General features: G+C 71.6%; 53 protein-coding genes and 1 tRNA gene (1 of these 54 running past the window's edge). 26 read left to right on the top strand and 28 right to left on the bottom strand.

What is annotated here, in order from left to right:
* Positions 1-675, top strand: partial view of an ArsR/SmtB family transcription factor gene (locus tag G514_RS24935; protein WP_036563642.1) — the 3' portion only. It extends 306 nt beyond the left edge of the window; 675 of the gene's 981 nt are visible here — the last part of the coding sequence; its start codon lies off the left edge, out of view; it ends in the stop codon at positions 673-675.
* Positions 676-991: 316 nt separating this feature from the next.
* Positions 992-1,354 (top strand): thiol-disulfide oxidoreductase DCC family protein, encoded by a 363-nt coding sequence (locus G514_RS0104740; RefSeq protein ID WP_028650820.1) that lies wholly within the window; start codon positions 992-994, stop codon positions 1,352-1,354.
* Between the two features lie 18 nt (positions 1,355-1,372).
* On the opposite strand, the gene G514_RS0104735 is transcribed toward G514_RS0104740, so the two are convergent.
* The 10 genes from G514_RS0104735 to G514_RS0104690 all read right to left on the bottom strand — a co-directional run bounded on the left by G514_RS0104735 (position 1,373) and on the right by G514_RS0104690 (position 15,496).
* Positions 1,373-2,590, bottom strand: coding sequence for a M15 family metallopeptidase (locus G514_RS0104735; protein ID WP_028650819.1), 1,218 nt, complete (start codon positions 2,588-2,590; stop codon positions 1,373-1,375).
* Between the two features lie 32 nt (positions 2,591-2,622).
* Complete coding sequence (locus tag G514_RS0104730; RefSeq protein WP_028650818.1) at positions 2,623-3,615, bottom strand: electron transfer flavoprotein subunit alpha/FixB family protein; 993 nt, start codon at positions 3,613-3,615, stop codon at positions 2,623-2,625.
* On the bottom strand, positions 3,612-4,385 hold the full coding sequence (locus tag G514_RS0104725) for an electron transfer flavoprotein subunit beta/FixA family protein (RefSeq protein ID WP_028650817.1): 774 nt from the start codon (positions 4,383-4,385) through the stop codon (positions 3,612-3,614). The genes G514_RS0104730 and G514_RS0104725 overlap by 4 nt, the downstream gene beginning before the upstream one ends.
* Positions 4,382-6,922, bottom strand: a complete 2,541-nt coding sequence (locus G514_RS0104720; RefSeq protein WP_028650816.1) for a GcvT family protein — start codon at positions 6,920-6,922, stop codon at positions 4,382-4,384. Before G514_RS0104720 ends, G514_RS0104725 begins: the two co-directional genes overlap by 4 nt.
* Positions 6,923-7,073: 151 nt before the next feature.
* A complete protein-coding gene (locus G514_RS0104715) occupies positions 7,074-8,063 on the bottom strand; it encodes an ABC transporter substrate-binding protein (RefSeq protein ID WP_028650815.1) in 990 nt (329 codons plus the stop codon).
* Positions 8,064-8,140: 77 nt separating this feature from the next.
* Entirely contained in the window at positions 8,141-10,216 is a 2,076-nt protein-coding gene (locus tag G514_RS24930) for an ABC transporter permease (RefSeq protein ID WP_084151786.1), read from the bottom strand.
* Complete coding sequence (locus G514_RS0104705) at positions 10,213-11,301, bottom strand: quaternary amine ABC transporter ATP-binding protein (protein WP_028650814.1); 1,089 nt, start codon at positions 11,299-11,301, stop codon at positions 10,213-10,215. Before G514_RS0104705 ends, G514_RS24930 begins: the two co-directional genes overlap by 4 nt.
* Positions 11,298-13,013, bottom strand: coding sequence for a choline dehydrogenase (betA, locus tag G514_RS24925; protein WP_051246808.1), 1,716 nt, complete (start codon positions 13,011-13,013; stop codon positions 11,298-11,300). Before betA ends, G514_RS0104705 begins: the two co-directional genes overlap by 4 nt.
* A gap of 100 nt (positions 13,014-13,113) precedes the next feature.
* Positions 13,114-14,583 carry an aldehyde dehydrogenase family protein gene (locus G514_RS0104695; RefSeq protein ID WP_028650813.1) on the bottom strand — a complete coding sequence of 490 codons (1,470 nt, stop codon included), beginning with the start codon at positions 14,581-14,583 and terminating at the stop codon, positions 13,114-13,116.
* A gap of 130 nt (positions 14,584-14,713) precedes the next feature.
* Positions 14,714-15,496, bottom strand: a complete 783-nt coding sequence (locus G514_RS0104690; protein ID WP_211222040.1) for an IclR family transcriptional regulator — start codon at positions 15,494-15,496, stop codon at positions 14,714-14,716.
* 184 nt (positions 15,497-15,680) lie between these two features.
* Here G514_RS0104690 and G514_RS0104685 point away from each other — a divergent pair, with 184 nt between their 5' ends.
* Complete coding sequence (locus G514_RS0104685) at positions 15,681-15,947, top strand: PspC domain-containing protein (RefSeq protein ID WP_028650811.1); 267 nt, start codon at positions 15,681-15,683, stop codon at positions 15,945-15,947.
* A gap of 676 nt (positions 15,948-16,623) precedes the next feature.
* On the opposite strand, the gene purU is transcribed toward G514_RS0104685, so the two are convergent.
* Positions 16,624-17,502, bottom strand: coding sequence for a formyltetrahydrofolate deformylase (gene purU, locus G514_RS0104680; RefSeq protein ID WP_028650810.1), 879 nt, complete (start codon positions 17,500-17,502; stop codon positions 16,624-16,626).
* 14 nt (positions 17,503-17,516) lie between these two features.
* Positions 17,517-18,956, bottom strand: a complete 1,440-nt coding sequence (locus G514_RS0104675; protein WP_028650809.1) for a trimethylamine methyltransferase family protein — start codon at positions 18,954-18,956, stop codon at positions 17,517-17,519.
* Between the two features lie 84 nt (positions 18,957-19,040).
* Here G514_RS0104675 and G514_RS0104670 point away from each other — a divergent pair, with 84 nt between their 5' ends.
* The 5 genes from G514_RS0104670 to G514_RS24920 are packed head-to-tail and all read left to right on the top strand — an operon-like array spanning position 19,041 to position 23,948.
* Positions 19,041-19,808 carry an IclR family transcriptional regulator gene (locus tag G514_RS0104670; protein WP_028650808.1) on the top strand — a complete coding sequence of 256 codons (768 nt, stop codon included), beginning with the start codon at positions 19,041-19,043 and terminating at the stop codon, positions 19,806-19,808.
* Positions 19,805-20,473 (top strand): corrinoid protein, encoded by a 669-nt coding sequence (locus G514_RS0104665; protein WP_036563640.1) that lies wholly within the window; start codon positions 19,805-19,807, stop codon positions 20,471-20,473. Before G514_RS0104670 ends, G514_RS0104665 begins: the two co-directional genes overlap by 4 nt.
* Positions 20,470-21,342: a methyltetrahydrofolate--corrinoid methyltransferase gene (locus G514_RS0104660; protein WP_028650806.1), complete on the top strand. Its 873-nt coding sequence runs from the start codon at positions 20,470-20,472 to the stop codon at positions 21,340-21,342. The genes G514_RS0104665 and G514_RS0104660 overlap by 4 nt, the downstream gene beginning before the upstream one ends.
* Before the next feature lie 13 nt (positions 21,343-21,355).
* Positions 21,356-23,329 carry an ASKHA domain-containing protein gene (locus tag G514_RS0104655; RefSeq protein WP_084151785.1) on the top strand — a complete coding sequence of 658 codons (1,974 nt, stop codon included), beginning with the start codon at positions 21,356-21,358 and terminating at the stop codon, positions 23,327-23,329.
* 43 nt (positions 23,330-23,372) lie between these two features.
* Positions 23,373-23,948, top strand: coding sequence for a DUF1638 domain-containing protein (locus G514_RS24920; protein ID WP_211222039.1), 576 nt, complete (start codon positions 23,373-23,375; stop codon positions 23,946-23,948).
* A gap of 23 nt (positions 23,949-23,971) precedes the next feature.
* Here G514_RS24920 and G514_RS0104645 read toward each other — a convergent pair whose 3' ends face one another.
* Positions 23,972-24,826 (bottom strand): methylenetetrahydrofolate reductase, encoded by an 855-nt coding sequence (locus tag G514_RS0104645; protein ID WP_028650804.1) that lies wholly within the window; start codon positions 24,824-24,826, stop codon positions 23,972-23,974.
* A gap of 41 nt (positions 24,827-24,867) precedes the next feature.
* A complete protein-coding gene (locus G514_RS24915; RefSeq protein WP_245582103.1) occupies positions 24,868-26,283 on the bottom strand; it encodes an MFS transporter in 1,416 nt (471 codons plus the stop codon).
* Positions 26,284-26,336: 53 nt separating this feature from the next.
* On the opposite strand from G514_RS24915, the gene G514_RS0104635 reads away from it, so the two are divergent.
* The 5 genes from G514_RS0104635 (at position 26,337) to G514_RS0104615 (ending at position 31,618) form a co-directional block, all read left to right on the top strand.
* A complete protein-coding gene (locus tag G514_RS0104635; RefSeq protein ID WP_245582102.1) occupies positions 26,337-27,215 on the top strand; it encodes a GTP-binding protein LepA in 879 nt (292 codons plus the stop codon).
* 79 nt (positions 27,216-27,294) lie between these two features.
* Positions 27,295-28,614, top strand: coding sequence for a DUF445 domain-containing protein (locus G514_RS0104630; protein ID WP_051246863.1), 1,320 nt, complete (start codon positions 27,295-27,297; stop codon positions 28,612-28,614).
* Complete coding sequence (locus tag G514_RS30835) at positions 28,611-29,480, top strand: Abi-alpha family protein (protein ID WP_211222037.1); 870 nt, start codon at positions 28,611-28,613, stop codon at positions 29,478-29,480. The genes G514_RS0104630 and G514_RS30835 overlap by 4 nt, the downstream gene beginning before the upstream one ends.
* Positions 29,481-29,576: 96 nt before the next feature.
* The gene (locus G514_RS31335; RefSeq protein WP_028650800.1) at positions 29,577-31,022 is read left to right on the top strand and encodes a fatty acid desaturase; all 1,446 of its coding nucleotides are present in this window, start codon (positions 29,577-29,579) and stop codon (positions 31,020-31,022) included.
* Between the two features lie 23 nt (positions 31,023-31,045).
* The gene (locus G514_RS0104615; RefSeq protein ID WP_245582101.1) at positions 31,046-31,618 is read left to right on the top strand and encodes a TetR/AcrR family transcriptional regulator; all 573 of its coding nucleotides are present in this window, start codon (positions 31,046-31,048) and stop codon (positions 31,616-31,618) included.
* Between the two features lie 347 nt (positions 31,619-31,965).
* Here G514_RS0104615 and G514_RS0104610 read toward each other — a convergent pair whose 3' ends face one another.
* From G514_RS0104610 to G514_RS0104595, 4 genes are all read right to left on the bottom strand, one after another.
* The gene (locus G514_RS0104610) at positions 31,966-32,730 is read right to left on the bottom strand and encodes an ABC transporter permease (protein WP_028650798.1); all 765 of its coding nucleotides are present in this window, start codon (positions 32,728-32,730) and stop codon (positions 31,966-31,968) included.
* Entirely contained in the window at positions 32,727-33,746 is a 1,020-nt protein-coding gene (locus G514_RS0104605) for an ATP-binding cassette domain-containing protein (RefSeq protein ID WP_028650797.1), read from the bottom strand. Before G514_RS0104605 ends, G514_RS0104610 begins: the two co-directional genes overlap by 4 nt.
* 118 nt (positions 33,747-33,864) lie before the next feature.
* On the bottom strand, positions 33,865-34,506 hold the full coding sequence (locus G514_RS0104600) for a PadR family transcriptional regulator (RefSeq protein WP_028650796.1): 642 nt from the start codon (positions 34,504-34,506) through the stop codon (positions 33,865-33,867).
* A 24-nt stretch (positions 34,507-34,530) separates the two neighbouring features.
* Entirely contained in the window at positions 34,531-35,289 is a 759-nt protein-coding gene (locus tag G514_RS0104595; protein ID WP_028650795.1) for a maleylpyruvate isomerase family mycothiol-dependent enzyme, read from the bottom strand.
* A 73-nt stretch (positions 35,290-35,362) separates the two neighbouring features.
* Between G514_RS0104595 and ppgK the strand changes: the two genes are divergently transcribed.
* Together ppgK and G514_RS0104585 are read left to right on the top strand one after the other, a co-directional pair.
* Complete coding sequence (ppgK, locus tag G514_RS0104590; protein WP_028650794.1) at positions 35,363-36,115, top strand: polyphosphate--glucose phosphotransferase; 753 nt, start codon at positions 35,363-35,365, stop codon at positions 36,113-36,115.
* 127 nt (positions 36,116-36,242) lie between these two features.
* Positions 36,243-36,944 (top strand): hypothetical protein, encoded by a 702-nt coding sequence (locus G514_RS0104585; RefSeq protein WP_157544603.1) that lies wholly within the window; start codon positions 36,243-36,245, stop codon positions 36,942-36,944.
* Between the two features lie 4 nt (positions 36,945-36,948).
* Here the strand turns inward: G514_RS0104585 and G514_RS0104580 are convergent, their stop codons facing one another.
* From G514_RS0104580 to G514_RS0104565, 4 genes are all read right to left on the bottom strand, one after another.
* Positions 36,949-38,334: an NAD-dependent malic enzyme gene (locus tag G514_RS0104580; RefSeq protein ID WP_028650792.1), complete on the bottom strand. Its 1,386-nt coding sequence runs from the start codon at positions 38,332-38,334 to the stop codon at positions 36,949-36,951.
* A 9-nt stretch (positions 38,335-38,343) separates the two neighbouring features.
* Positions 38,344-38,826 carry an SRPBCC family protein gene (locus tag G514_RS30595; protein WP_028650791.1) on the bottom strand — a complete coding sequence of 161 codons (483 nt, stop codon included), beginning with the start codon at positions 38,824-38,826 and terminating at the stop codon, positions 38,344-38,346.
* A gap of 83 nt (positions 38,827-38,909) precedes the next feature.
* Positions 38,910-40,190, bottom strand: a complete 1,281-nt coding sequence (locus G514_RS30590; protein WP_169576306.1) for a choice-of-anchor Q domain-containing protein — start codon at positions 40,188-40,190, stop codon at positions 38,910-38,912.
* A gap of 31 nt (positions 40,191-40,221) precedes the next feature.
* Positions 40,222-40,872 (bottom strand): hypothetical protein, encoded by a 651-nt coding sequence (locus G514_RS0104565; RefSeq protein ID WP_028650790.1) that lies wholly within the window; start codon positions 40,870-40,872, stop codon positions 40,222-40,224.
* Between the two features lie 115 nt (positions 40,873-40,987).
* On the opposite strand from G514_RS0104565, the gene G514_RS0104560 reads away from it, so the two are divergent.
* On the top strand, positions 40,988-41,341 hold the full coding sequence (locus G514_RS0104560) for a hypothetical protein (RefSeq protein ID WP_028650789.1): 354 nt from the start codon (positions 40,988-40,990) through the stop codon (positions 41,339-41,341).
* A 143-nt stretch (positions 41,342-41,484) separates the two neighbouring features.
* Positions 41,485-42,819: an MATE family efflux transporter gene (locus G514_RS0104555; protein WP_028650788.1), complete on the top strand. Its 1,335-nt coding sequence runs from the start codon at positions 41,485-41,487 to the stop codon at positions 42,817-42,819.
* Positions 42,820-42,844: 25 nt separating this feature from the next.
* Here G514_RS0104555 and G514_RS24905 read toward each other — a convergent pair whose 3' ends face one another.
* Complete coding sequence (locus G514_RS24905) at positions 42,845-43,243, bottom strand: PPOX class F420-dependent oxidoreductase (RefSeq protein WP_051246793.1); 399 nt, start codon at positions 43,241-43,243, stop codon at positions 42,845-42,847.
* A 101-nt stretch (positions 43,244-43,344) separates the two neighbouring features.
* A tRNA-Leu gene (locus tag G514_RS0104545) sits at positions 43,345-43,428 on the bottom strand.
* A 258-nt stretch (positions 43,429-43,686) separates the two neighbouring features.
* Here G514_RS0104545 and G514_RS0104540 point away from each other — a divergent pair.
* From G514_RS0104540 to pknB, 7 genes are read left to right on the top strand one after another with little or no spacing between them, the layout of a single operon-like run.
* On the top strand, positions 43,687-44,433 hold the full coding sequence (locus tag G514_RS0104540) for an FHA domain-containing protein (RefSeq protein WP_028650787.1): 747 nt from the start codon (positions 43,687-43,689) through the stop codon (positions 44,431-44,433).
* On the top strand, positions 44,426-44,905 hold the full coding sequence (locus tag G514_RS0104535; RefSeq protein WP_028650786.1) for an FHA domain-containing protein FhaB/FipA: 480 nt from the start codon (positions 44,426-44,428) through the stop codon (positions 44,903-44,905). Before G514_RS0104540 ends, G514_RS0104535 begins: the two co-directional genes overlap by 8 nt.
* A gap of 6 nt (positions 44,906-44,911) precedes the next feature.
* Positions 44,912-46,198, top strand: a complete 1,287-nt coding sequence (locus tag G514_RS0104530) for a PP2C family protein-serine/threonine phosphatase (protein ID WP_028650785.1) — start codon at positions 44,912-44,914, stop codon at positions 46,196-46,198.
* Positions 46,198-47,628, top strand: a complete 1,431-nt coding sequence (locus G514_RS0104525) for an FtsW/RodA/SpoVE family cell cycle protein (protein ID WP_028650784.1) — start codon at positions 46,198-46,200, stop codon at positions 47,626-47,628. The genes G514_RS0104530 and G514_RS0104525 overlap by 1 nt, the downstream gene beginning before the upstream one ends.
* On the top strand, positions 47,625-49,112 hold the full coding sequence (locus G514_RS0104520; protein ID WP_028650783.1) for a peptidoglycan D,D-transpeptidase FtsI family protein: 1,488 nt from the start codon (positions 47,625-47,627) through the stop codon (positions 49,110-49,112). The genes G514_RS0104525 and G514_RS0104520 overlap by 4 nt, the downstream gene beginning before the upstream one ends.
* On the top strand, positions 49,109-50,719 hold the full coding sequence (locus G514_RS30830) for a serine/threonine-protein kinase (protein WP_051246791.1): 1,611 nt from the start codon (positions 49,109-49,111) through the stop codon (positions 50,717-50,719). The genes G514_RS0104520 and G514_RS30830 overlap by 4 nt, the downstream gene beginning before the upstream one ends.
* A gap of 23 nt (positions 50,720-50,742) precedes the next feature.
* Positions 50,743-52,581 carry a Stk1 family PASTA domain-containing Ser/Thr kinase gene (gene pknB, locus G514_RS24895; protein WP_245582100.1) on the top strand — a complete coding sequence of 613 codons (1,839 nt, stop codon included), beginning with the start codon at positions 50,743-50,745 and terminating at the stop codon, positions 52,579-52,581.
* Here pknB and G514_RS24890 read toward each other — a convergent pair.
* Entirely contained in the window at positions 52,535-53,332 is a 798-nt protein-coding gene (locus G514_RS24890; protein WP_084151782.1) for a DUF881 domain-containing protein, read from the bottom strand. The two genes, pknB and G514_RS24890, sit on opposite strands and share 47 nt — an antisense overlap.
* Positions 53,333-53,359: 27 nt before the next feature.
* Here G514_RS24890 and G514_RS0104500 point away from each other — a divergent pair, with 27 nt between their 5' ends.
* Positions 53,360-53,833, top strand: coding sequence for a cell division protein CrgA (locus G514_RS0104500; protein ID WP_084151781.1), 474 nt, complete (start codon positions 53,360-53,362; stop codon positions 53,831-53,833).
* Between the two features lie 314 nt (positions 53,834-54,147).
* Here G514_RS0104500 and G514_RS0104495 read toward each other — a convergent pair whose 3' ends face one another.
* Positions 54,148-55,068 carry a rhomboid family intramembrane serine protease gene (locus tag G514_RS0104495; RefSeq protein ID WP_028650781.1) on the bottom strand — a complete coding sequence of 307 codons (921 nt, stop codon included), beginning with the start codon at positions 55,066-55,068 and terminating at the stop codon, positions 54,148-54,150.
* Complete coding sequence (locus G514_RS0104490; RefSeq protein WP_028650780.1) at positions 55,065-55,577, bottom strand: peptidylprolyl isomerase; 513 nt, start codon at positions 55,575-55,577, stop codon at positions 55,065-55,067. Before G514_RS0104490 ends, G514_RS0104495 begins: the two co-directional genes overlap by 4 nt.
* Before the next feature lie 163 nt (positions 55,578-55,740).
* Here G514_RS0104490 and G514_RS0104485 point away from each other — a divergent pair, with 163 nt between their 5' ends.
* On the top strand, positions 55,741-56,403 hold the full coding sequence (locus G514_RS0104485; protein ID WP_028650779.1) for a hypothetical protein: 663 nt from the start codon (positions 55,741-55,743) through the stop codon (positions 56,401-56,403).
* A 4-nt stretch (positions 56,404-56,407) separates the two neighbouring features.
* Here G514_RS0104485 and G514_RS0104480 read toward each other — a convergent pair whose 3' ends face one another.
* Positions 56,408-57,418, bottom strand: a complete 1,011-nt coding sequence (locus G514_RS0104480) for a 1-acyl-sn-glycerol-3-phosphate acyltransferase (RefSeq protein ID WP_028650778.1) — start codon at positions 57,416-57,418, stop codon at positions 56,408-56,410.
* Positions 57,419-57,671: the final 253 nt, after the last annotated feature.

Below are 57,671 nucleotides of genomic sequence, written 5' to 3'. Positions count from 1 at the left end.
GCCCAGCTGCGCGTCGTGGCGCCCGACACCTCGTGCGCCTCGATGGCGCCGCAGGAGTACCTCGACCGGACCGCGGACGCCCTCCAGGGCTGGTGGACCGCCGTCCTCGAGCCGCTGTGGGACCGCGTCGACGCCATCCAGCGCGCCGACATCGCCCACTACCAGTCCCTGCTCGCCACCGGCGGGCTTGCCGCGACGATGCCCGAGCTGCACCGCGCGCTGAAGTTCGACGGCGGCCGCCTGCGGGTCGACCTCGGCGAGGGTCGCGTCGGTCTCAAGTCGTGCGGCGAGGGCATCTGGTTCGTGCCGTCCGTGTTCCGCTGGCCGTGGGTCGCGCTCGACATCCGCGAGACCGTCCCGCACGTGGTGTCGTACGGCGCGCGCGGCGCCGGCCGGGTCTGGCAGCGCCCCGCCCGCGAGGCGCCCGCCGGCCTGCCCGACCTCATCGGTCGCTCCCGGGCGCTCATCCTCGAGTCGCTCGACGTACCCCGCTCTACGACGAGCCTGGCCCAGACCCTCGGCCTCTCGCTGAGCACGGTGAGCGAGCACCTGTCCGTCATGGCCGGCTCCGGCCTGCTCGAGTCGCGCCGCGACGGCCAGCGCGTCCTCTACTGGCGCACCGCCGTCGGCGACCTCCTCGTCGACAGCGAGAGCAGCGCCCGCCGGCTGGGCTGACCGGGCTGAGGGCCCCCGCTGGTTGAGGAGGTTGCGCAGCAACCGTCTCGGCTCGCTGGTTGAGGAGGTTGCGCAGCAACCGTCTCGGCTCGCTGGTTGAGGAGGTTGCGCAGCAACCGTCTCGAAACCCCTGAAAGCCAGCGCTGGGACCCGCCCACGCACAGTCATTGGTGCAGGCGCCGGGGTTTCGAGACGGGCGCAGAACGCCCTCCTCAACCACCGGCGGCGGCGCAGAACGCCCTCCTCAACCACCGGCGGCGGCGCAGAACGCCCTCATCGACCACCGGCGGCGCAGGCACAGCCCTACGCTGGCCGCATGAGCGACGGCACGCTCGTCTACGACGCGGACTGCGGGTTCTGCACGCGGACGGCGGACTTCCTGCGGCGGCGCAGCGACTGCGCGGTCGAGCCGTGGCAGGCGCTCGACCTGGCGGCGGTGGGCCTGACGGAGCAGGACGTCACCACGGCGGCGTACTGGCTCGAGGACGGGCGTACGCCGGCGCGAGGGTCGCGCGCGGCCGCGGCCGCGCTGCGGGCGTGCCGGGGCGCGGGCTACCGGCTGCTGGGCCACCTGATCGACCTGCCGCCGGTGCGGCCGTTGGCCGGCTGGGTCTACGGGCTGGTCGCGAGGTACCGCTACCACCTGCCCGGCGGCACCGACGCCTGCCGGCTCCCCTGACCGGCGCTGGGCCGTGGCCTAGTTGCGCGCCGACTCCGGGGTCGGGGTCACCACGCTGTTGAGCTCGAAGTGCATGGGGTCGGTGTAGCGCCAGTCGCCGCCCCAGGTGAAGCCCCACTTCTGGAAGATCTGCACCACGCCCCGGTCGATGAGACCCGCGGTGCCGCGCTGGTTCTCGACGGCGTTGATGTCGAGGGCCAGGCCGAAGGCGTGGTTGGAGAGCGTCGTCGTCCCGGCGATGAACCTCGGGTAGTAGCAGCCCGCGAACTGGTCGGGGTGGATCGCGTCGTCGAGGCCACGCTCGTGCACCTCCTCCAGCGCGGCGCGGAGCTGGCGGAAGACGACCTTGTTGCAGGTCACCGCGCCGAGCAGCGGCACGGTCTCGGTCGTGATGTGGGCGCGCACCCACGCGGGGTCGGGCGCGATGTGGCCGGCGCCCAGCACGCTGTAGCGGTAGACGCCCACCGCGTCGGCGACCGAGCCTGTGACGACGGCGAGCTGCTGCGCGCTCGGGTCGATGCCGGTGCGGGTCGCGAGGTCGACGAGCTGGGCGGACGTGCCCGCTGCGAGCAGCTTCTCGATCTTGTGGCGGATCGGCTTCGGGGCGTGCTGGCCGGTGCGCACGAGCAGCGCGTTGTCGCGCACCATGTCGAGCGTGTCGATCCAGGTCTCGTTGACCACGGCGTCGATGAGCGGCTGCTGGTCGATGAACGTGCCGATGTGCACCTTGGGCGCGTCGGCCGCCGCGCCGAGCTGGAGGTAGCCCTGCGCGTCGGTCGGCACCCGGTCCTTCAGCCGCTTCTTCAGCGCGAGCTCGCCCCCGGCCAGCCGGTCCCAGGCCTCCTGGAAGTCAGCCGAGCGCTGCCGCACGAACGTCCGGTACGTCGCGGGGTCGACCGCGGCCACACGGAGCGCGCGGTTCTCGATCACCGACTCCGACAGCGAGATCACCGCGACGTCCGTGACGCCGTCGAGCTCCTGGATCGCGGCCACCGTGGCCGGGTCGAGGGTCTCGCCGCCGACCACGAGGATGTCGGCGGGCGCCACGACGCCGGGCTGGCGCGGCCCGGGGGCCGGGACCGCGTGGTTGTCCTCGATCGTGGGCGCGACGGTCGTCCCCGACCCGACCGACGAGGGAGCCGGCTCGGCCGACCGCCCCTCGCCGGTGCAGCCGGACGACGCGGCCAGGGTCACGACCGCGACGGTCGTCGCCAGCGCGCGTCCTACCCCGGCCATCTGCCCTCCCTGCGACAAGGGTAGGTGGGTGATCACCCCCGGCGGCGGCGGATCTCCTCGTTGATCGCGGGCACGACCTCGTGCAGGTCGCCGATCACGGCGTAGTGCGCCCGCGTCACCATCGGCGCCTCCGCGTCGGTGTTGATCGCGAGGATGTGCTTGGCCGACGAGCAGCCCGCCCAGTGCTGGATGGCCCCGCTGATGCCGCACGGGATGTAGAGCTCGGGCGCGATCCGGCTGCCGGTCTGCCCGACCTGCTCGTGGTGCGGGCGCCAGCCGGCGCTGGTGACGACCCGCGAGACGCCGAGCGCGGCACCGAGCAGCTCGGTCAGCTCGAGCAGGTCGCCGAACCCGTCGGGACCACCCGCCCCGCGGCCCGCGCCGACCACGACCCGCGCCGACTTCAGCGAGCCGGACTCGTCGGCCTCCGGCTCCTCGGTCGAGACCACCCGCGCGACGAGGTCGGCCGCGGCGATCTCCGGCGTGAGGGGGACGACGTCGGCGGCGCCCGGCACGTCGGCAGGCGTGGCCTCGACCGCGTGGCCGGCCACCGAGAACACCGCAGGGCGCTGGTCGAGCAGCATCTCCTCGAGCGCCGCGCCGCCGACCACCTGCCGGGTCACCACGAACGGCGCCAGGCCGTGGAAGGTCAGCACGTTGGCGGCCATCGCCACGCCGGCGCGCGCGGCCACGTGCGCCATCAGCTCGTTGCCGCGGTCGGTGCCGGCGGCCATCACGACCACCGCCTTGCTCTGCTCGCGCACCGTGAGGATCGCGGAGGCCCAGCCGGCGCCGGAGTACGCCGCGAGGTCCTCGCCCTCGAGGGCGTAGACCGTGCGCACGCCGTAGGTCGCCAGCTCCTTGCGCAGCTCGTCGCTCGGGCCCGGCCCGTCACCGGCGAGGACGACGGCGTCGATCGGCACCCCGCCGCCCGCGGCGGAGAGGTTGCGGGCGAACGTCAGCGCCTCGAGCGACACCTCGACGGCCGAGCCGTCGAGGTTCTGCTCCACCAGGGTCAGGATCATCGCGTGAGCACCCCCAGCTCCTCGAACAGGTCGACCACGGCAGGCGCCGCCGCGGCGCCGGTGCCGAGCACCTGCACGTTGGACGGCACCGGCGGGGGCAGGAGCAGCTTGACCCGCTTGGGGCCGGTCGGCTCCGCGCTCGGCCCGCGCTCCTCGACCTCCACCTTCTTGGCCTTCATCCGCCCCGGCACGCTCGGGTAGCGCGGCTCGACACCGCCTTCGCGGATCGTCACCACCGCGGGCAGCGGCACCCGGTAGGTCTCGGTGCCGTCGGGCCCCTCGACCCGCGCGACCACGGTGTCGCCGTCGACGGACACGACGCGTGCGCCGTTGACGACCGGTCGGCCGAGCTCGTAGGCGAGTCGGATGCCGACCTGGAAGTCACCGGAGTCGGCCGCGTCGTTGCCGAGCAGCACGAGCTCGTGCGCGCGGCCCGCGGCGGCGTGGTCGCGGACCACGGCGGCGATCTCGCGGGCCACGTCTGCCGGGCCGTACGACGACGCGTCGGCCGTGACGAGGGTTGCCGCCTGGCAGCCGACCGCGAGCGCCGAGCGCAGCTGCTCGACGGCGTCGGCGTCACCGAGGGTCAGCACCGTCGCCTCGCCCCCGGTCGCACCGGTGACCTGCACCGCCAGCTCGACCGCGCACTCCTCGTGCGGGCTCATCGTGAAGCCGGCGAACCGCCCGTCCACCGCCTGGGCGTCGTCGGTGAGCACCACCTCGCTCGACGAGTCGGGGACCCGCTTCACGCAGACCAGGACGCCGGTCATCGAAGGCGCTCGTTGGCCGGGTCGAAGAGCGGCGTCGCGTCGACCGACCCGACGACGACCGGGTAGAGCTCCTCCATGTAGGAGACCGCGAGCTCGTTGCCGATCCGCGCCTCCTCGGGCGGCAGGTAGGCGAGCAGCACGTGCTTGCCCAGCGACGGCGCCGAGCCGGCGGTCGTGACGTAGGGGTGGTGGCCGTGCCCGTCGGTCAGGGTGCCGCCGTCGCGGGTCAGGACCGGCTCGCCGCCGAGCATGTAGCGCTTCATGCCGGAGGCCGAGGTGTGGTCCTCGACGGTCAGCGTGCAGAGCACCGCCTTCGGCCCGGACGACGACAGCGCCTCCCGCTGCGCGAGGTAGGCCTCCTTGCCGACGAAGTCGGCGGCCTTGACCTTGGGCCGCTGCATGCCGGCCTCGACGATCGTCCGCTCGCCGTCGAGCTCGGCGCCGTAGGCGCGGTAGCCCTTCTCGATGCGGCCGGTGGTGCCGTAGACGCCGATGCCGACCGGCACCGTGCCGTGGGTGTCGCCCGTGTCGAGCAGCGCCTCCCACAGCGTCGCCGCGTCGTCCATCGACACGTAGAGCTCCCAGCCGAGCTCGCCGACGTAGGAGATGCGCGACGCGAGCACCGTCACCCCCGCCGCGGTGAGCTCGCGGCAGGTCAGGAAGCCGAAGCCCTCGTCGGACACGTCGGCGTCGGTCAGCGACGCGAGGATGTCGCGCGCCCGCGGTCCCCACAGGCCGATGGTCGAGACCTCGTCGGTGCGGTCGGTGAGGGTGGCGCCGTCGGCGAGGTGGTCCTCGAACCACTGCCGGTCGGCCATGCCGTGCGCGCCTCCGGTGACCACGCGGAAGTGGTCGTCACCCAGGCGCATGACGGTGAGGTCGGAGCGGAAGCCGCCGTGCGCGTCGAGCACCGGCGTGTAGACGACCTTGCCGACGGCGACGTCGCACTGCGCGACGCAGGTCTGCTGCACGCTGGCGAGCGCGGCGCCGGAGCCAGCGGGGCTCTCGATGTCGAGGATCTGGAACGCCGAGAGGTCGATGACGCCGGCGGCCTCACGCATCCGCAGGTGCTCGGCGTTGATGATCGGGCTCCACCAGCGCGAGTCCCACTCGTGCTCGCGCGGCATGACCGCGTCGCCGTACTGCTCGACGAGCGGCGCGTTGGACTCGTACCAGTGCGGACGCTCCCAGCCGGCGGTCTCGAAGAAGAACGCGCCGAGCTTCTGCTGGCTCTCGTGCATCGGCGAGGTTCGCTGCCCGCGGTCGGACTCGTACTGCTCGGCCGGGTGGATGATCCCGTAGGTCTTGATGAACGACTCGGTGGTGCGCAGCCGGGTGTGCTCGCGGCGCATCTGGTGCGGGTGGAAGCGCGCGATGTCGCTGTGGCTGATGTCGATCTCGCTCCAGCCCTGCGTCATCCACTCCGCCACGGCGCGGCCGACGCCCGGGCCCTCCTTGATCCACACCGCCGACGCGGTCCAGAGGCCCTTCACGTGGCTCTCGCCGAGGATCGGCAGGCCGTCGCAGGTGAGGGAGAGCAGGCCGTTGATGGCGTAGCGCATCTCCGCGCCCTCGGCGCCGAGCAGCTCGGGCATCAGCTCGTAGGCCTGCTCGAGCTGCGGGTCGAAGTCGTCGCTGGTGAACGGCAGCTCGGTGGGCGAGAGCCTGGACTGCTCGATCGTCGGGATGTCCTCGGGCTCCATCAGGATCGCGCGGTGCGCGTAGGACCCGACCTCCATGTCCATGCCGTGCTGGCGCTCGTAGCAGAACGTGTCCATGTCGCGCACGATCGGGAAGGTGATCTCGCCGTCGTGCTCGGCGAGCTGCGGGCAGGGTCCGACGCTGATCATCTGGTGGACCGCGGGCGTGAGCGGGATGCTCACCCCGGCCATGTCGCCGATCTTGGGGCTCCAGACGCCGCAGGCGATGACGACGGTCTCGGCCTCGATGTCGCCGCCGGTGGTGCGGACCGTGGTGACGCGCTCCTTGCCGTCGGGACCGGTCGTCACCTCGAGGTCGGTCACCTCGACGTTGGGCACGACGGTCAGCACGCCCTTCTCCAGCGCGCGCTCGCGCATGATCGTGCCGGCCCGCAGCGAGTCGACCACGCCGACGCCGGGCTGCCAGAACGCACCGATGATCTGGTCCTTGTCGAGGAACGGCACCTTCTCCTGCACGAAGTCGGGGCTGACGAGCTCGGCCTCGATGCCCCAGGCCTTCGCCGAGGACATCCGGCGGCGCAGCTCCTCCATCCGCTCCTCGGTGCGCGCCACCTCGAAGCCACCGGACTCGGTGAAGACGCCCATCTCCTGGTACTGGCGCACCGAGTCGAGCGTGAGGTCGGTGATCTCTCGGGAGTGGTCGGTCAGGAAGATGAAGTTGGAGGCGTGACCGGTCGAGCCGCCGGGGTTGGGCAGCGGGCCCTTGTCGATCTGGACGATGTCCGTCCAGCCGAGCTCGGCCAGGTGGTGGACCAGGCTGTTGCCGACGATGCCGGCGCCGATGACGACGCAGCGGGCCGAAGTGGGGACGGACACGGGCTTCCTCTATCTCAAGACGTTGTTGCGTATCGTGCAATGCAGTGCGTTATAGGGAACAGCATTCAGTGTGAGGCCGACCGCCGTGCCGGTCAAGGAGCGGCGCTCCCCGACCGGCACGGTCGGCTTCGTCCGAGTCAGGAGGGTCGGCTCAGCCGAGCCACGCCTCCACCTTGTCGGGGTTGTCCTCGACCCACTTGGCCGCGGCGTCCTCGGCGGACATGCCGTCCTCGGAGATGTACTTCGCCACGACGTTCTGGTCGTCGTTGGTGAACTGCATGTTCTTCAGCAGGTCCACCGCCGGGCCACCCTTGTCGAGCCACGCGGTCGACGCGACCTTCTGCAGCTCGGTCTCGGGGTAGTCGCAGGCGACCTTCGCGGGGTCGTCCTGGCAGCCGTCGGTGTACTCGGGCAGCGCCACCCGCTTCAACGGGATGTCGGCGAAGAGCCACTGCGGCTCGTAGAAGTAGCCGATGAGGAACTCGTGGTTCTCCTCCGCCTTCTGGAACGCCGTGATGCTGGCGGCCTCGCTGCCGGAGAAGACGACCTTGAAGTCGAGGCCGAGGTTGCTCACGATCGCCTCGTCGAACTGCACGTAGGACGGGTCGGCGCCGAGGAACTGGCCCTTGCCGCCCGACTCCGACGTGGCGAAGTCCTTGGCGTACTTGTTGAGGTTGTTCCAGTCGAGGATGTCCGGGTGCTCCTCGGCGAGCCACGGCGGCACGAACCAACCGATGATGCCGACGGCGCCGAGCGGGCCGACCTTGGTCGCGCTGCCGTCACCCCCGTCGGCGAAGAACTTCTTCTCCAGGTCGGGGTGGCCCCAGTCCTCGATGACGATGTCGACCTCGCCGGTGCCGAAGCCCTGCCAGGAGACGTCCTCCTTGAGGTCCTTGTAGTTCATCTTGCAGCCGAACTCCTGCTCGGCCACCGCGCCGTACACGTAGGCGTCGGCCTCGTAGCCCACCCACGGGTTGACGGCCATGTTGACCTCGCCGCAGTCGCCGCTCTCGGCGGCCTTCTCCTCGTTGGCCTTCGTCTCGTCGTCGATCGAGCCCCCGTCGCCGCAGGCGCTGAGGACGAGCAGCGCGCACGCCGTGGCCGACACAAGTCGGATGCCGCGCTTCCAGTGGTTCCTCATTCGTTCTCCTCGTGTCGTGCTTCTCGTGTGCGTCGTAGTTCTCATCTGCTTTCCGAGCTCTCGTCCCCGTCCGGCGATCACGCCCCGCCCGCCGGGCCCAGCGGAGCGCGCGAGCGCAGCAGCGCGCGGGTCCGCGACCCGAGCCCGCGGTCGGCGCCGCCGGTGGTGTCCTGCGCCGCGGCCGCCCGGCAGATCCGGTCGATCATCACGCCGAGCAGCACGATCGTGATGCCGGCGGCCGCGCCCTTGCCCCACTCCTCCGACCGCGAGAAGCCGAGCACCGCGTCGTAGCCGAGCGCGCCCGCGCCGACGAGGCCGCCGATCACGACCATGGACAGCACGTAGAGCAGGCCCTGGTTGGTCGCGAGCACGAGCGACGAGCGCGCCATCGGCAGCTGCACCTTGGTGATCTCCTGCCACGTGGTGCACCCGGTCGAGCGCGACGCCTCGAGCGTGGCCGGCGAGACGCCCTGGATGCCGTCGGCCACGAGCTTGATCGCGACGGGCGCGGCGTAGACGACGCCGGCGATGATCGCGGTGAAGCGGGTCGGGCCGAAGAGCGCGAGCACGGGGATCAGGTAGACGAACGGCGGGATGGTCTGCCCGGCGTCGAGCAGCGGTCGCAGGGCGAGGTCGACCGCGCGGCGTCGCGCCATCCAGACGCCGAAGACGATGGCGAGCACCATCACCATCAGGGTGGCGACCAGGACCATGTTCAGCGTGATCATCGCGTCGTGCCACAGGTCGAAGTACCAGATGCCGGCCAGGCACACGACCGCGGCGACCAGCGCGCGACCACGGCCGAGCACGAACGCCAGGGCGCAGAGGCCGGCCGCGGTGACGAACCACGGCGACTCCGCGAGCAGTGACTGGAGCGGGTTGAGCAGCACCGAGGTGACGAAGTCCTTCAGGCCGCCGGTGACGCCGTCGAAGGTGCCCGTGAACCACTCGAAGAACCGGTCGACCTGGTCGGCGGACTTCGGGCCCACCTCGGTCTCGGGGAACCTCGCCGCCCAGGTGTAGGTGCGGGACAGGTAGATGCAGACGCCGACGGCGACGAGCCCGACCGCCAGCACGATCCGCCGGATGCGCGGGTCGGCGCCGCCGCGTGCGGCCTTGGCGGCGCGCTCGCTGGCGGCGGTCGTGCTGCGGTCGAGCATGATCGCCATCAGCACGATCAGCAGGCCGGGCACGAACGCGCCGCCGACGTCGTTCTTGACCAGCGCCCGCAGCACCGGCTTGCCGAGCCCCGGCCCGTCGACGTACGCCGCCAGGGTCGCCATCGACAGCGCGGCCATGATCGTCTGGTTGAGGCCGACCACGATCGTGGCGCGCGCCATCGGGAGCTGCACCTTCGTGAGGCGCTGCCGGGCGGTCTGGCCCGAGGAGTCGGTGGCCTCGATCGTCGTCGGGGACACGCTGCGGATGCCGTGGCCGGCGATGCGCACGATCGGCGGCAGCGCGTAGATCAGGGTGCAGACCACGGCGGCCGAGGCACCGATGCCGAAGAAGAGCACGATCGGGCCGAGGTAGACGAAGGTCGGCATCGTCTGCATCAGGTCGAGGATCGTCGTGATGATGCCGACGCCCACCCGGCCGCCGGTGCCGTAGTAGACCGCGAGCGGGAGGCCGATCAGCGTCGCGACCGCGACGGCGACGAAGGTGATGATGAGCAGGTCCATCGAGTCGGACCAGTAGCCGAAGATCCCGAACGCCGCGAAGGCCGCGCCGACGAGGACGGCGATGCGCCAGCTCGCAACGGCGTACCCCGTCCACACGGCGGCCGCGAGCACCCCCAGCCAGCCGATCTGCGGCACCGGCCGCGGGAAGTCGGGGATCGAGATCATCCGCGTCAGCCAGTCGAAGACCGACACGAACCACTCGCCGATCTGGTAGGTCGCCTGCACGATCGGGTTGGTGTCGCGGCTCGCCAGCACCGAGTCGCGGAACTCGGTGAGCTGCTGGTGCAGGTCGGTGTGCTCGCGGCCGGGCAGCGCCAGCGTCCGCGTGCCCTCGGTGACCTTCCACACCACGACCCAGACCGCCACGATGACGGCTGTCCACGCCCAGCGGCGCGCGGCGACGCTGCCCCGGCTCTCCGCCTCGACGGGGGCGGGGGCACCGGGCTCGGGCCGGGTCGCGAGGGTGGTCATGACGAGGCGGCCTCGTGGCTCTCCTCGGCGACGACCACCCGGAGGATCTCCTCGTCGTCGACGATGCCGACGACCTCGCCGTTGTCCATGACGCGCACCGGCAGGTCGGAGTCGAGCACGGCCTTGGCCGCCTGCCGGACGATCGTGTCGCACGGCATCGTCGGGCCGGTCAGGTCGTCGTCGGGCCGCGGGTCGCGCATCACCCACTTCAGGGTCAGCACGTGCGAGCGCGGCACGTCGGAGACGAAGTCGCGGACGTAGTCGTCGGCCGGAGCGCCGACCACCTCGTCCGGGGTGCCGATCTGCACGATCTCGCCGTCGCGCAGGATCATGATCCGGTCGCCGAGCTTGAGCGCCTCCGCGAGGTCGTGGGTGATGAAGACCATCGTCTTGCCGAGCTCGTGGTGCAGGCGGATGACCTCGTTCTGCATGTCGCGCCGGATCAGCGGGTCGAGCGCCGAGAACGGCTCGTCGAAGAGGAGCAGCGAGGGGTCGTTGGCGAGCGCGCGGGCCAGCCCGACCCGCTGCTGCATGCCGCCGGACAGCTGGTCGGGGTAGGAGCGCTCGTAGCCCTTGAGCCCGACGAGCTCGACGATCTCCGAGGCCTTCGCGCGCCGCTCCTTCTTGCCGACCCCGCGCACCTCGAGGCCGTAGGCCACGTTGTCGAGCACCTGGCGGTGCGGCAGCAGCCCGAAGTGCTGGAAGACCATCGAGGTGTGGGTGCGGCGCAGGTCGCGGAGCTCGCTCTCGCTGGCGGAGACGATGTCATGGCCGTCGATCTCGACGTGGCCGGCGGTGGGCTCGATGAGCCGGGTCAGCAGCCGGACCAGCGTCGACTTCCCGGACCCGGAGAGGCCCATGACCACGAACACCTCGCCGGGCGCCACCTCGAAGGAGACGTCCTTGACGCCGACCACGCAGCCCGTCTTCTCCTTCAGGTCGGCCCGGCTCAGGTCCGCGTCCGGCGTGCCGATGACGCGGTCGGAGCCCTTGCCGAAGATCTTCCAGAGGTTGCGCACCGTCAGGGCTGCGTCGCCGTTGGGCGGCACCCGGGTGGCGGGCTCGGGTTCGGTGATGGCGGTCATGGCTGGTCCTCTGTGGTGTCGGCTGAGCTGTCGGCTGAGTTGCGGATGTCGCCGGGCGGGTAGAGCGGACTGCCGTCGCCGTGGCGGTACCACGGCACGTCGGCGGGGGGCAGGGGCGTGTTCCCCGCGATGAGGTCGGCCGCCTTCTCGGCCACCATCATCACGGGCGCGTAGATGTTGCCGTTGGTGACGTAGGGGAAGACCGAGGCGTCGACGACCCGCAGCCCGTCGACGCCGTGCACGCGCATCGTGGCGGGGTCGACGACCGACCGGTCCTCGACGCCCATCGCGGCGGTGCACGACGGGTGCAGCGCGGTCTCCGCGTCGGCCCGCACCCAGTCGAGGATCTGCTCGTCGGTCTCGACCTGCGGCCCGGGCTGGAGCTCGCCGTCGTTGTACGGCGCGAAGGCCGGCTGGTTGAGGATCTCGCGGGCGACGCGCACGGCCTCGACCCACTCGCGCCGGTCGGTCTCGGTCGAGAGGTAGTTGAACAGCAGCGACGGGTGCTCCCGCGGGTCGCGCGAGCGGATCCGGACGTGGCCGCGGGTGTCGGCGTACATCGGCCCGATGTGCACCTGGTAGCCGTGCCCCTCGGCCGGCACGGAGCCGTCGTAGCGGATCGCGACCGGCAGGAAGTGGAACATCAGGTTGGGGTAGCGGACGTCGTCGTTGCTGCGCGCGAAGCCGCCGCCCTCGAAGTGGTTGGTGGCACCGAGCCCGCGGTGGTGGACCAGCCAGTTCCAGGCGATGCCCGGTCGCGCGCGCCAGCGCAGCCCGGGCGCGATCGAGACCGGCTCCTTGGAGGAGTACTGCACGTAGACCTCGAGGTGGTCCTGGAGGTTCTCCCCGACGCCTGGCGAGTGGTGCACCACGTCGATGCCGAGGCCCTTCAGCAGCCCCTCGTCGCCGACCCCGGACAGCTGGAGCAGCTGCGGGGTGTTGATCGCGCCGCCGCAGAGGATCACCTCGCCCGCGTCGACGCTGCGGCTCCGGCCCGCGCGCCGGTAGTCGACGCCGACCGCGCGCGTGCCGTCGAAGCGGACCCGGGTGACGAACGCGAGGGTCTCGACGGAGAGGTTCTTGCGGTGCCGGACCGGGTGGAGGTAGGCGCGCGCGGCGGAGAGCCGGCGGCCGCGGTGCAGGTTGCGGTCGAACGGCGCGAAGCCCTCCTGGCGGTAGCCGTTGACGTCGTCGGTGAGCGGGTGGCCGGCCTGCTGCACGGCCTCGAAGAACGCCCCGAAGAGCGGGTTCTGGACGGGCCCGCGCTCCAGCACCAGCGGCCCGTCGCCACCGCGCCAGTCGTCGGCGCCGGCGAGGCAGGTCTCCATCTTCTTGAAGTAGGGCAGGCAGTGGGCGTAGTCCCACTCCTTCATCCCCGGCTCGGCCGCCCAGCGCTCGTAGTCCATGGGGTTGCCGCGCTGAAAGATCATCCCGTTGATGCTCGACGACCCGCCGAGCAGCTTGCCTCGCGCGTGGAAGACCTCGCGGTTGTTGAGGTGCGGCTCGGGGTCGGTGCGGTAGCGCCAGTCGTACAGCCGGCTGCCGATCGGGAACGGAAGCGCCGCCGGCATGTGGATGAACGGGTCGATCTTCCAGTCGGAGTGACCGGCCTCGAGGACCAGGACGGTGGTGGCGCCGTCCTCGGACAGGCGGTTGGCCAGGGCGCACCCGGCGGAGCCACCGCCGACGATGACGACATCGTAGCGCTTCATGCCTCCTCCCTCCGGTCGTCCGCAGCGTGGGCACCTGCGGGTCCACCGCTGGTCGAGCTTGTCGAGACCACCGCAGCGAAGGCACCTGCTCGACCCGGACTCATCCGCTGAACCACCGCTGCTCGGCCGGACGGATGTTGTGCCAGACGTGCTTGGTCTCGCGGTACTCCTCCAGCCCGGCCTGCCCGAGCTCGCGGCCGATGCCGGACTGCTTGTAGCCGCCCCACTCGGCCTGCGGCACGTAGGGGTGGTAGTCGTTGATCCAGACCGTGCCCATCCGCAGCCGGGCGGCGACGCGCTGTGCCTTGCCGGCGTCCTGGGTCCAGACCGCGCCCGCCAGCCCGTAGATGCTGTCGTTGGCGACCCTGACGGCGTCGTCCTCGCTCGCGAAGGTCTCGACGGTGAGCACCGGACCGAACGACTCCTCCTGCGTCACCGACATCGTGCTGGTGCATTCGTCGAGGATCGTGGGCAGGTAGTAGAAGCCGTCGTCGAGCTCCGGGTCGTCGGGCGCCGACCCGCCGCAACGGAGGGTGGCACCCTCGGCGAGGCCGGCAGCGACGTACGCCGCAACCTTCTCGCGGTGCGCGGCGCTGATCAGCGGGCCGCTCTCGGCCTTCTCGTCGCGGGGGCCACCCAGGCGGATCGCCCGCGCGCGCTCGACGAGCCGGTCGACGAACTCGTCGTGGATCTCCTCCTGCACGAGCAGGCGCGCGCCGGCCGAGCAGACCTGGCCGGAGTGGAGGAAGACCGCGGTGAGCGCGTAGTCGAGCGCGACCTCGAGGTCGGCGTCGGCGAACACGATGTTGGGGTTCTTGCCGCCGAGCTCGAGGGCGACCTTCTTCACGGTCGCGGCCGCCGCCGCCATCACCCGGCGGCCGGTGACCAGCCCGCCCGTGAACGACACCAGGTCGACGCGGGGGTCCTCGGCCAGCAGCGCGCCGGCCTCGGCCCCGGCGCCGAGCACGAGGTTGCCGACGCCGGCGGGCAGCCCGGCCTCCTCCAGGACGCGCAGGAGGTGGATGCTCGTGTGCGGCGTCAGCTCGCTCGGCTTGAGCACGAACGTGTTGCCCGCGGCCAGGCACGGCGCGACCTTCCAGCTCGCCTGGAGCAGCGGGTAGTTCCACGGCGCGATCAGCCCGCAGACGCCGAGCGGCTCGTGGACGATCCGGCTCACGACGTCGGGGTTGCCGGTGTCGACCATCCGGCCGGAGTCCTCGGCGGCGATCCGGCCGTAGTGGCGGAACACCGAGACGACGTCGGCCACGTCGTACTGGCTCTCGACGAAGCGCTTGCCGGTGTCGCGCGACTCGGCGTCCGCGATCGTGTCGGTGTCGCGTTCGAGCAGGTCGGCGGTGCGCAGCAGGAGGTCGCCCCGCTCGCGCGCGGACGTGCCGGGCCAGGGGCCTTCGTGGAACGCGCGGTGCGCGGCCGCGATCGCTGCGGCGGTGTCGTCGGGTCCGGCCTCGTCGATCTCGGCGACGACCTGGCCGTCGGCCGGGCAGACGATGGTGCGGCGCCCACCGGCGAGCGCGCTCACCCACGATCCGTCGACGTAGAGGTCTGGCACCCTGTCGTCCCCTTCGCAGCTCGCCGGGCGACGTTGCGTATCATGCAACTCGTTGCGGAGTTCGCAACGGCAGTCGTCCTCGCAGGATAGGACTCCTCACCGCTGTGTCAACGGTCTGACGTGGGTGGGGTCAGGTCCGCTGCCCCCACCCGAGCCGGTGCGAGACCTCCGTGGCGGCCGCGACCAGCATCGGTACGACGTCCTCGAGCCGCTCCTCGGTGAGCCGGAACGTCGGCCCCGAGATGCTCATCGACGCGATCACGTCGCCGTGCGCGTTGCGGATCGGCGCGGCCGCGGCGGTGAGCCCGGTCTCGAGCTCGTCGACGGCCACGGCGTACCCGGCCTCGCGCACGTGCTCGAGCTCGTCCTTCAGCTCCGAGCGCCTGGTGACGGTCTTGTCGGTGAACCGCGGCAGCTCCCGCAGCGCGGCCTTGAGGTCCTTGTCCGACAGCTCGCTGAGCAGGACCTTGCCGTTGCTGGTCGCGTGCAGCGGGATGTGCTGGCCGACCCAGTTGTGGCTCTGCAGCGCGCTGCTGCCCGCCACCTGGTCGAGGTAGAGGGCGCTGGTCTCGCTGCGGACGGTGATGTTGACGGTCTCGCCGGTGTCGGCGGCGAGCTGGCGGCAGACCGGCCGCGCCTCGGTCACCAGGTCGAGCCGGGCCGTGGTGGCGCCGGCCAGGCGGAGGTTGCCGACACCGAGGCGGTAGCGACCGCGGTCGCCGTCCTGCTCGACGAGCCGGTGCGCCTCGAGGGTGGACAGCAGCCGGAACGCCGTCGACTTGTGGACGCCGAGGTCGCCGGCGATCTCGGTGACGCCGGCCTCGCCCTCGCGGGCCAGCATCTCGAGGATCGTCAGGGCCCGGTCGACGGACTGCACCGACGCCGGCGACGCCTCCGTCTCGCTGACCGCCATGCGCGCACCGTACCCCTGTCGGCGTTCCTGTCCAGCGAGCCCGTCCAGCGACCCTGAGCTCGGGGGCGGTCGGGCGTCAGGGTCGAGGCAGGGCGTCACCCGATGGGGCGGCGGCCCGCGACGGGGCACAGTGGACGCAGGAGGAAACGCCTCCACCAACCGTCCCAAGAGAGCTGCGATCACCATGAACGACATCCACCAGAGCTTCGCCGGCCACGGCCTGGTCCGCCCCCGGCAGGGGCGTGTCCTCGGCGGCGTCTGCGCCGGCCTGGGCCAGCGCTTCGGCATCGCACCGTGGACGGCGCGCCTGCTGTTCGTGCTGGTGTTGATGGTCATCCCCGGCAGCCAGATCCTGATCTACCCGATCCTCTGGATCCTGATGCCGGCCCAGGACGGCGTGGTCGTGCCCGGTGCCGCGCACACCACGCCGCCCACCTCGCCGGCCGGCTGAGGCCGGTCGCCTCGACCGAGGCCGGCCGCCTCGGCTGAGGCCGGCCGCCTCGGGTCGCGCCGGGTCAGCGGTGAGTCAGCAACCTCTGTCCATCCGACTCGCGCCTCCTCAGGTTGCCTGCTGACCGCTGCTCTGGCTCGAGCCCGGGCAGCGGTCAGCCAGCAACCCCCAACCACCCGACCCACGGCCGCCCAGGTTGCCTGCTGACCTCCGCACTGGCCCAGCCCCCGGCAGCGGTCAGCCAGCAACCTCCATCCACCCGACCCACGGCCGCCCAGGTTGCCTGCTGACCTCCGCACCGACCCCAGCCCCGGCAGCGGTCAGTAAGCAACCTCCATCCACCCGACCCGACGGCCCCCGGGTTGCCTGCTGACCGCCGCCCCGACCCAGCCCCCGGCAGCGGTCAGCCAGCAACCCCCACCCACCCCCCACCGCCCACCCAGGTTGCCTGCTGACCGCCGCACCGCCCGCAGGCCCACTTGTGCGCCCGATCCGCCCGGGTCGATCATGTGGCCGAGGGACATGACGAAGGCGATTCGGTGCCGGGCTCGGCTGGCACACGTGGGTCACGAGGTACTCCAGCGACGGCACGTCCAGGTTCCTGGTCTGCCGCAGGTGCGCGAAGGAGACCGACTTCAGCCCGCGGCAGTGGTGGGTCGACGAGTAGCCGGACCGCTCAGCGGAAGACCACCGTCCGGTTGCCGTGCATCAGCACCCGCGTCTGCGAGTGCCAGCGCACGGCGCGCGACAGCACGGCCGCCTCGACGTCGCGGCCGGCGGCGACCAGCTGCTCGGGCGAGTGGGTGTGGTCGACGCGGGTGACGTCCTGCTCGATGATCGGGCCCTCGTCGAGGTCGCCGGTGACGTAGTGCGCGGTCGCGCCGACCAGCTTCACGCCGCGCTCGAACGCCGCGTGGTAGGGCTTGGCGCCCTTGAAGCTCGGCAGGAACGAGTGGTGGATGTTGATGGCGCGGCCGCTCAGCCGCCGGCACAGCTGGTCGGACAGGATCTGCATGTAGCGCGCCAGCACGACCAGGTGCACCTCGTGCTGCTCGACGAGCTCCATCAGGCGCGCCTCGGCGTCCGCCTTGGTGTCGGGCGTGACCGGCAGGTGGTGGAAGTCGAGGCCGTAGGACTTCACCAGCGGCTCGGCGTCGAGGTGGTTGGAGACCACGCACCGCACGTCGATCTGGAGGTCGCCCGTGCTGTGCCGGAACAGCAGGTCGTTGAGGCAGTGCAGCTGCTTGGAGACCATGATCAGCGTGCGGTACGGCGCCGAGGCCGACCACAGCTCGAAGTCCATCTCGAACTCCGCCGCCGTCGCGGCGAAGGCCTCGCGGAGCGCGTCGGCCGTCGTGGGCGTGGCGACCTCGAAGTCGATGCGCATGAAGAACCGTCCGGCCTGCTGGTCGCCGAACTGCTGGCTCTCCATGATGTTGCCGCCGTGCTGCATCAGGAACGACGTGACGGCGTGCACGATGCCGGGGCGGTCCTCGCACGAGAGCGTGAGGACGTAGTCGCCGACCGGCTCGTTGGGCACCGAGGTGACGCTCATCAGCGGATCCCCCTTCAGTCGCCGAGCTCGGCGCGGCGGCGGACGACGTACTCCTCGAGCTCCTGGCGGATCGCGTCGTCGAGGGGCGGCGGCTCGTAGTCGGCGAGCTTCTGCTGGTAGATCTCCGCGGCCCGGGCCGCGGTGTCCTTGGCGCCGTTGCGCATCCACCGCTCGTAGTTCTCCGACGACGACAGCATCGGCCGGTAGAAGCAGGTGCGGAAGCGCTCCATCGTGTGCATCGCGCCGAGGAAGTGGCCGCCGTGCCCGACCTCCTCGTGCGCGCCGAACGCCATCGAGTCCTCGTCGATCTCCAGCGGCGTGAACTCGTGCTGGAGCATCTGGACGAGCTCGACGTCGATGATGAACTTCTCGAACCCGGCGACCAGCCCGCCCTCGAGCCAGCCGGCCGAGTGCATCACCCAGTTGGCGCCGGCGAGGAACGTCGGCAGCAGCGTCATCAGCGCCTCGTAGCCGGCCTGCGCGTCGGGCACCTGCGACGAGGTCAGGCCGCCGCCGGTGCGGAACGGCAGCCCGAAGTGCCGCGCGATCTGGCCGGTGCACAGCAGGCCGATGCCCGACTCCGGCGTGCCGAACGTCGGCGAGCCCGACTGCATGTCGATGTTGGAGAGGAACGACCCGAACACCACCGGAGCGCCGGGCCGGATCAGCTGGGAGAGCGCGATGCCGCTCAGCGCCTCGGTGATCTGCTGCACCAGCGCCGCCGGGATCGTCACCGGCGACATCGCGCCCATCAGGATGAACGGCGTCAGCACGACCGGCTGGTTGGCCGCGGTGTACTCGAACTGCGCCTCGAGCATCCGGTCGTCCCAGCGCAGCGGCGAGTTGCAGTTGATCAGCGAGATCGTCGCCGGCGTCTGCTCGATCGCCTCGCGCGAGCCGAACAGGATCTCGGTCATCGCGATGGTGTCAGCGGCGTTGGTGCCCGAGACGACGTTGCCCATGTAGAACTTGTCGGTCAGCGTCTGCAGCGCGTAGGTCATGTCGAGGTGGCGGCTGTCGAGCGGGGTGTCGTTGGGCTCGTTGATGACCCCGCCGGCCGAGTCGAGGGCGTCGAAGCTCTGGGCGAGCCGCGCGAAGTTGCGGAAGTCGTCCATGGTGCCGTCGCGGCGTACGTCGCCCTCACGGACGAACGGCGGCCCGTAGACCGCGCCGAAGGCCATCGAGTCGCCCCCGATGTGCACCGAGCGCTCGGGGTTGCGCGCCTGGAGGTCGAACTCCCGCGGCGCCTTGGCGACCTGCTCGAGCACGAAGTCGGGGTCGAGGAACACCGTGCGGTCCTCGACCTTCTGCCCCGCGGCGCGGAACAGGTCGAGCGCGCGGTCGTCCATGAACTCGACGCCGATCTCGGTCATCAGGCGCCGCCACCCCTTCTCGAGGGTCGCCATCGCGTCCTCCGAGAGGATCTCGTAGCGAGGCATCTGGTTGCGGAACATCGGCCTCTCCTCCTAACCTCATGTTGTGGAACAAAGGTTCCACATCATGGAACCGCGTGGGAAGCCCCCCGGAGGAGCGATCAGATGAGCGGCACCCAGGCCGTCGACCGAGCGGCACAGCTGGTGTCCTCCGTCGTCGCCGCCGAGGAGCCGCTCAGCTTCGCGGAGCTCCAGGAGGCGAGCGGCCTGGCGAAGTCGACGACCTCGCGCATGCTCTCCGCCCTCGAGCGCAGCGGGCTGCTCGAGCGCGACGGCGACGGCGGCTACGTCGCCGGGCGCCTGTTCTGGTCCTACGCCGCGCGGCACGACCCGTGGGAGGAGCTGGTCCGGCTGGCTCACCCGCTGATGGAGCAGATCGGCGAGGAGACGGGCGAGACCGTGCACCTGTCCGTGACCCGCGGCGAGAAGGTCGTGCAGGTCGCCCAGGTCGACTCGCGCTACCTCCTCGGCACCCGCGACTGGACCGAGATCGAGGTGCCCAACCACACCTCGGCGCTCGGCAAGGTCTTCTACGCGTGGGCCGCGCTCCCGGTGCCGCACGGCCACCTCGAACGACTCACGGACGACACCGTCACCGACCCCGACGCACTCCGCCGCGACGGCGCCCTGGCCCGCGAGCGCGGCTGGGCCACCACCCGCGACGAGCTCGAGGTCGGGCTGACCGGCGTCGCGGTGCCGGTCCGTGGCCCGAGGAGCGACGTCGTCGCGGCCCTGGGCATCTCGGGACCCACCCAGCGGCTGGAGGACCGGCTCGCCGAGCTCGGCACCAGCCTGTCGACCCACGCCCAGCAGCTCTCCGCGCTGCTGCGCGGCGGCACCACCGAGATCCACACCGAGGAGGGCGTGGCATGACCAGTCCGGACGAAGTCCTGCAGGGGCTCTACGACGAGACGCTCGTCGGCAACGCCCCCCGCGTGCTCGAGCTGACCGAGGAGGGCCTGGCGCTCGGCATGGAGCCGCAGAGCCTGCTCTTCGACGCGCTCATCCCCTCGCTCGAGGAGGTCGGCGCGCGGTTCGAGCGCGGCGACTTCTTCGTGCCCGAGATGCTGATCGCCGGCCGCGCGATGGCCGGTGCGATGGAGCGGCTGCGTCCGCTGCTCGCGGAGACCGGCGTCGAGACGGTCGGCAAGTTCCTCATGGGCACGGTGAAGGGCGACGTCCACGACATCGGCAAGAACCTCGTCAACATCATGCTCGAGGGGGCCGGCTTCGAGGTGATCGACCTCGGCGTCCAGGTCGCGCCGGAGAAGTTCGTCGCCGCGATCGAGGAGCACCAGCCCGACATCGTCGGCTTCTCGGCGTTCCTCACGACGACCATGCCGATGTTCAAGGCCAACATGAACGCGCTGGAGAAGGCCGGAATGCGCGACCAGGTCATCGTGATGGTGGGCGGTGCGCCGGTCACCCAGGAGTACGCCGACGCGGTCGGCGCGGACGGCTACGCCGCCGACGCCTCGGCCACGGTCAAGCGCGCGAAGGCGCTCCTGCACGAGAAGCGCAGCAAGGTGCCCGCATGACGCAGACGCACGAGACCGTCCTGCGCTCGGCGTCCAGGGAGGTCGTGATCGGCCACGGCCGGCGCTTCTGCCTCATCGGCGAGCGGATCAACCCCACCGGCCGCAAGATCTTCCAGGAGCAGCTGCGGGCCGGCGACCTCTCGGCCATCGAGCGCGACGTGAAGGCGCAGGTCGAGGGCGGCGCCGACGTGCTCGACGTCAACATGGGCGTGCCGCTCACCGACGAGCCCGAGCTGCTGGCGAAGGCCGTCCAGCTCGTGCAGACGCTGACCGACCTGCCGATCTGCATCGACTCCTCGGTCGTCGAGGCCCTCGAGGCGGGCCTCTCCGTCTACCAGGGCCGCGCGCTCGTCAACTCCATCACCGCCGAGGACGACCGGATGGAGGCGATCCTCCCGCTGGTCAAGAAGTACGACGCCGCGGTCATCGCGCTGCCCAACGACCACGACGAGATCCCGATGGAGTGGGAGAAGCGGCTCGACCTCGTCGACAAGATCGTCCGCGTCGCCACCGAGGAGTACGGCATCGCCAAGGCCGACCTCGTCATCGACCCGCTCGCGATGCCGATCGGGGCCGACACCGGCAACTCGCTGGTGACCTTCGAGGCGATGCGCCAGATCCGCGACCGGCATGGCCTCAACATGACCTGCGGCGCCTCCAACGTCTCCTTCGGCATGCCCGACCGCCACACGCTCGGCGCCGCGTGGCTGCCCATGGCGATGACCGCCGGGCTGACCAGCGCGATCATGGACACCCGCACGCCGCAGGTCGTGGAGGCCGTCAAGGCTGCCGACGTGTTCCTCGACCACGACGAGTGGGGCATGGCCTGGATCTCCGCCCACCGCGCGAAGGCCGCTGCCTCGGCATGACCACCTCGTCCCCATGAGCGACTCGGTCGAGGAGTTCGACCCCGACGCTCTGCGGCGCGAGGGGCTGATCGCCAGCCCGGGCGCCGAGGCCGTCGCCCACGACGGCACGGGTCGCGTCGACCTCGCCTTCACCGTCGAGGAGCGGGTCGACGGCAAGGACGCGCCGCCCACCCAGCGGTCGGTGCGGGTGCCGCCGGGCGTGACGGTCTTCGACTCGGCGTCCTGGAACGGCATCGCGATCGACTCCACCTGCGGCGGCCACGGCACCTGCCACAAGTGCAAGGTGAGGCTCACCCCGGCCACCCCGGCGACGCGGCACGACGTGCGCACCTTCAGCCGCGAGCAGCTCGACGACGGCTGGCGGCTGGCGTGCCTGGCCCGCGCGACCCGCAACCACGAGGTGGTCGTGCCGCCGCTGACCACCCGGCCCAAGGCCGCGACCGTCGGCGTCGGCCGGCAGGTGATCCTGCGGCCCGCCGTGCAGAAGCGGTACGTCGAGCTCAGCGAGCCCACGCTCGAGGACCAGGTGACCGACCTCGACCGGCTGCTCGCCGCGATCGACGACCTCGAGCCGCGGGCCGACCTCCACGTCCTGCGCCGGCTGCCGCGGGTGCTCCGGGCCGGCGACTTCAAGGTCACCGCCGTGGTCGTCGACGAGGAGCTGATCGACGTCGAGCCGGGCGACACCACCGGGGTCCGCTACGCGGTGGCCTTCGACCTCGGCACCACCACGGTCGTCGCGACGCTGCTCGACCTCGTCACCGGCACGCCGGTCGCGGTGGCCTCGATGCTCAACAAGCAGCAGCCGTTCGGCGGCGACGTGATCAGCCGGATCAGCGCGACGATGCTCGACCCCGACGCGCTCGAGCGGCTCCGGGTCGCCGCGTGCGACACGCTGGCCGAGCTCGCCGCACAGGTGTGCCGCGAGGGTGGTGTGGACCCTGCGCACGTCTACGAGGCGGCCGTCGCCGGCAACGCCACCATGACCGCGCTGGCGCTCGGCATCGACCCCGAGCCGCTGGGCGTGGCGCCGTTCGTCATGTCGACGGCGATGCCACCGACGGTGCTCGCGACCGACCTCGGTCTTGGCCTGCACCCGCGGGCGCGGGTGATGATGTTCCCCGCCCTCGGGGCGTACGTCGGCGGCGACATCGTCGCCGGGATGCTCGCCTCGGGCATGGACCGCGACAAGCGCACCCGCCTGTTCATCGACGTCGGCACCAACTGCGAGATCGTGCTCAGCGACGGCGACCGGATCGTGTCGACCGCGGCGCCGGCGGGGCCGGCGTTCGAGGGCGGCGCGATCCGCTGCGGCATGCGCGCCGACGACGGCGCCATCGAGGTGGTCACGCTGACGCCCGAGGGCGAGGCCGCGGGCGTGGCGCTCGGGGTCATCGGCGACGTCGCCCCGAAGGGGCTGTGCGGCTCGGGGCTCGTCGACGCGGTGGCCGAGCTGGTCCGCGTCGGCCTCCTCGACGCGACCGGGCGGTTCGTGGCCGACGACGTCGCGAAGGAGCTCGCGCCCGGGCTGGCCGACCGACTCACGACGCTCTCCTCCAACCGCGGCGAGGAGCGGGTGTTCGTGCTGCACCGCCCGGCGGTCGACGCCGACCCCGCCGACTGCGTGGTGCTCTCGCAGCGCGACGTGCGCGAGCTGCAGTTTGCGAAGGCCGCAATCTCGACGGGATGGACGCTGCTGCTGGAGGAGCTCGGCCTCGAGCACCGCGACGTGCAGCAGGTGCTGCTCGCGGGGTCGTTCGGCAGCTACCTCTCCGCGGCGTCCGCGATCCGCATCGGGCTGGTGCCGAAGCTGCCCGTGCTCCGCATCGTGGCCGCGGGCAACGTGGCCGGCGAGGGCGCGAAGATGGCGCTGCTCTCGATCCGCGAGCGGGCCGGTGCCCAGGCGCTGCTGGAGGAGGTGACCTATGTCGAGCTCTCCGACCGCCCCGAGTTCAACGACAAGTTCGTCGAGCAGCTCGCGTTCTGAGATGCCGGTGGCGCTGGTGGCGTGCGGGGCCATCGCCCAGCCCGTGGCTGAGATCGTCGAGCGCCGCGGCTGGCCGGTCGCCGTACACCCCCTGCCGCCGCTGCTCCACAACCAGCCGCACCTCATCGCCGACGAGGTGCGCGACCTCGCCCGTGCACTGGCGCTGTGCCACGAGACCGTCGCCGTGGCGTACGCCGACTGCGGCACCTACGGCGCCCTCGACGCGGTCTGCGCCGAGCTCGGCCTGCGCCGGCTGCCGGGGCTGCACTGCTACGACCTGTTCGCGGGCGAGTCGCGGCTGGCGTCGTTCCTCGACGACGAGCCCGGCACCTACCTGCTGACCGACTTCCTCGTCCGGTCCTTCGAACGCACCGTGGTCCGCGAGCTCGGCCTCGACCGCCACCCCGAACTGCGTGAGGACTACTTCCGCCACTACACGCGCGCGGTGTGGCTCGCCCAGGACCCGACCCCCGAGCTGCGCGCCCTCGCCGACGGCGCCGCCGCGACCCTCGGCCTCCCCCTCACCGTCGTCGAGACCGGTCATCGCCGGCTCGAGGCCGCGCTCGAGGCCCTGCTCGGCGGGTCCGCCGCCGGGACCGATTCGGCGCCTTTGCGCTGAATCGGTCTTAGTTGGGACCGGACCTACACCCGGGCACTCAGCCGGTCGAGCAACGTGCGCCGCCACTCGACCGTGGCCGGGACCTGGTTGAACGTGAAGACGTGCAGGCCCTCGACCAGGCTCTCGGGCGGGGCGAGCGCCGGCGCGACCTTCTCGAGGAACCGCTCGCCGGTGAAGCCGCCGGGCGCGGCGAGCCGCGCGAAGGTGCCCTTGTGCTTGGCGAGGAACCGCGTCGACTCCCCCACCCCGATCTTGGTCGCCATGGCGAGGAGCTTGGTGCGCTCGACCGGGCCGGGGATGCCGAGCAGCAGCGGCATGGTGATCCCGCGCTTGCGCATCCGGCCGACCCAGGTCGCGAGCACCTCCGGGTCGAAGGTCAGGTTGCTCACCACGTGGGTCGCGAAGCGGCGCTTGTCCCACATCGACTGGATGGTGAGGTCGTCGCTGATCGTCGGGTGCGACTCGGGGTAGCCGGTGATGCCGACGTGCGCGAACGGGCGCCCGAGCTCGGTGAGGTCCTCGAGCAGCGAGAGCGCGTCGGGGTAGGCGCCGGGCTCGTCGGCGTCGCCGCCCGGCACGAAGATGCGCTCGATCCCGATGCCGGTCAGCCGCTCGCAGATCTCGGTGAGCTCGGCGCGGTCGCGGATCATCCGGGCGGCGAGGTGGGGTACGGCGACGTAGCCGTGCCGGGTCAGCCGCTCGGTCAGGTCGAGCGTCGCCTCGAGCCCCTTGCTCGGCGAGGCCGTGACCGTGAGGGTCGTGCCCGGCTCGACGTGGTCGAGGATCGTCGCCTCGATCGAGGCGGTCGGGAGCACCTCGTAGCGCGCGTTCTCGAGCAGCCGCACCATCGTGGCCGTCGCCTGGGACTTGTTGCGCATTGTGCATCCTGTTTCGTGATGCGCACCGGGTGAGCCCGAGCCTAGTCCCCCGGCGCGCCCCCGTCGAGGGTCCCGGCGACCGGGTCACCGGCGGGCTCGAGCACCGTCGAGCGGACGGTCAGCCACGACAGCACACCACCGATGGCCAGGAGCGCCGCGCACACCATCATCGCCATCCGGAAGGCGTCGTCGAACGCCGACGGGACGGCGTACTCCTCCCCGTGCAGGCCGACCGCGACCGGCAGCGCGGCGACCGCGAGCAGCGCCCCCGCCCGGGCCACCGCGTTGTTGACGCCGCTCGCCACGCCGGCGTGCTCGTCGGGCGCCGCGGCGAGCACCGTGGCCGTCAGCGGCGCCACCATCAGCGTGATGCCGACACCGAAGACGAGGACCCCCGGCAGCACGTCGAGCAGATAGGAGGGGTCGGAGTCGATCCGCAGGTAGAGCAGCACGCCGACCGCCATCACCAGCGGGCCGAACGTCATCGGGATCCGCGGGCCGATGCGCACGCCCAGCCGGCCGGCGTACGACGCGAACGCGAGCATCAGCAGCGTCGCCGGGATGAACGCCGCACCCGCCGCCAGCGCGCCGTACCCGCTCACCGTCTGCAGCTCGATGGTGACGAAGAAGCCCATCGCCCCGAGGGCGCCGTAGACGAGCAGGGTCATCGCGTTGGCCGCGCTGAAGGTCCGGTCGCGGAAGATGCCCAGCGGCAGCATCGGCATCCGCTCGCGGCCCTCGACGACCACGAACGCAACGCCGGCCAGGACCCCGACCGCCACCGCCACCCAGGCAGAGGTGCCGCCCCACTCGATGAGGGCGTACGTCGCCCCGCCGAGCGCCGCCGCCGCGAGCACCGCGCCGGTGAGGTCGAAGTGGCTCGGGGCGTGGGGGTCGCGGGTCTCCGGCACCCACCGCATCGCGATGAAGACCGTGACCGCGGCGAGCGGCAGGTTGATGAGGAAGATCCACCGCCAACTGGCGTAGTCGACCAGGCCGCCACCCAGGAAGGGGCCGACCGCACCGGACACGCTGGTGAGCCCCGACCAGGCGCCGATCGCCGGAGCGCGGTCCTCGTGGGTGAACGCCCCCTGGATCATCGCCAGGCTCCCCGGCGTCAGCAGCGCGCCGCCGATGCCCTGCAGCACCCGGGCCGCGATGAGCACCTCGGGGTTCGGCGCGATCCCGCACACCAGCGAGGCCGCGGCGAACCACACCGTGCCGATCACGAACAGCCGGCGCCGGCCGAACCGGTCGCCGAGCGAGCCGCCGAGCAGGATCAGGCTGGCCAGGGACAGCAAATATCCGTTGGTGATCCACTGCAGCTGCGCGAGGCTGGCGTCCAGGTCCTCACCGATGGTGCGGAGGGCGACGTTGACCACGGTCCCGTCGAGGAATGCGATGCCCGAGCCGAGCGCTGCAGCAGCAATGACAGCACGGCCCGTACCAGTACCCATCCGCACCGCCATCGGCGCCGAATCCACCACGTCCTGAAAGGTAGCCTTCTGCCGTGTCCAGCGCTCACGCCATTTCCGCCGCCACGCGGCTGACGGAGCACGTCGCGAAGCTGGCCGACGAGCACCCGCCGATCCCCCTCGAGTCCGTCGACTTCACCGTGCGCGACCCGCGTGCGTTCGACGAGCGCTTCGGGCACGTCCTCGACTACATGGCGCGCGTCGAGCTCGAGGTCGACCGCAACGTCCTCGAGCTCACCACGATGTTGCCCGACCCGCCCGAGGTCGACCGGCAGTTCTACGCCGTGTGGCAGCCCCAGGAGATCCACCACGGCAAGATCCTCGACGAGGTGCAGGTCCAGCTCGGCCGCGAGCCCGCGGACGCCGACCTCGACTCGATCGGGCTCAAGCTGCGCATCCTCGGCGCGCTCGCGCACATCGGCGCCTTCCAGGACGTCTGCCGGATGCTCTACTACCTGACCGGCATGGCCACCGAGCGGTCCGCCGTGCTGGCCTACAACCTCCTCCACCGGGGGATGCTCGACATGGGCGAGAACGCCATCGCCCACACGGTGATCGGCCAGATCAAGCGGCAGGAGCCGGGGCACTACGTCTTCTACCAGCTCTCGGCCCGCGCCCTCTGGCACGAGCTGTCCGGGTGGCAGCGCTGGCTCGTGCGCTTCATGCGCAAGGCGTCGTTCGCCCCCGTCGGTGCCAACAACCCCAGCCAGAAGGCCGACTTCGGCGACGTGATGGCGACCCTCGGCATCGGCGAGGACTCCGACGACTTCGCCGCCCAGATCTCCCGGGTCGAGAAGGAGCTCCTCTGGGCGAGGCACCGCGGGCTCAAGGTCCCCGAGTACGTCTCGCGCGCCTTCCACGAGGCGGCCCAGCTCGCGCGCGACCGGGCCCACCTCCCGCACCTGCACCGCTGACCCCGGTCACCGCGAGTGACCTTTCGGGGCCGCGCGCCGTTCTCCTCGTGACGGCGGACCCGACGAGGTGGTGAACGGCGTGACGACGCTCCAGGTCGACTGGTTCTTCACGCACGTCGACGGCGCCGGGTGGCTGCACGTCCTCACCATCCCGGTCTTCACCGGCGTGGTCGGGTGGCTGATCAACTGGTCGGGGCTGTGGATGCTGTTCAGCCCCGAGCGCTTCCACGGCCTCTCCGTGCCCGGGCTGAAGCAGCTCGCCCGGGTGCTGCCGCGCAAGGCGCAGGAGATCCCGGGTCTGGTCGCCGGCGGTGTCGGGTGGCAGGGCATCGTGCCGGCGCGGGCCGCGAAGATGGGCTCCATCGCGGTGGACAAGGTGATCGCCAAGGTCGGCACCCCGAAGGACTTCTACGAGCAGCTCGAGCCCGACCGCATCGCCGGGCACATCGTCGAGGTGTTCCGGCCCGACCTGCCCTCGCTCATCGACGAGATCATGTCGCGCGAGCACCCGCGCCTGTGGCGCGACCTCCCGACGTGGGGCAAGCAGCAGGTGGTCACCCGCGTCGACGCGCAGCTGCCGACCGTCGTCCGCAACATCACCGACGAGATCGGCCAGCACATCGACCAGCTGCTCGACCCCAAGCTGATGGTGATCGAGCACTTCCGGGCGCACCCCGGCCTGGTCGTCTCGATCTTCCGCGAGGTCGGACGGCGCGAGCTCCGGCTGATGGTGACCTTCGGGTTCGTGTTCGGGTTCCTGCTCGGCGTGCCGGTCGCGGTCGTCGACCACTGGTTCGGCTTCTGGTGGCTGCTCCCGCTGATGGGCATCGTGGTCGGCTGGATCACCAACAAGCTCGGGATGTGGCTGATCTTCGAGCCGCTCGAGCCGAGGCGGGTCCTCGGCGTCACGGTGCACGGCCTCTTCCTGCGGCGGCAGGACGAGGCCGCCGAGGTCTACGCCCGCAACATCGCCGACGAGGTGATCACGCTCGACCGGATCGGCGACTTCCTGATGAACGGACCGCGCGGCGACCGCACCCGGCAGATGCTGGCCCGCGCGCTGCACCCGGCCATCGAGGACGCCGCCGGGCCACTGCTGCCCGTCGTCAAGGTCGCGGTCGGGAGCCGCCAGTTCGACCGGATCCGCGACGGCATCGCCGTCGAGGCGGTGGGCCGCACCGACCTGGCGCTGCGCGACCCGGCGTTCGGCCGGCAGCAGGGCGAGCGGATCCGCGAGCTGTTCGCCCGGCGCACCAAGGAGCTGGCTCCGGCAGACTTCGTCGAGATGATGCGGTCGGCGTTCCGAGAGGACGAGTGGATGCTCTACGCGCACGGCGCGGTCATGGGCTTCGGCGGCGGTGTGCTGCACCTGCTGATCTTCGGGGCGGGCGGCTCGTGAACGAGTGGCAGCGCGGCACCCAGCTCAACCGCTGGGTCGGGTCCACCGACGAGCTGCCCGGCCTCGCGCGGATCGTCGCGGAGACGACCGCGCGGTCGGTGGCGTGGACGGCGGGGTCCTACGTCCGCTCCGGGCGGCTGCTCGCCCGGGCGCTCTCCGACCGGAAGGCCGCCGAGGAGCTGATCCACGAGGTCGCCGAGGACGTCTCGCTCGCGACCCGGACGATCTCCGACGTCGCCCGCGCGATCGCCGAGGGCGTCCCCGTGTCGCAGGCCCTGCTCGAGGGCGGTGCCGCGCTCGCGACGGTGATCCCCGACCCGCCTCCGTCGGCGCCGCCGGAGCGCGAACCCACCCTGCGTGAGCGCGGCGAGGAGCTGCTCGAGCGCTCGCGCGACGTGTGGAGCGACGAGGAGCCGCACCCGGCGTACGTCCGGATCCTCGACGACCTCGCCCCCGACGAGGCGCGCATCCTGGTGCTGATGCTGCACGACGGCCCGCAGCCCGCCGTCGACGTCCGGACGGGCGGACCGGTCGGCATGGTCAGCTCGACCCTGGTGGCGTCGGGGCTCACGATGATCGGCGCGCGGGCCGGCGTGAGGTACGTCGACGAGGTGCCGGCCTACCTCAACAACCTGTTCCGGCTCGGCCTCGTGTGGTTCTCCAGCGAGCAGGTCGAGGACCCGATGGAGTACCAGGTGCTCGAGGCCCAGCCCGACGTGCTCGAGGCCATGCACTCGGTGCGCTTCGCCAAGCTGGTCCGGCGCTCGATCCACCTCACGCCGTTCGGCATCAACTTCTGCCGGACCTGCCTGGTCGACCCCGCCGAGGCAGTCGACCTGCCCGAGCACGGCGCGCCGCTGGACTGACCGCGGTGGCGGCGGCTGCGCCGACGTGGACACGACCCTTGCCAGACCGCTTTACATTCCCTATGGTTTTGTAAACCGCTCATGGGGAGACCACGCATGGACACCATCGCGAACACGACGATCCCGGCCGGCTCGACCGCGGAGTGGCGGGACCCGAAGCGCTACCTGTGGCTGATCGGTCTCGTCGTCCCGAGCCTGTTCTTCCTCGGCTACGCCGGGTGGCGGGCCACCGGCTGGCCCGGCCTGTTCTGGATCGGCCCGGTGGTGATCCTGGTGGTCGTCCCGGCCATCGACCTGGTCGCGGGCCTCGACCGGTCCAACCCGCCCGACGACGTGATCGAGGCGCTGGAGAAGGACCGCTACTACCGCTGGATCACCTACCTGTTCCTGCCGATCCAGTACGTCGGGTTCGTCGCCGCGATGTACCTCATCGCCCGCGGCGACCCGTTCGGCGCCGGCGAGATCCCGCTGTGGGCCAAGGTCGGCCTCGCGGTCTCGATCGGCTGCATCGGCGGCATCGGCATCAACACCGCCCACGAGCTCGGCCACAAGAAGGAGAGCCACGAGCGCTGGCTGTCGAAGATCGCGCTGGCGCAGAGCTTCTACGGCCACTTCTACATCGAGCACAACCGCGGCCACCACGTCCGGGTGGCGACCCCCGAGGACCCCGCGAGCAGCCGGGTCGGCGAGAGCTTCTACGCGTTCTGGCCGCGCACCGTGGTCGGCTCGCTCAGGAGCGCGTGGCGCATCGAGAAGCGTCGCTACGCCCGCAAGAAGCAGCACCCGTTCCGCCTCGGCAACGACGTGCTCAACGCGTGGGTGATGTCGCTGGTGCTGTGGGGTGCGCTGGTCGCCTGGCTGGGGCTCGAGATCCTCCCCTACCTCGTGATCCAGGCCGTCGTCGGCTTCTCGCTGCTCGAGGTCGTCAACTACATGGAGCACTACGGCATGCTCCGGCAGAAGGTCGGCGTCGGCGAGCGCCAGCGCTACGAGCGCGTCGACCCCTCGCACTCCTGGAACTCCAACAACATCGCGACCAACGTGCTGCTCTACCACCTGCAGCGGCACAGCGACCACCACGCGAACCCGACGCGGCGCTACCAGACGCTCCGCGACTACGAGGAGTCGCCGGTGCTGCCGACCGGGTACGCCGGGATGATCGTGCTCTCGATCGTGCCCGCGATCTGGCGGCGGGTGATGGACCCTCGCGTCCTCGCGCACTTCGACGGCGACCTGAGCCGGGCCAACATCTCGCCCCGCAAGCGCGACAAGGTGCTGGCGGCGTACCCCCCGCCGGCGCACGACGAGCTGGTCCCGACCGGCGAGCTCTCGGCGGCCCAGGCGGCCGAGGTCGAGGTGCTGGCCGCGCAGTGCCCGGGCTGCGGCTACGTCTACGAGGTCGAGGCCGGTGACGAGCACGAGGGCTTCGCGGCCGGCACCGCCTGGAAGGACGTGCCCGACACCTGGTGCTGCCCCGACTGCGGCGTGCGCGAGAAGGTGGACTTCGTCCCGCTCGACCGGACCAGCGCCGGCCGGCCCTGACCCGAGACGTAGCCTCCATGACCGTGACCACGCCGGCGATGACGATGCGCGAGCGCGTCATCGACGCGGCCATCACGCTGACCACCGAGGCGGGCTGGGCGCAGGTGACGATGGCGCGGCTGGCCGAGGTCGTCGGGGTCAGCCGGCAGACGGTCTACAACGAGATCGGCAGCAAGCCGCGGCTGGCCGAGGCGATGATCCTGCACGAGCTCGAGCGGTTCCTCGGGGTCGTGACCCTCGCCTTCGACGCGCACCCGACCGACCTGTTCGCGGCGATCCGCGACGCCTCGCGCTCGGTGCTCGAGACCTCGCAGGACAACCCCCTGCTCAAGGCGATCGTGTCCGCCACCCACGGCGCCGACACCGAGCTGCTGCCGCTGCTGACCACCCACGCCGGCACGCTGCTCTCGACCGCCAAGGCGGTCGTGGTCGACCGCGTGGCGCCGTACGACGTCGCGCTGACGCCCGCCGAGCTCGACGCCGCGATCGACATGGTCGTCCGCGTCGTGCTCAGCCACGTGATGCGCCCCTCCGCCCCACCCGCCCGGACGGCGCAGGACATCGCCTGGATCGCCGAGCGGGTGCTGCGGCCCTGACCTCGGGGACGAGGGAGGAGGCATCTGCACCGCAATGAGCACACCAGAGACCCTTTTGTGGCACACATCCCTCCCGGTGCAGCCCCGGAACGGGACTGCACCGCATTTGTGCCCTATGACCTGCTCATTGCGGTGCAGTCCCGTTAGAGGAGAGAGGGAAGCATGTGCACCGCAATGAGCACACCCAGAGTCCCTCTTGTGGCACACATCCCTCCCGGTGCAGCCCCGGAACGGGACTGCACCGCATCTGGCCCACATGACCGACCAATTGCGGTGCAGTCGGGGGAGGACCACCCCACACCGCTCGGCCTACGGACCCGGCCTCGTTCCTCGGCCGGCTCTGGGCCTCACGCATTCTCCCTGCGGAACACGCTCGCGCCCCACCACATCGCCAGCGCGAAGATCAGCACCGCCCAGCCCGTGCCCCACATGACCTCGCTGCTGCCGAGGTCGCCGGTGAACGCGTCGCGGGCCGCGTCGACGATGTAGCGGAACGGCATGAAGTCGGAGATGGTCTGCAGCCAGCCGGCGCCGAGCGTCATCGGCAGCAGGATGCCGCTGAGCAGGAGGATCGGCATCATCACGACGTTCACGACCGGGGCCATGACGTTCTCGTCCTTGGTCGACATCGCCAGCGCGTTGGACGCCGCCGCGCAGGCCCCGCCGACGAGCAGCGTGATCACGACGCCGAGCACGACGCCGGTCACCGAGCCGCGCATGCCGATCGCGTAGCCGAGGCCGACCAGGATCAGCGCCTGCACCAGCAGCTGGAGCACGTCGCGCCAGAGTCGCCCGACCAGGAGCGCAGACCGTGCGGCCGGCGTGACGCGCTCGGCCTCGATCACGCCCTCGCGCCACTCGCCGATCAGCGAGAAGCCCGCGAAGAACGCGCCGAACATGCCGAGCTGCACCAGCAGCCCGGGCACGAGGAAGGTGTAGGCGTTGGTCGTGCCGGTGTCGAACTGCGCGACGAGGGGCTTGAGCAGCGGCCCGAACAGCACGAGGTAGAGGACGGGCTGCATGATGCCGATCAGCACCCAGGCCGGGTTGCGCAGGTTCATGCGGATCTGGCGGCGGAACACCACCGAGCACTCGCGCAGGTAGGTCGTCATCGGGTCGCTCCTTCCGGGGCGGCGGTCTCGGCGTCGACGTTCTCGGGTTCTGCGGCCTCGTCGGCGTCGCGCAGCGAGCGCCCGGTCAGGGTAAGGAAGACGTCGTCCAGCGTGGGCCGGATGACCTCGATGCCCTCGAGCCCGACGCCCGAGGCCTCGAGGTCGCGGAGCAGGCCGGGCACCGCCTTGCCGGCGCGCGGGACCCGGCCGTGGACGAGACGTCCGTCGACGCGCACGTCGTCGCTGATGCTCGCGAGCTTGTCGCGGGCGGTCGCGACCTGGTCGTCCGAGGAGAGCTCGAGGGAGACCTGGTCGCCGGACACGCTGGCCTTGAGGTTGTCGGAGGTGTCGCTGGCGACGATCTCGCCCCGGTCGATGATGATGATCCGGTCGGCGAGCGCGTCGGCCTCGTCGAGGTAGTGCGTGGTCAGGAAGACCGTGGCGCCCTCGTTGGCGCGCAGCCCGGAGATGTGCTCCCACAGGTTCGCCCGCGCCTGCGGGTCGAGGCCCGTGGTCGGCTCGTCGAGGAAGACCAGGGACGGTGAGTGGATCAGGCCCATCACGATGTCGAGCCGGCGCTTCTGGCCGCCCGACATGTTCTTGTTCATCCGGCGCCAGAGCCCCTCGAGCTGGAACTTCTCGAACAGCTCCTGGCCCTTGGCGACCGCGTCCTTGCGCGACATCCCGTAGAGCATCCCGTGGTCGACCACCTCGTCGCCCGCGAAGGCGCCCGAGAACGTCGACCCGACCTGCGAGCAGTAGCCGATGCTGCGCCGGACCTGGACGGGCTCGGTCGCCACGTCGTAGCCCGCGACCCGCGCGGTGCCGGCGGTGGGCCGGAGCAGGGTCACGAGCATCCGGAGCGTCGTGGTCTTCCCGGCGCCGTTGGGTCCGAGGAAGCCGACGACCTCGCCCTCGGCGACGTCGAGGTCGACGCCCTTGACCGCGTGCACCTCCTTCTTGTTCTTGCCCTGCCCCGTGTGGAAGGTCTGGACGAGACCCCGGGCCTCGATCATCTGAGCTCCTGCCTGTAGTCAATGTTGAACATAGTCAAGGTTGAACAGAGCGACGTCAAGCCCGCCCCGCCCGGCGCACGTCGAGCAGACCGAGCCCGAGGGCCGGACTCATCGGCACTCAGCGGCCCAGCATCGAGCGGTAGCGCTCCCGGTCGGCGTTCATCTGCCAGCCCGGGTCGTCCGGGGGCGGCAGCCAGCCCCAGTCGGTGTCCGCCGTGGGGAACCGGCCGGCCGCGAGATCGTCGATGACCTCGCGCAGCCAGGCCAGCTCGGCCACCGTGACGTCGTACCAGAGCAGGGCGCTGCGCACGACGTGCGGCGGCACCGCCTCGGAGCGCATCTTGATCTCGGCGAACTCTGCCATCGTCTGCTCCAGCGCCACCCGCCTCACGACGAGGCTCCGGCGCGCCTGCTCGGTCGTCATCACCGAGGGCAGCAGCGAGAACGCGACCATGAACGCCGAGCGGTCGTAGAGCTCCACGGCCTGCAGCCCGGCGGCGACCAGGCGGTCGAGCTCCTCGCGGCCGGAGTCGGTGAGCTCGTAGACCGACACCTCGCGGCCGCCGTCGACCAGGTCGTGGCGCAGCAGGTGACCCTGGCGGGCGAGGGTCGCCAGACCACCGTAGATCGAGCCCGGGTTGACGTTGGCCCAGCGGTCCACCTGCCACGAGGTCAGCTCGCGGCGGATCTGGTAGCCGTTGACCGGCTCGAAGATCCGCACCGCGCCCAGCAGCAGCATCCGGGTCGCGTGGGCGGGCACCCGCCCAGTTTCGCAGGGAGCGGGTCAGGACCAGGTCACCGCCGTCAGCCGGCGCCAGTCCTCGGGAGGGTCGGTCCGGTTCCAGAGCCGCAGGTAGAGCTCGACCGCGCCGCCGGTCAGCTCCCAGTCGGCGTCGTCGGCCACCTCCCCGCCCCGGTGGCGGGTGGTCACGGCGGGCTGCGGGCCGAGGGCGACCTCCCACCAGTCCTCGACGTCGTCCGGGCGTACGACGAGCAGGGCGTCGTCGTCGCAGCGCAGCCGCGACCGGGCCCGGGTGTGGAACCCGCCGAGCAGCTCGTCGATCCCATCGGCGGCCAGCTCGGGCTCGACCCAGACCTCGTCGGGCCGCGGCGGCCGGCCCAGCGACGCGGCCAGCGCGTCGACCGCGTGCATGGTGGTCTCGTGGCACTGCCGGCGCGCCCAGAACCCCCGAGGGGGCGGGGCGTCGTTGAGGAAGACCAGCGTCGAGAGGTCCTCCGGTGCGTCCGCGATCGCGCCGGCCAGCGCCGTCGCGCCCTCGCTCAGCCAGGTCAGGGGGTCGGCGACCGTGCGCCCGGCCTCCTCGTAGCCGTCGACCTCCTCGTCCGTCGGCCGCTCGCCGCGCACCAGCGCGGCCGCCCAGCGGTGCACCATGCCCTGGTGCGCGACCAGGTCGCGCACGGTCCAGTCGGGGCAGGTGGGTACCGACGCCTCGAGCCCGGCCCGTCCGGCGTACGCCACGAACGCGGTCACCGCCTCGCGGAGCCCGTCGAGGTGGCGGGTGGTGGACAGCTGGGTGGGCACCGGCCGAGTGTGAACCTCTCCGGTCCGGGCCGGCGAACGATTTGTCAGCACCACGGACGAATAGGTTGGACCGATGGAGCAGCTCCCGTTCGGCATCGACTTCGGCGGCACCGGCATCAAGGGTGCGCCGGTCGACCTCGGCCAGGGCGAGTTCGCGGCCGAGCGCGAGCGCATCAGGACGCCGTCGCCGTCCACCCCCGAGGCGGTGGCGGAGGTGTTCGTCGAGCTGCTCGGCCACTTCCCTGACTCCCGCGGCGCGGTCGGGGTCACCGTCCCCGGCGTGGTGCGCCACGGCGTGGTCCACTCGGCGGCCAACATCGACCGGGCCTGGATCGGCACCGACGCCGACCGGCTCTTCACCGAGGCCACCGGCCGTGACGTCCACGTCGTCAACGATGCCGACGCCGCCGGCCTCGCCGAGGCGCGGTACGGCGCCGCGAAGGGCCGCCGCGGCCTGGTGATCGTGACGACGCTCGGCACCGGCATCGGCTCGGCGCTCGTCCACGACGGCGTGCTGGTCCCCAACTCCGAGCTGGGGCACCTCGAGATCGACGGCCACGACGCCGAGTCGCGGGCGGCGAACAGCGTGCGCGAGCGCGAGGGCCTCTCTATGCAGGACTGGGCGGGGCGCCTGACGAGGTACTACTCGACGCTGGAGATGCTGTTCTCCCCCGACCTGATCGTGGTAGGCGGCGGCGTCAGCAAGCAGTCCGCGGAGTTCCTCCCGCTGATCGACATCGAGACCGAGATCGTGCCGGCGACGCTGCGCAACAAGGCCGGCGTGGTCGGCGCCGCGCTGTACGCCACCGAGAACCTCGACGGGTAGCCGCCCAGCCACCGGGCACCCACTGTGCGTCCCGTTCCCCGGATGGTGGGCGGCGTGCGCAACAATGGAGGCGGGGCGTGTGGGGCGCCTCGTCGCTAGCGCTGGGGGGTGCAGGGGAATGTCCGAGGTGAGCCCGCGCCCGCGCTGGCGCGACGGGCTGCTGCTGGCCGTGCTCGCGGCAGTGATCCTCGGCGGCCTCGTGCACTACGGACGCGGCCTCGGCGACGACGCCGACGAACCTGCCGCGACCGGACCCCAGCGCCCCACGGCCGCGACCTCGCCCACCGCCGAGGCCACGGCACAGCTCGAGGGCTCGCCGCCCACCGACCCGGCCGCGCCGGCAGCGCCCACCGGCGGCACCTGCTGGGACGGTCGCGAGACCTCCTCGCTGCGCCTGTGCGGGCTGCCCGAGGGCGCCCGCGGCCTGGCGTGGGTGTTCCCGTCGTTCTCCGACGACCGGGCGCTGTGCCACAAGGCGCGCCCCAACGACGACAACTACCCCGTCGTCGAGTCCTACGAGTGCTTCCAGCACGCGCTCGGCAAGCCGGTGACGATCACCTACGACCACGTGAAGGACCCCCAGCAGGTCGAGGACTGGCTGCTCGCCCGGGTCGGGCCCCGCAACCGCCACGACCTGCCCGGCGCCCACGGCGGCCGGTGCGTGTTCGTCGACGGCGTGAGCCGGCCGGCCCGGATCACCGGGATGTACGAGCAGTTCCCCTACGCCGTGTCGGTCTACGCCGCCAGCCCGCAGGCGGCCAAGATCGCGTGGAAGAAGCTCGTCCGCCAGCGTCCGCCCGAGAACGTCCGCGGCATCCGCAACAGCTGACCGCTCACTCGCCGACGCCGACGCCGCGGACCGCGGCCGCCACCGCCTTCGGCACCTCGGCGTTGAACACCGTCGGGATGATGAAGCTCGGGTTGAGCTCCTCGTCGCGCACCACGTGCGCGATCGCGTCGGCGGCGCGCAGCAGCATGTCGATCGTGATGTCGCGCGCGCGGGCGTCGAGCAGGCCGCGGAAGACACCCGGGAACGCCAGCACGTTGTTGATCTGGTTGGGGTAGTCGGAGCGGCCGGAGGCCACCACGGCGGCGTACTTCTCCGCCTCGGCCGGGTCGACCTCGGGGTCGGGGTTGGCGAGCGCGAAGACGACCGGCCGCTCGGCCATCGAGGCGATCCACTCGGGCTGGAGGATCCCCGGGGCGCTGACCCCGATGAACACGTCGGCGCCCACCAGGCACTCCTTCAGCCGGCCACGCACGGCGCGCGGGTTGGTGACCGACGCGAGGTCGGTGTGCGCGGGCGAGAGCGACTCGTCTCCCGTGCAGAGCGCGCCGTCACGGTCGACGACCACCACGTCGGTGAGCCCGGCGGCGAGGAGCAGCGTGACGATCGCGGTGCCGGCCGCGCCGGCCCCGGAGAGCACCACCCGGCACTCGGTGAGCGACTTCTCGACCACCCTGAGGGCGTTGGTGAGCGCGGCGAGGACCACGATCGCGGTGCCGTGCTGGTCGTCGTGGAAGACCGGGATGTCGAGGCTCTCGCGCAGCCGCTGCTCGATCTCGAAGCAGCGCGGCGCCGCGATGTCCTCGAGGTTGATGCCGCCGAAGCCCGGCGCGATCATCTCGACGGCCCGGACGATCTCGTCGGTGTCCTGGCTTGCCAGGCAGATCGGCCAGGCGTCGATGTTGGCGAAGCGCTTGAACAGCGCGGCCTTGCCCTCCATCACCGGCAGCGCCGCACCCGGCCCGATGTTGCCGAGGCCGAGCACCGCCGACCCGTCGGTGACCACCGCGACGCTGTTGCCCTTGATGGTCAGCCGGGAGACGTCCTCCGGGTGCTCGTGGAGCGCCATGCTGACCCGGCCGACGCCCGGGGTGTAGGCCATCGACAGGTCGTCACGGTTCTTGAGGGGGACCTTGCTGGCGACCTCGATCTTGCCGCCGATGTGGAGCAGGAACGTCCGGTCGCTGACCTTGTAGACCTCGACGCCGTCGATGGCGTCGACCGCCTCCTCGAGCGAGTGGGAGTGGTCGGCGTCGCTGGCCGAGCAGGTCACGTCGAGGACCAGCCGCTCGCGCGTCGAGTCGACGACGTCGATCGCGGTCACCACGCCGCCGGCCGCCGAGATCGCGGTGGCCACCGCGCCGACGACGCCGTGGTCGGGCGCCGTGTGCAGGCGCATGGTGATGGAGTACGACGACGCGGTGGCGGACACGCCCTCAGCCTAGGAGTCCGTGCGCTCCTCGGCCCCGAGGTGGTCCAGCAGGCGGTGCGAGAAGCGGTCACCCATGGTGTCGATGACCTTCTTCATCGTCGCCCGGACCGCCCGGCCCGAGACCTTCGGGAGCGGGAGGTCGACGGTGATCTCGAGGTCGGTGACCAGGCGGGTGCCGCCGTCGACCGGGGTGAGGGCGTACCACCCCTCGACGCCGGCCTGTTCCGACGTGCCGGCCGGTGGGTCGTGGCGGAACTCGATGCGGTCCGGTTCGCTGAACACCATCTTCTCGGTGAACGCGGGCGCCACCTTCACCCCGAGGACGTTCAGCCCCGACAGCTCCCACACCCAGTGGTCGCCGTCCGCGGTGATCTTCTTGAGGAACGGCGTGAACCGCGCCATCAGCTCGGGGTCGACCAGGGCGTCCCAGATGTCCTGCTGGGGCGCGAGGACCACCGCCTCGGCATGGGTGCTGGCGGAGAACGACGTCACGCGGCGCCGGTACCCACCCTGGGCCGGTCGTGCCGTCCGTCCTGCGGCCCGTGGTGCGACCAGTGGTGCGACCAGTGGTGCGACTAGCGGTGGTGCTTCTTCTTCTTGCTCTTCTTCTTGATCTTCCACGTGTACGTCGCGGGGGTCGGGTCGACGTTGCCGACGGAGTCGATCGCGCTCACGGTGAGCGTGTGCTTGCCGCGCTTCCTCGACTTCACCTTCAGCGGAGAGGTGCAGGGCTTCATGGCCTTGCGGTCGATGACGCAGAAGAACCAGACCGACTCGGTCGCGTGGAAAGTGAAGATCGCCTTGCGCTTGTGGGTCTTCTTCTTCGGCGTGCGGTCGAGCACGACGTCGGGCGGCGTGGGGTCGAACTCGTCGGCGCCGATGTCGACCGCCGACCCGATCTTGCGCGGGTTGCCGTCGAGGTCGAAGGTGCCGACGCTGGCGTCGGAGCCGCCCTTGTCGATGGTGGGCGAGCCCAGGCCCTGGTGGAAGCCGACGGCGTCGGCGAACACCGGCGGCGTCGTCTGGTTGCTGGAGGACGACCCGACGTTCGTCACGTTGCCGCCGCCGCCCTCCTCGATCTTGTCGTAGTTGGAGTTGGTGAGGATCAGGTCGCTCTCGCTGTTGGTGCCGACCTCGGTCGACCGGAGGTCGGCCGCGGACCCGATCGCGATGACGTTGCGCGCGCTGACGTCGAGGTTGGTGTCACTGCCGCTGGCGTCGGCGCGGATGCCGTAGGAGGCCGCACCGGTGGCGACCGCCGTGATGTTGCGAAGGACCAGCGTGCCGGACGTGAAGGTGCCGTTGCCGCCCCAGGAGTCGTCGAGCGCCACTCCCCCGTCGGCGGTCGTGACGCAGAGGGTGTCGCGCGCCAGGCCCGAGAGGCCGAGGAAGCACGCGACCGGCGCGGTGCTGTGCACCTCCACCCGCTGCACCGAGATGTTGGTGGCGAACACGTTGAGGCCCCACACAGCGCCGGAGTGGTTCATCGTGAGGTCGGAGACCCTCGCCGACGCACCGGAGAGCGCGAGCCCCGTGTCGGCCGCGGTGTTGATCGTCGGCCGGGGGAACCCCGCGACGCCGTGCACGTTGACGCCCGACTGGCTGGTCGCGAGCACCGTGGTGCCGACGTTGTAGGTGCCGGGGGTGACGACCACCTCGTCGCCCGCGGCGGCCTGGTTGATCGCCTTCTGGATGCTGCACGCAGTGGCGAGCGAGGCGCAGCTGGCGGCGCTGGTCCCGTCGGGGGCGGCGTAGCGCACGGTCGCCGCCTGGGCCGGCGTGGCCAGGCCCGTCTGCGCCACGAGCGCGCCGACCACGAGCGCGGGCACGGCGAGAAGACGGCGCGTGGTGCTCACGAGGATGAAGGGTAGATGGTTTCGCGCGCGCTCAACCGTGCATCGTCCCAGTTGCCCGGACCGGCTGCTGGTGGCCCGCGGGGTTGTGGTGACCGTCGAGGAGCACCCGCACGCGGCGGTCGCCGAGGTCGAGCACCACCTCGTCGTCCCCGATGGCCTCGACCTCGCCGCACACGACGAACCGCAGCCCGTCGACCTGGTCGAGCACCGAGCCGGGCGGGCACCGCTCGAGGTCCTGGGTCGCGACCAGCACCATCTCCTGGCGCAGCCGCGACCCGAACCGGACCAGCAGCAGCACCATGACCAGCAGGAAGAGATCGGCCAGGACCGTGATCACCAGCCCGAGGCGGCTCGACTCCTGGCCCTCGACCCGCCAGACCGCGACGGAGCCGTCGAGCACGCGGACCCGCACCGTCCCGGTCGCGACCGCGTCGTCGTACGTCGCCCGGTCGACGTCCGCGGAGCCCTCGAAGCCGCCGACGCCGTCGGGCCGGTCGGCGTCGCGCACCTCGAAGCCCACGACGTTGCGCTCGCCCCGCTGCTCGTGGCTCGTCAGCGTCGCGGCGACGTCCGTACCGTCCCGGTCGAGGCGGTGCTGCTGCCACGTGCTGTGCACGAACGGCAGGTTGACCATGACCACGACCAGCCCGACGAGCAGGACGTTCTTGAGCCGTCCGGTCACTCGATCGCACCCCCGTCGCCCATGCGCCCGAGTCTCGCACCCGGCCCATGGACCCATGACCGAGGTCACGCGCCGCAGAGTGGGCCGTACGGCGCCGATCGGGGACGATGGAGGGGTGAGCGACCCCGTCCCGCCGCGTCGGCCGAGGCACCTGATGGACCCGGCCAACCCGGTGCGCCAGGTCAACGACCACCGCCTCACCCAGGTGCAGCGGTGGGTCGTCTCGGTGCTCGCGGTGACCACGATCCTGCACCTGTCGGTGGGGCTGGTGCTCGGGGCGCTGTTCCTCGACGAGGACGAGCCGGTGTCGCGGTTCGGGGTCTGCGTCATCGGCGGGCTCTTCGGGGTCGTCGCTGCCGCCGTCGGCCGCCTGATCCACCAGAAGCCGCTCCCCTCCCTCTGGCTCGCCGTCGGCTTCGTCCCCGGTCTGGTCGGCATCTGGCTGGTGCTCGCCGGCGTCACGCTCTAGCCCGCGGGCCGGGGTAGTCCCTGACCCAATGGCCCCGGATCACCCTCACCAGGGGCCAGAACGTCAGGGACTATCCCTGAACGCTCATTTGCGTCATGGTCATTCATGCCGAGTGGCCATTACGTGGCGCTAGGGTTGCCGGCGTGGCGCACGAGCACGACCGGGAGATCCTGCGGCTGGCCGTGCCGGCGTTCCTGGCGCTCGTCGCCGAGCCGATGTTCCTGCTCGCGGACGCCGCGATCGTCGGCCACCTCGGCACGCCGCAGCTCGCCGGTCAGGGCATCGCGGCGGTCGTGCTGCAGACCGCGGTCGGGCTCTGCATCTTCCTCGCCTACGGCACCACCGCCAGCGTCGCCCGCCGCGTCGGCGCGGGTGACGAGAAGGGCGCGCTCGCGCAGGGCGTCGACGGGGTGTGGCTCGCGGTCCTGATCGGGATCGTCGTGACCGTCCTCGGCGTCGCGCTGACCGGGCCGCTGGTGGGCGCCTTCGGCGCCGGGTCGTCGGTCGAGGGCTACGCGACGACGTACCTCCGCATCGCCTGGCTCGGCACGACACCGCTGCTGGTGATGCTCGCGACGACCGGGGTCCTGCGCGGGCTGCAGGACACCCGCACCCCGCTGGTGGTGGCCGTGCTCGGCAACGGCGCCAACATCGGCCTCAACCTGCTGCTCGTCTACGGGGTGGGGCCCGTCGACGGGCTCGGCATCGTCGGCTCGGCGATCGGAACCGTGCTCGCGCAGCTGCTGAGCGCCGCTGCCCTCCTCGCCGTGGTCGTGCGCGGCGCACGGGCGTCGGGCGCGTCGCTGGCCCCCGACCTGCCGGGCATCCGCGCCGCGGCCCGCGCCGGGGTCGCCCTGGTCATCCGCACGGTGACGCTGCGGGCCTCCCTCCTGGTCACGACGGTCGCCGTCACGGTGGGCTCGACCGGGCACGACCGGGCGGTCTCGCTCGCGACCCACCAGGTGGCGATCACCCTGTGGACCTTCCTGGCCTTCGTGCTCGACGCCATCGCCATCGCTGCCCAGGCGATCACCGGCCGCTACCTCGGCGCCGGAGACGTGGCGGGGACCCGCGCGGTGACCCGGCGGATGGTCCGGTGGGGGGTCGCCTCGGGCGTGGCGTGCGGGGTGCTGCTCGCGGCCGCGTCGCCGTTCCTCGGCCCGCTGTTCAGCGGCGACCCGGAGGTGCACGACCTGCTGGTGCCGGTGCTGGTGGTCGCCGCGCTCGGCCAGCCCGTCGCGGGCGTGGTGTTCGTGCTGGACGGCGTGCTGATCGGTGCGGGGGACGGCCGCTACCTCGCGTGGGCGGGTCTCGCCGTCCTCGTCGCCTACGCCCCGGCGGCCTTCGTGGCGGCGTACGTCGCGGGCGGGCTGGTCGCGGTCTGGGTCGCCTTCGCCGCGGTGTTCATGGGCGCCCGGCTCGTGCTGCTCACCCGGCGCGCCTGGAGCGACCGCTGGATGGTCACCGGCGTCTCGTGACGCCTCCAGTGACTGTCGATCTTGGCTAGGGGTGGCCCAGCTGGCTCGTCGTGCGCTCCACGACGATGCTCGTGGCGAAGCGGGGCGTGCCGGGCGGCTCGACGTCGGTCCACTCGCCGACGTACTTCTCGGCGATGGCCCGCTCGAGCGCCAGCTCCGGGTCGGGCGTCAGCTCGCCGACCGTGCCGCGCAGCTCGAGGTAGAACGTCGGCCGGGCCGGGTCGACCACGGTGAGCGAGAGGCGCGGGTCGCGGCGCAGGTTGCGCAGCCGCTGCCGGCCCTCGACGAGGCTGATCCGCACACGCTCGCCGTCCCAGAGGAACCAGCTCGGCGTGACGTGGGGCTCTCCCCTCTTGCCGAGCGTGCCGATGAACGCGATCGCGCGCGACGACAGCAGGTCGTGGAACTCGGCCGGGACGTCCATGGCACCTCCGTGTGCTCCGCCGCAGGGACCCCGACACCATGGGCGAGGCCCAAGCGGGTCCGCAAGCACAAAAGCCCCAGGTCGAAGACCTGGGGCTGTCGTGCGCGAGGGGGGAGTTGAACCCCCACGTCCTTTCGGACACACGGACCTGAACCGTGCGCGTCTGCCTGTTCCGCCACTCGCGCGTGAAGCGGGCCAAGGTTAGCCCAGCGCGGAGAGCCCGGCCAAAACTGCGCCGGGACGCCTCGTTGCGCCTCATCGCGGGGCCGAGCGCAGAACAGAACGGTCCACGGCGGCGTCCACGAGGGTGAACGGGTACCCCGATACAGTCGTGGGCGACCGACGGCCGGTGGCGAACGCCAGCGCGCCTGGTCGTCATGCCATCACCAGCACCACCCCACCACCACCCCAGCACCACCCCTGAGCCACGGAAGGGAGGCGGCGTGAGCGGGCTGCAGCGCTTCGAGCAGCGCCTGGAGAACCTCATCTCCGGAGCCTTCGCGCGCGCCTTCCGCAGCGCCGTGCAGCCGGTGGAGATCGCCGCTGCGCTCCAGCGCGAGTGCGACAACAACGCGCAGATCCTCAGCCGCGAGCGCCGGATGGTCCCCAACGACTTCCACGTCGAGCTCAGCCAGGTCGACCTCGACCGCCTCTCGCCGTACGACACCGCGCTCGCCGACGAGCTCATCCACCAGGTGCAGGACCACGCCGACGCGCAGGGCTACGTATTCCCCGGGCCGATCGCCATCGAGTTCGAGAAGGCCGACGACCTGACGACCGGCCGGTTCCGGATCAGGAGCAAGGCGCAGGCACGGGTGCAGAGCAACGCCACCCACACGCAGGTACGCCGCGCGCGCGCCGTGCTGGAGATCAACCGGACCCGCCACCCCCTGCAGCCGCCCGGCCTGGTGGTCGGCCGCGGCACCGAGGCCGACGTGCGGATCAACGACCCGGGCGTGAGCCGGCGGCACATCGAGTTCGACGTGCGCACCGACGTCCGGCAGGGCAAGGACGACCTCCAGATCGAGGTCCGCGACCTCGGCTCCACCAACGGCATGCTCATCGACGGTCACAAGGTGACCAAGGCGGGCGTGCGCGACGGCAGCCAGGTGCGGATCGGCAACACCACGATGACGGTGCGGATCCTCGAGGACGACGTCGACGACGACGGGCGGGGCCTGGGTGTCTGAGCTCACCCTCTTCCTGATCAGGGTCGCCTACCTGGCGATCCTGTGGATCTTCGTGCTCTCCGCGATCTCGGTGATCCGCTCCGACATGTTCGGTGCGCGGGTGCCCGAGGCCGCCCGCGGGGCCGACGCGGCGCGCAAGGAGAAGCGCGGGTCGGCCAAGCACCCGCCGAAGCGGCGCGGCAGCCCCACCCACGTCGTGGTGACCGAGGGCAGCAACGTCGGCACCCGCGCCGAGCTCGAGCACGCCCCGATCCTGATCGGTCGCGGCAGCGACGCCGGCATCAAGCTCGACGACGACTACGTCTCGACCCGGCACGCCCGGATCGCGGCGTCCGGCGACCAGTGGTTCGTCGAGGACCTCGGCTCCACCAACGGCACCTACATCGGCACCGTCCGGATCACCCAGCCCACGACGATCACGCTCGGCACCCAGGTCCGCATCGGCAAGACGATCCTCGAGCTCAGGAAATAGCCGGACGTGAGACTCGACTTCTCCGCGATCTCAGACGTCGGAAGGGTCCGCAAGGACAACCAGGACTCCGGCTACGTCGGCCCGCACGTCATCGCCGTGTGCGACGGCGTGGGCGGCGCGGCCCGCGGCGACATCGCGTCGAGCACCGCGATCGCCCAGCTGCGCAAGCTCGAGGAGACACCGCCCGGCCCCGACACCAGCGAGAGCGACCTGCTCGCGATGGTCAGCACCGCCCTGCACCGCGCGCACGAGCGGATCGCCGAGCTGGTGCAGGAGAACCCCGCCCTCGAGGGCACCAGCACCACCGCCACCGTCGCGCTCTTCGACGGCCAGCGCGTCGGCATGGGGCACGTCGGCGACTCCCGCGGCTACCTGTTCCGCGACGGCGAGCTGAGCCAGCTCACCAACGACCACACCTTCGTGCAGACGCTGATCGACGAGGGCCGCATCACCGAGGCGGAGGCGCGGGTCCACCCGCACAAGAACCTCATCCTGCGGGCCGTCGACGGCACCAACGAGCTCGAGCCCGACCTGTTCGTGCTCGAGCTCAAGGTCGGCGACCGCCTGCTGCTGTGCAGCGACGGCACGGGCGTCCTCGAGCCGGGTCGCCTCGCCGACATCCTGGCGAGCGGCTCGGCCGACTACGCCGCGGTCGAGCTGGTGCGCGCCAGCTTCGAGGCGGGCAGCTCCGACAACGTCACCTGCCTCGTGGCCGACGTCGTCGAGGGCAGCCCCGACGAGCCGGGCCAGACACCGCTCCTGGTCGGCGCGGCCGCAGACATGCGCACCCGGCGTACGCGCGCGTCCAAGACCGGCAGCCTGTTCCGCGGTCACCGCGCCGGCGACACGGGCGAGCTCGAGCCGATCCGGGCCGAGATCCCGCCGGAGGCCGGCGCCGCCATCCGCTCCGACCCGGTCGACCCCGTCGACCCGGAGTCGCTGCGCTACGCCCCCGTGGCGCCGGGCCGCTTCGCCTGGCTGAGCCGCCTGCTGGCGCTCGGGGTCGTCGTCGGTCTGCTCTGGGTGGCCGGCGCGGCCGCCTGGTCTTGGAGCCAGGAGCAGTACTACGTCGGAGAGGACGACGGGACGGTCGTCATCTACCGCGGCGTCGACGCGTCGCTGCCCGGCATCGACCTCTCCCACCCCTACGAGACGACCAACGTCACCCTCGACCGCCTGTCGAACTTCGAGGCGGACAACGTCCGCGAGGGCATCGACTCGACGAGCCTCGCCGACGCCCGCAAGAAGGTCGAGAAGCTCGCGCGGAGCATGTCGCCCGAGGACGCGCCCTGATGTCCCAGGCCGGCTTCGTCATGGGCTTCGTGCACCGGCGCCGCCGGGGTGCGGAGCTGTTCCTGCTCGTGCTCGCCCTGGCCGTCGGCATCGGCGCGTACGCCGCCGTCGGGGTGGGCGTCGAGGGTGAGGTCCCGGCCGACATCGTCGGCTACGGCGCGGGCCTCGCCGCGCTGGCGCTCATCGCCCACGTGGTCGTCCGGATGGTGGCGCCGTACGCCGATCCCGTGCTGCTGCCCGTGGTCACCGCGCTCAACGGCCTGGGCCTCGCGGTCATCCACCGGCTCGACCTGGTCTACGCCGACAACCCGCTCAAGCCGCACGGCCTCCCGCACAAGCAGCTGACGTGGATGACGCTCGGCGTGATCCTCTTCGTCGCCACCCTGGTGCTCCTGCGCGACCACCGGGTGCTGACGCGGTTCACCTACACCAGCGGGCTGGGCGCGATCCTCCTGCTCCTCCTCCCGCTCGTCCCCGGCATCGGCGACACCATCAACGGCGCCAAGATCTGGATCAGCGTCGGGCCGTTCAGCTTCCAGCCCGGCGAGGTCTCCAAGCTGCTGCTCGTCGTCGCGTTCGCGGGCTACCTCGTGCTGCACCGCGACGCGCTCGCCCTCGCAGGCCGTCGCGTCGCCGGCATCGACCTGCCGCGGGGCCGCGACCTCGGGCCGATCCTGGCCATGTGGCTGGTCAGCCTCGGCATCCTGGTCTTCCAGCGCGACCTCGGCTCGAGCCTGCTGTTCTTCGGCCTCTTCCTGGTGATGCTCTACGTCGCCACCGAGCGGGCGGGCTGGCTCGTGGTCGGCGCGCTGCTCTTCTTCGGCGGCGCCACGATGGCCTACCAGCTCTTCGGCCACGTGCAGACCCGCGTGAACATCTGGCTCCACCCGATGACCTACTTCAACAATCAGGACGGTCCCGACAGCGGGCAGCTCGTCGAGTCGCTGTTCGGCATGGCCTGGGGCGGGCTGATCGGCCGGGGCTTCGGCGGCGGCAGCCCCGAGCGCGTCCCGTTCGCGGAGTCCGACTTCATCATCAGCGCGATCGGCGAGGAGCTCGGGCTCACCGGCGTGATCGCGGTGATCCTCTGCTACGGCCTCATCGTCGAGCGGGCCCTGCGCGCGGCGCTGATCTGTCGCGACGGGTTCGGCAAGCTGATGGCGACCGGTCTCGCGGCGATCTTCGCGCTGCAGGTCTTCGTGGTCATCGGCGGCGTCACCCGGCTGATCCCGCTCACCGGTCTCACCACGCCGTTCCTCTCCTACGGCGGCTCGTCGCTGGTCGCCAACTGGGTGATCGCGGCCGTGCTGCTGCGAATCTCCGACCAGGCGCGCCGGCCGGTGCCGGACCTCTCGACCGGCGACGACGACGACGGCGCCGACCAGCAGGCGACCCAGCTCATCAAGATGGGCGGGGGGTCGCGGCCGTGAACAAGCCCATCCGCACGATCTCGACCTTCTGCCTGCTGCTGTTCGTGGCGCTCATGGTCAACGCGACGTGGCTGCAGTACTGGAAGTCCGACTCCTACGACAAGGACCCGCGCAACCGCCGGGTGATCGAGGCGGCGTACTCCCGCGAGCGCGGCGCGATCCTGGTGGGCCGCGAGCCGATCGCGGAGAGCGTCGAGTCCGACGACGACTACGACTTCCTGCGCACCTACGACGAGCCGTTCAAGTACGCCCACGAGACGGGCTACTTCTCCTTCTACGACCAGACCGGCATCGAGCGCAGCCAGAACGACGTGCTCTCCGGCGACGACGACCTGCTGTTCGTCAACAAGCTGGTCGACCTGCTGTCCAACAAGTCGGGCAAGGGCGGCAACGTGCTGCTCACCCTCGACCGCGAGGCGCAGGACGCGGCGTACGCCGGCCTCGACGACCTGCCCGGCGACGTCGAGGCGTCGGTGGTGGCGATCCAGCCCAGCACCGGCAAGATCCTGGCGATGGCCTCGCTGCCGAGCTTCGACCCCAACAAGCTGGCCTCCCACGACTTCTCCGCGGTCCGCACCGACTACGACCGGCTGCAGGCCGACGAGACCGAGCCGCTGCTCAACAGGGCGATCCAGACCACGCTGCCGCCCGGGTCGACGTTCAAGCTGGTTACCGCGGCGGCCGCCCTCGAGAGCGGGAAGTACGACGCGGACAGCGACGTGCCCGGTGGTGCGACCTACCAGCTCCCGCAGACGTCCGACGACTCCGGCCTGATCGACAACGAGGGCCGCAGCTGCGGCTCGGACAAGATCCCCTTCGAGCAGGCGCTGGCCCAGTCGTGCAACACGACCTTCGCCCAGCTCGGCGTCGAGCTCGGCGGCGACGCCCTGCGCGAGCAGGCCGACGCGTTCGGCTTCGACCAGCACTACCTCGACGACCTCTCCCCGCAGGCGATCTCGCACTTCCCCGAGAACGCCACGGAGCCCGAGGCCGGGCAGTCAGCGATCGGCCAGTTCGACGTGCGGGCCACCCCGCTGCAGATGGCCATGGTCGCCGCGGGCATCGCCAACCAGGGCGTGGTGATGAAGCCCTACATCGTCGACTCGATCCAGTCACCCGAGCTCGAGACCCTCAAGCAGACCGACCCCGAGGAGCTCGACCGGGCGGTGTCGGCGGAGACCGCCGACGGCCTGACCCAGCTGATGGTCGCGACGGTCGAGGGCACCAGCAACGGCGTGCCCGGCACCGCCGGGCCGGCCGCCATCCCCGGCGTGACGGTGGCGGGCAAGACCGGCACCGCGCAGAGCGGCCAGGACGACGTGCCGCCGTACGCGTGGTTCGTGTCGTTCGCCCCGGCCCAGGACCCCGAGGTGGCGGTGGCGGTCATGATCCAGAAGATCGACGGTGTCGAGCGCGGTGAGATCGCCGGCGGCCTGCTCGGCGGCCCGATCGCGAAGGCCGTGATGGAGGCGGTGATCAAGTGAGCACTCTCCCCGGATCCGGTGGTGACGGGCCCGACGACCCGAACGCGCGCTACGTCGACGACCAGCGGCGCTACCGGCTCGACGCCCGCATCGCGACCGGTGGCATGGGCGAGGTCTGGCGGGCGACCGACACCTCGCTGGGCCGACCGGTGGCGGTCAAGGTGCTCAAGAGCGAGTACGCCGACGACCCGCTGTTCCGCTCGCGGTTCGAGGTCGAGGCGCGGCACGCTGCCTCGCTGCACCACCCCGGTGTCGCGTCGGTCTACGACGTCGGCGAGTCGGCCCTGCTCGGCAGGGAGGACGGCTCGGGCCTGCCTCGGCCGTTCCTCGTCATGGAGCTCGTCGACGGCCAGCCGCTGTCGGCGCTCCTGCGCGGCGGCCGGCCGCTCGACCCCGAGGTCGTCCGCGACCTGATGGCGCAGGCCGCCGAGGCGATCGGCGCCGCCCACCTGGCCGGCATCGTGCACCGCGACGTGAAGCCGGCCAACCTGCTGGTCACGCCCGACCGCCAGGTCAAGATCACCGACTTCGGCATCGCCCGTGCCTCCGACGGCCTCGGGCTGACCGGCACCGGCCAGGTGATGGGCACCCCGCAGTACCTCTCCCCCGAGCAGGCCCGCGGCGCCACCGCGACGCCCGCCTCCGACGTCTACTCGCTCGGCGTCGTCGCGTTCGAGTGCCTGGCCGGCCACCGCCCGTTCGACGCCGAGTCACCCGTCGCGACCGCACTGGCGCACCTCAACGAGCCGGTGCCGGACCTGCCGCCCAACGTCCCGGCCGGCCTGGCCGCCGTCGTGCAGCGGGCGATGGCCAAGGAGCCCGGCCAGCGCTTCGCCGACGGCGACGCGTTCGCGGCGGCGCTGCGCGACCCGCGAGGCGCCGCGGCGGTCCCTGTCCCTGCGGGCGTCCCTGCGGGCGGCGCGGCGAGCGGCGAGGAGACCCAGGTCCTGAGCCCGACCCCTCCGCCGGAGCCGGTGCCTGCGCCTGCGCCGCTCGTCGACGACGAGCCGGACGGTCCCGAGCGCGGGCGCGCCTGGCTGGTCGTGCTGCTGGTGCTCGCCCTGGTGGCCGCGATCGTGCTGATCGTCGTGGTCGCCACCCGCGGCGACGACGCCGACGACGAGCCCACCTCCGGCGACACCACCAGCAGCAGCAGCGAGCCCACGTCGTCGGCGCCGACCACCGAGAGCTCCGCCACCGAGGAGTCGAGCTCCGCGCCCGCGGAGGTGGAGATCAACGAGGCCGACTACCTCGGCCGCAACGTCGACGTGGTCGCCACCGAGCTGCGCGCCAAGGGCCTCGAGGTCGACACCCAGCCGATCGACAACCCCGGCGGCAAGGACGCCGACACCGTGGCGTCCGTGCGGCCGACGACCGGGCTGGTGAAGGGCGACACCGTCACCGTCGAGTACTACCGCGAGCCCGAGCCGACGTCCGAGCCGCCGACGAGCGAGCCGACCTCGGAGCCGCCGTCGTCGGACCCCGGCACCCCGTCGAGCTCCGCCCCTCCGAGCGCCACGGCGTCGCAGGCCAGCCAGAGCCCCTCGACCCCGGCCGCGTCCGCCACCGCATCCGGGTCAGCGTCCACCTCGGCAGGAGCACGATGAGCGAGCCACCCTCGGAGCCCCCCGTGAACCCGCCGACGCCGCCCACGCCGCCGGGCGCGGGGCTGGTCGGCGGGCGCTACGAGCTCGGTGAGCTGCTCGGCCGGGGCGGCATGGCCGAAGTCCGCAAGGGCCACGACACCCGGCTCGGCCGCGTGGTGGCGATCAAGCGGCTCCGCACCGACCTGGCCAGCGACGCGACGTTCCAGGCCCGGTTCCGTCGCGAGGCCCAGAGCGCCGCCTCGCTCAACCACCCGGCCATCGTCGCCGTCTACGACACCGGCGAGGAGCCGGCGTCCGACGGCAGCGGCGTCTCGCAGCCCTACATCGTGATGGAGTTCGTCGCCGGCCGGACCCTGCGCGACATCCTGCGCGAGGGCCGCAAGATCCTGCCCGAGCGCGCGCTCGAGATCACCAGCGGCGTGCTCTCGGCCCTCGACTACAGCCACCGGGCCGGGATCATCCACCGCGACATCAAGCCCGGCAACGTGATGCTCACGCCGAGCGGCGACGTGAAGGTGATGGACTTCGGCATCGCCCGGGCGATGAGCGACTCCAACACGATGACGCAGACCGCCGCGGTCGTCGGCACCGCGCAGTACCTCTCCCCCGAGCAGGCGCGCGGCGAGACCGTCGACTCCCGCTCCGACGTCTACTCCGCGGGCTGCCTGCTCTACGAGCTGCTCACCGGCCGGCCGCCGTTCGTCGGCGACAGCCCGGTCGCGGTCGCCTACCAGCACGTGCGTGAGCCCGCCCGGCCGCCGTCCGACCACGACACCGGGCTGCCGCCCGCTGTCGACGCGATCGTGATGAAGTCGCTCGCCAAGCGGCTCGAGGACCGCTACCAGTCGGCGGCCGCGATGCGCAGTGACATCGAGCGCTACCTCGCCGGCCGCCCGGTGCAGGCGCCGGTGCCCGCGCCCACGCCTCCGCCCACGCCGGAGCCCCAGGCGCCCGTGACGAGCACGACGGTCCGGCCGCTGCTGCCGCCGCCCGACGACTACGACGAGCGCGACGACCTCGACCGCCGGCGGGGCGGGTCGCGCACCGCCATCCTGGTCCTGCTCGGGCTGCTGGTGCTCGCGCTCATCGGCGGCGGCTACGCATTGTTCAAGAGCGACCTGTTCGAGTCGCCGCCCGAGCAGGTCCAGGTGCCCAACCTGATCGGCATGACCGAGGACGAGGCGCGCGACGCCATCGGCGACGCCGGGCTGAGCGTCGACGCCCCGGACTTCCAGCCCGACGAGGAGGCCGCGGCCGGAGAGGTCATCGACCAGGACCCCAACCGCGACCAGTACGTCGACCCGGGCACGTCGATCCACCTCACCATCTCCTCCGGGCTGCCGATGGTCGACGTGCCGTCGCTGGTGGGCTCCACCCAGGACGAGGCGCGCAACCGGCTCCGCACCGCCAAGCTGCGCCCGCAGTTCGAGAGCAAGGAGTCCGACCTGCCGCAGGGTCAGGTCCTCTCGACCGACCCGGAGGCCGGGCAGCCGGTCGAGCAGGGCTCGGTCGTCCTGGTCACGATCAGCAAGGGTCCCCACGAGGTCCCCGACGTCGTCGGCCTCAACCGCTCCGACGCGATCAAGCAGATCGTCGACGCCGGGTTCCAGTACGACATCCGCGGCGACGACAAGTCGACCGAGCCGCGCGGCACGGTGACCGACCAGCTGCCGCCGGGCGGTCAGACGCAGCCGCAGGGCACGACGATCACGCTGTTCGTGTCGACGTACGACCCGCCGCCGCCTCCGCCGCCGACGCCCACGGAGACGCCGACCGAGCTGCCGACCGAGACCCCGCCGCCGACGCCGCGGGTGGCTACGGACGGTCTCCTGCCGGGTCGGACCCCTGCCCGGACGGGGTGACCGGGGTCGCGTAGCTCAGGTCGAGCAGGCCGTCGTACGCCGGCGCGGTGAGGTCGTCGGCGATGTCGAGGTCCCAGCCGACGGCGATCGTCGGGTCGTCGGCCTGCTCGCGGTAGACCTTCAGGTAGGCGTCGTGCGCGAGCGCGTCGGTCAGCCGGCCCACGTCACCGACGGCCTCGACGACGTAGGGCTGCGGGTAGGGACGGCCCTGGATCACGACCGAGCTGCCCTCGCACTTGATGCCGGTCGTGCTGACGATGCGCTGCCCCTGGAGCACGACGGCCTCGGCCCCGCCCTTCCACAGTGCGTTGACCACGGCCTGGATGTCCTGCTGGTGCACGACGAGCAGCTTCTTGTCGCCGGTCGCCGCGTCGATGACCTCCTGGGGGGCGTCCGAGAGCGTGACCACGACGCCCGGGCCGTCGCGCTCGGTGAGCCCGGCGGGACCCTCGAGGTGCTCGACCTGCCGGCGGTAGCGGCGTACGTCGGCGTCGTCGACCTTGTCGGTGAGGTCGCGGACCTCCTGGGTCAGCTCCGCGACGCGGGCCTGGAGGTCGGCCGCCCGGTCGGCCTCGGAGTCGGTGAGCGTCGCGAGGTCGTCGTAGCGCCCCGGCCGCAGGTCGGTGCCCTCGCTGGACTGCGCGCTGACGACGAACAGGCCACCGCAGACGAGCACGACCACCGCCGTGCCGAGTCGCCACCCCGACCACCGACCCCTCGAACCGGAGTCAGGTTCGGGCTGGGAGTCCACGTTGACTAAGGTAGCCGCGTGTCGAGGATGAAGGCCCGTGACCCTCTGTCGTCCCTGGATCCCGGGGGCGGCCCGATCGTCACGCCCCGGGCGGTCCTGGCGCTGGTGCTGATCCTGGGCGGCATCGCCTGGATCGCCTACTACTACATCGGCGTGCGCCCCGGGCCCGACGACCTCGACCCCAAGACGTTCAAGCCCGTCTACGACGGCATCGGCTTCTTCGGCGACCTGAAGAAGTGGAACTACGTCATCGGCTTCGGCGCGATCCTGCTCGGCCTGGTCGTCGCCGCCCACCCCTCCACCCCGCTCGGCCGCGGCCGCGGCGTCGTGGTCGGCATGCTGGGCTGCTTCCTCCTCGGCCTGCTCTGGATCTGCACCTACTACGTCTTCAGCAACGACCTCAGCGACGTGCCGGTCTTCAACGACCTCGGCCAGTACAACCTCATGGTCGGCATCGGCCTGATGGCCGTCGGCTTCACCTACGCGACCCGCTGGGAGTAAGCGCGCAGTCGACCGCGAGGAACGAGCGGTCGACGTGGGCGCGCGCAGGTTGAGCGAGCGCGCAGGTGCTCGCGAGGAACGAGCGAGGACCGTGGCGCGCGAAGGTTGAGCAAGCCCTGCGGCTGAGGAACGAAGCCGCAACGGGCGCGTCGAAACCACCGCAACCCGGGCTGGGACCGCACCGAGCTCCTGCCGAGTCGCCGAGTCGGCGTTACTGCTCACCAGTAACGCCGACTCGGCGTTTGCACAGGTGTGCACAACGCTGTGGATGAACTACAGCGTTGTCATTCACTGTGGAGGAATGTGCACAACCCTCACGCGAGCGAGGCCGAGCGCGCGGCGATCGCGACGGCGATCACAACACCGATCAGCGTGAGCCCCGCGACCTGCAGCGTCGTACGCCGCGGGCCGCGCGGGGTGTAGACGAGGACCGTGCCGATCGCGGTGCCGCCGATGAAGCCGCCGAGGTGGCCCTCCCACGAGATCGCGTTGACGAACACGAAGGTGATGACGAAGTTGATGCCGATCCAGGTCAGGATCCCGCGGACGTCGCCGCGGACCTTGATCGCGATGATGAGCAGCGCGCCCATGAGGCCGAAGATCGCGCCGGAGGCGCCGAGCGCCCCGCGGTCACCCCAGTAGACGAGCGCCGAGCCGGCCAGGCCCGACAGGAAGTAGAGCGCCACGAACCGCGCGCGGCCCACGGCGAGCTCGAGCTGCGGGCCGAGGACGTAGAGGGCGAACATGTTGAAGCCGATGTGCCACAGCTGCACGTGGGCGAACATCGAGGTCACGAGCTGCCAGTAGGCGCCGTCGGAGACACCCGGCAGCCAGGTGCCGCCGTTCGCGTCGCACACCGTGCGGGTGACGTCGAACCCCGCACCCTGCGAGAGGCAGAACGCCTCCGGGCGCAGCACCAGGTAGTCGAGCAGGCGGCTGTCGTTGCCCCCGGTGGCGAGGATCGCGATCCAGACCCCGACGTTGATCGCGATGAGGACCATCGAGGTCAGCGACGCGTCGGTGGGCCGCAGGCCGCCGTACGCCGTGCGGCCCGACCGGGTGGTCTTCGCACCCTCCTTCACGCACTCCGGGCACTGGAACCCGACCGCGGCCGGGCGCATGCAGTCGGGGCAGATCACCCTGTCGCAGCGCTGGCAGCGGATGTGCGCCTCGCGGCCGGGGTGCCGGTAGCACGTCGGCACCCCGGTGTCCGCGGGCGGTGAGGGCTCGGTCAACCGCCGACGATCTCGAGGCTCTCGATGACCACCGGGTCGACCGGCCGGTCACCCGCACCGGTCGGGGTCGAGTTGATCGCGTCGACGACGTCGCGAGAGGCCTGGTCGGCCACCTCACCGAAGATCGTGTGCTTGCGGTTGAGCCACGGGGTCTCGGCGGTCGTGATGAAGAACTGCGAGCCGTTGGTGCCGGGGCCGGCGTTCGCCATCGCCAGCAGGTAGGGCTTGTCGAAGACCAGCTCGGGGTGGAACTCGTCCTCGAACTGGTAGCCGGGGCCGCCGGTGCCCGTGCCGATCGGGCAGCCGCCCTGGATCATGAAGTTCTCGATCACGCGGTGGAAGGTCAGGCCGTCGTAGAAGGGGCCGGTGCGCCCGTCGGGCGTCGAGTAGTCCTTCTCGCCCGTGGCGAGCCCGGTGAAGTTGGCCACCGTCTTGGGGGCGTGGTTCGGGAAGAGGTTGACGGTGATGTCACCGCGGTTCGTCTTCAAGATGGCCTGCTGCTCTGCCATGGCTGCCTTTCGGGCTCAAGTGGGTACCGGTCCAGAGGACGCGCTGCGTGCCCGACGATCCTCGCACGGGTCGCAAGCCGGACCACAGTGGCCGGGCCTTGGCGGGGCGCGGTTGAATGGCAGCACGACACGGGACCAGACCGCAGTGGTGGAAGAGGAACTGATGGCATTCAGGAAGAAGAAGTCCCTGCTCGACCAGGCATCGGACTACATCGACCAGGTCCGCCCGCAGGTGGAGTCCGCCGTCGCGTCGGCGCTCGACGCCGCGGAGGAGTTCTACGAGAAGACCGCGCGCCCGGCTCTCGTCGACGCCCGTGAGAAGGCCGGGCCGGCCCTGGCCGACGCCCGCGAGAAGGCCGCCCCCTACGTCGCCGAGGCGCGTGAGCGTGCTGCCGCAGCGCTGGCCGAGGCCCGCGAGCAGGCCGGCCCGATGGTGGCCGCCGGTGCCGAGCGCGCCAGCGACGTGGCCGCCCAGGCCAAGGAGGCCGCCGACGCCCGCGTCGCCCAGGTGCGCGGCGAGGACACCAAGAAGAAGGGCGGCAAGCTGCGCAAGCTGGCGATCTTCGCCGTGCTCGCCGGTGCCGCCGGGTTCGTCGCCAAGAAGCTGCAGGGTGGTGGCCAGGACGCCAACTGGCAGTCGTCGTACGTGCCGACGCCCGCACCGACGCCCTCCTCGGCTCCTCAGGCGAACGACGACGCCGGGGCCGGGCCCGACGAGGCGCTCTCCGATGCGGCCGACGAGCCGCAGCCGGTGACCACGCCCGACGAGCCCGCCGAGGTCGTCGACCTCGAGTCGGCCGGCGAGGACGTCCCGAACAAGAAGTAGCCGTCTAGGTCGGCGCGGACCCCACTCGGTGCTCGTCGATCCAGGCGTCGATCTGCTCCCACCACCCGAACAGCCAGTCGATCCGGCCGTCCCGGTCCGCCGGGATGTCGGCGCGGGCGACCCGCCACCAGCGCATCACGATCTGCTTGTCCATGGGCAGCTCGCGCCACACGTCGCCCACGGTGAGCAGGTGGTCGAGGCCGGTGTGCGCGACCAGCACCACGTCCGCCTCGGGTGCGGCGTCGAGCGCCGCGAGGAAGCCGCCCGGCCGCGGCGCCAGCACGTTGGTCATCTGCTCGGCGCGCGCCGCCATCCGCTCGAGGCCGAGCTTGCGCAGCCGAGCGATCGCGCGGTCGCGACGAGCGGCGGTGAAGTTGCCGCCCTCGGGGAAGATCACGAACGCGTCGTCCTCGTCGAGGTCGGTCGCGAGCGCCTTGATCTGCGACTCGAGGTCCTCCCCCTGAGCAGGGTCGGGCGAGATGAACCGCGCCGGGATGCGGTGCAGCAGCACGTCGATCGCCGGGTCCCACCGCAGCGTGTCCTTGAGGACCACCCGGGGCTCGCGGCGGTACCAGTACATGAGCGCGTGGATCAGCGTGAAGGAGTCGCCCGGGCCTGCGTGCCGGCAGCAGACCAGCAGCGGCTGGCCCGGGTGGGCGTCGGGGGCCGGCCCCTCGGTCACGATGTCGAGCCGCAGCACCCGCTTGGCCTCGCGGAACAGCACCCACATCACGCCCTGCACCAGGTCGTAGTGCAGCCCCTGCCAGTACGGCGCCCGCACCCGCCTGCTCCCGCCGGCCGCCAGCCAGTAGCCGAACATCACCACCAGCAGCAGTGTGTCGATCGTCGCGTAGAGGATCACGATCCACAGCAGCCGCAGTGCCCGCCACCGTCCGGGCAGCAACGGCGACAGCGCCGCCGCGGCCACCAGCCACAGCGGCAGCAGCACCCACAGCAGCAGCGTCACCGCGAGCACGCCGCCCACGGTGACCACCCGGCGCAGCTGCCGCTTCACGCCGCCCCCGCAACGAATCCACCGGCACATGGCAGCTCCCAGCGCCGGCTTCGGACGTCTCGACAAGCTCGACGAGCGGTGGTCCGGCCCCAGCCCCGGCTCACCAGGCTTCGAGGCTCAGGCGCAGCACGCCTTCGCACCTCAGCCACCGTCGGGTCGGCACCCGGCCGACCACCGCCGATCGAGCCTGTCGAGATCACCGCAGCGAACGCACCCCAGTCCCAGCCCCGGCTCACCAGGTTTCGAGACGGTC

It is taken from the genome of Nocardioides halotolerans DSM 19273, assembly GCF_000422805.1.
Classification (GTDB): Bacteria; Actinomycetota; Actinomycetes; order Propionibacteriales; family Nocardioidaceae; genus Nocardioides; species Nocardioides halotolerans.
This window is presented reverse-complemented; position numbering and strand designations above follow the sequence as displayed.

Excerpts from the sequence above, each read along its gene's own strand:
- G514_RS0104490 (WP_028650780.1), bottom strand. The coding sequence starts at position 55,577 with ATGGCAGAGCAGCAGGCCATCTTGAAGACGAACCGCGGTGACATCACC.
- G514_RS0104655 (WP_084151785.1), top strand. The coding sequence starts at position 21,356 with ATGAGCGACTCGGTCGAGGAGTTCGACCCCGACGCTCTGCGGCGCGAG.
- G514_RS0104605 (WP_028650797.1), bottom strand. The coding sequence starts at position 33,746 with ATGATCGAGGCCCGGGGTCTCGTCCAGACCTTCCACACGGGGCAGGGC.
- G514_RS0104670 (WP_028650808.1), top strand. The coding sequence starts at position 19,041 with ATGAGCGGCACCCAGGCCGTCGACCGAGCGGCACAGCTGGTGTCCTCC.
- G514_RS0104665 (WP_036563640.1), top strand. The coding sequence starts at position 19,805 with ATGACCAGTCCGGACGAAGTCCTGCAGGGGCTCTACGACGAGACGCTC.
- G514_RS0104705 (WP_028650814.1), bottom strand. The coding sequence starts at position 11,301 with ATGACCGCCATCACCGAACCCGAGCCCGCCACCCGGGTGCCGCCCAAC.
- G514_RS24915 (WP_245582103.1), bottom strand. The coding sequence starts at position 26,283 with ATGGGTACTGGTACGGGCCGTGCTGTCATTGCTGCTGCAGCGCTCGGC.
- G514_RS0104740 (WP_028650820.1), top strand. The coding sequence starts at position 992 with ATGAGCGACGGCACGCTCGTCTACGACGCGGACTGCGGGTTCTGCACG.
- G514_RS0104715 (WP_028650815.1), bottom strand. The coding sequence starts at position 8,063 with ATGAGGAACCACTGGAAGCGCGGCATCCGACTTGTGTCGGCCACGGCG.
- G514_RS0104660 (WP_028650806.1), top strand. The coding sequence starts at position 20,470 with ATGACGCAGACGCACGAGACCGTCCTGCGCTCGGCGTCCAGGGAGGTC.
- G514_RS0104675 (WP_028650809.1), bottom strand. The coding sequence starts at position 18,956 with ATGTTCCGCAACCAGATGCCTCGCTACGAGATCCTCTCGGAGGACGCG.
- G514_RS0104735 (WP_028650819.1), bottom strand. The coding sequence starts at position 2,590 with ATGGCCGGGGTAGGACGCGCGCTGGCGACGACCGTCGCGGTCGTGACC.
- G514_RS24930 (WP_084151786.1), bottom strand. The coding sequence starts at position 10,216 with ATGACCACCCTCGCGACCCGGCCCGAGCCCGGTGCCCCCGCCCCCGTC.
- G514_RS0104525 (WP_028650784.1), top strand. The coding sequence starts at position 46,198 with ATGTCCCAGGCCGGCTTCGTCATGGGCTTCGTGCACCGGCGCCGCCGG.
- G514_RS0104610 (WP_028650798.1), bottom strand. The coding sequence starts at position 32,730 with ATGACGACCTACCTGCGCGAGTGCTCGGTGGTGTTCCGCCGCCAGATC.
- betA (WP_051246808.1), bottom strand. The coding sequence starts at position 13,013 with ATGAAGCGCTACGATGTCGTCATCGTCGGCGGTGGCTCCGCCGGGTGC.
- G514_RS24905 (WP_051246793.1), bottom strand. The coding sequence starts at position 43,243 with ATGGACGTCCCGGCCGAGTTCCACGACCTGCTGTCGTCGCGCGCGATC.
- G514_RS31335 (WP_028650800.1), top strand. The coding sequence starts at position 29,577 with ATGGACACCATCGCGAACACGACGATCCCGGCCGGCTCGACCGCGGAG.
- ppgK (WP_028650794.1), top strand. The coding sequence starts at position 35,363 with ATGGAGCAGCTCCCGTTCGGCATCGACTTCGGCGGCACCGGCATCAAG.
- G514_RS0104690 (WP_211222040.1), bottom strand. The coding sequence starts at position 15,496 with ATGGCGGTCAGCGAGACGGAGGCGTCGCCGGCGTCGGTGCAGTCCGTC.
- G514_RS0104725 (WP_028650817.1), bottom strand. The coding sequence starts at position 4,385 with ATGACCGGCGTCCTGGTCTGCGTGAAGCGGGTCCCCGACTCGTCGAGC.
- G514_RS0104645 (WP_028650804.1), bottom strand. The coding sequence starts at position 24,826 with ATGCGCAACAAGTCCCAGGCGACGGCCACGATGGTGCGGCTGCTCGAG.
- purU (WP_028650810.1), bottom strand. The coding sequence starts at position 17,502 with ATGAGCGTCACCTCGGTGCCCAACGAGCCGGTCGGCGACTACGTCCTC.
- G514_RS0104685 (WP_028650811.1), top strand. The coding sequence starts at position 15,681 with ATGAACGACATCCACCAGAGCTTCGCCGGCCACGGCCTGGTCCGCCCC.
- G514_RS0104500 (WP_084151781.1), top strand. The coding sequence starts at position 53,360 with ATGAAGGCCCGTGACCCTCTGTCGTCCCTGGATCCCGGGGGCGGCCCG.
- G514_RS0104485 (WP_028650779.1), top strand. The coding sequence starts at position 55,741 with ATGGCATTCAGGAAGAAGAAGTCCCTGCTCGACCAGGCATCGGACTAC.
- G514_RS0104730 (WP_028650818.1), bottom strand. The coding sequence starts at position 3,615 with ATGATCCTGACCCTGGTGGAGCAGAACCTCGACGGCTCGGCCGTCGAG.